Here is a 54,819-nt window from a genome sequence, read left to right as displayed (position 1 = left end):
CGCCAAGGACGCCCCTTCGTGGCTTGACGCGGCCCTGGCCTTCGTCGGCGAGTACGGGATCCTGCTCGGCCTCGTCCTCGTCGTGCTGTGGTGCTGGTGGAGCGTCAGGCGCGCGGAGGACCGGCAGTCGGCGGTCGCCTCGGTCGCCGGGATCGTGTGGGCGCCGCTGGCCGCGGGCATCGCCGTCCTGGTCAACATCCCCATCCGTGATTTCGTGGAGCGCCCCCGCCCCTTCCTCGACCACAAGGGACTCGACGTCCTGGTCGGCGGCAAGAGCGACTTCTCCTTCGTCAGTGACCACGCCACGCTCGCCATGGCCATCGGCGCCGGACTCTTCGTAGCCAACCGGAAGTTCGGCCTGATGGCGCTGGGTCTCGCCCTGCTCGAAGGCTTCTGCCGGGTCTACATGGGCGTGCACTACCCGACCGACGTGGTGGGCGGCTTCGCGCTCGGCACCGCCGTCGCGCTGCTGCTCGCGCCGCTCGCCCAGCTGCTGCTCACCCCGGTCGTCGCGGCCGTCGCCCGCTCGCCGCGGCTCGGCCGCCTGGTGCACTCGCGCCGGGTGCTGACCGTGGTGCCCTCGGCACCCGGCCCGGTCGAGCACTCCGGCACCGCAGAGCGGGACCTGGCAGCCTGAGACTCCGTCAAGGTCCGTATGGGGCGGGCCTTCAGAGGGCCTGCGGAAAGTCGAAGAGCCGCCCCGGGTCGTACTGCTTCTTCAGCCGGGCCAGGCGCGGGGCGGCCGAGCCGTAGTAGGCGGTGCGCCAGTCCGTGAGCCGGGGGTCCGGATAGTTCTGGTAGGCCGCGCCCGAGGCGTAGGGGCGCATCGCGTCGTGCGTGCGGGTCAGCCAGTCCTGCTGGGCCGCGCCGGAGGTGCCGGGCCGCCAAGCGGCGACGTACTGGGCGAGCACGCGCGAGGTGCGGTGCACGAAGGCGGTCGCGTCGGGCGACACCCGGTTGACCGCGCCGCCGAGCGCGGTGAGCACGACCGTGCCGGCGCCTCCTTCCGATGCCTTGAGGCGGGTGAACTGCTCGGCGCTGCCCAGGAGTTGACGCAGGCCGGGGTCGGGCAGCGCCGTGGTGTAGAAGTCGGACGTCGCCGCGTACGTCTCGCGCTGGAGCACCCCCTGCGGGGTGCGGCCCGGAGTGGTGCCGGGCAGGTGGCACTGGGCCCGGCTGAACGTGGAGCACCCCGCGTACAGGAGCATCGCGTCCTGGAAGCCGGTGCGGTGCAGGGCGACGGTGGCCGCGGGGGCGCCCGCCCGGTCGGCGAGCCGGTCGAGGGCGTTCTGCAGGTCGCCGTACGAGCCGAGGGAGAACGCGGAGACGGTGACGGTGGGTTCGGCGCCGCCCGGCCCGGCCGCCAGGTGCGCGGCGGACCAGATCTCGTCGTCCTGGTCCGGCCCCCACTCCTGCCAGGCGCCGATCACCGCGCGGGCCTGGCGCCACGGCCAGGTCAGATACGCGGTCACGCCCCGCGGGGCCTCGTGGGTACGGAAGGTGAGGCCGGTGACCACGCCGAAGTTGCCGTTGCCGGCGCCGCGCAGCGCCCAGAACAGGTCCGGCTCCTGCTTCTCGCTCGCCGTCACCTTCCGGCCGTCGGCCAGGACGAGGTCGACGGAGGTCAGACTGTCGCAGGCCAGTCCGTACGCACGGGACGTGACGCCGTGCCCGCCGCCCAGGGTCAGGCCCGAGACGGCGACGGTGGGGCAGGAGCCGCCGGGGATCGTACGGCCGCTCGCGGCGAGGCCGCCGTAGACGTCGAGGAGCCGGGCGCCGGCGCCCACGGTGCCGTCCGGGGACACCGCGCCTAGCCGTGAGACGTCGATCACGAGCCGCCCGGTCCCCGAGGACCAGCCCGCGTAGTCGTGGCCGCCGCTGCGGACGGAGATCGGGGCGCGGTGGGCGCGGGCGTAGGCGAGGCACTCCTGGACGTCGGCCGCGTGGGCCACGTACGCGACGGCGTCGGGCCGCTGGTCGTCGTAGCGGGTGTTGTAGAGCTGGCGGGCGGCGGCGTAGTCGGCGTCCCCGGGCCGTACGAGCTTGCCTTCCAGGGAGTGGGCCAGGGCGTTCCAGTCGGCCGCCGGGGCGGAGGTGCTGGGGGAGGGGCTCGGGCCCGTACGGCCGCTCGTCGAGGGCGCGGGCCCGGGCCCGGCGGCGCTGCCGCAGCCGGCCGCGGTGAGGGCGGTGGCGGTCACGCCGGTGGCTGCGGTCAGGAGGGTGCGGCGGCGCATGGGGGCTCCCGGGGGTGGGCGGCGCTGCGCTGGCTCCTTCCCCGCGCGCCCCGCGCCGAACCGGGTTCAGCCGGCGGCGGAGGGCTCGGGGGCGGGTCTCTGGTGGTCGGCGGCGTCGGTGCGGGCCCGGTCGCGGCTCCGGCGGGCGGGGCCCGTCCAGCCGCAGGAGCAACGGGCCACCGCGAAGCTGCCGCGTTCCGTGAGGGTGGTCTGGTGGGGCACCTCACCACCGTACTGCGGGCGTGACGGGGGCCGTACCGCGGTCGTTAGGAGAACGGGCCAGTCCAAGGGCGTTGGGGGTTCGACGGCGATGGTGGTGCAACGGCACGGAGCCGGGCGAGCGGGTGCGATGGTGACCGCCGCGGTGGTGGGCGGGGTGATCGCGGCCGCCGCCGGGTGCGGCGGGGCCGGCGCGGAGATCACGAGCGGGCCGGCGCCCGACCCGGCCGCAGTGGTGCGCACGGTGGCCGACCGGCTGGTCGCGGCGGGCAGTTCACAGGCGACCACGTCCATGGAGATGGCCACCGGCGGCACCCGGGTCACGATTCGCGGCCGGGGAACGTACGACTTCCGGCGCAGGACGGGCGAGTTGACGGTGATCCTGCCGCAGGACGCCAAGGGGACGCCCGGCCGGCTCCCGATCACCGAACTCTTCGCGCCGGGCGCGCTCTACATGAAGAACCGCGGCGCGGGCGTGCCCGCCGACAAATGGGTACGGGTCGACACCGCCACGCTGGCCGACGGCAACCTGGTCACGGGCGGCGCCACGGATCCGTACGCCGCCGCCGAGCTGCTGCGGGGTGCGCAGGGCGTGACGTACGTCGGCGAGGAGAGCCTCGCGGGCGTGCGGGTGCGGCACTACCGGGGGAGTGCGCCGCTGCCCGCGAAGGTGGCGAAAGGGTTCTCCAGGGCGACGGTGCCGTTCGACGCGTACGTCGACGAGGCGGGGCGGCTGTGCAAGGTGCGCGAGCAGTTCAGTTACGTCAACCAGGGCCGCCCGGTCGCGGTCGCCTCGACGACGCTGCTGTCCGGATTCGGGGCCGCCGTGACCGTACGGCTGCCTCAGGCGCGGGACATCTTCGACGGGAAGATCCAGCCGTAATCAGCCAGAAATGGTTCCCTCAGGTGGGGCGGCGGTGGCGGAAATGGTCCGTCCGTGCCATGCGCGGTGCGTGTCCCGCTCCCTACGCTAGGAAGTCGACGTGAGGTCGGACGGGCGTACCGCGCGGACTGACCGCCCGCGCGAACCGTTCGCCCGGGCCGCCCGGGCCAACTGGCGGAACCGACCGACCGACTGCCCGCCGACCGACCGACCGATTGACCGACCGACTGACCACTGATGGACCGATTGACCGAATGACCGAATCACCGAATGACCGTTGATGGACCGATTGCCCGGCTGCCCGATCGACCGGCTGACCGGCTGACCGGCTGAGTGGAGAGGTCGAAGAAGAGGTGATGTGCGTGGCTTCGCTTCGCGGTGCGACCGTCCAGGACCACGTGGCCCTCGTCGAGATCGAACTGTGCGGTGAGTTGATGATCGCGGCATCCGCCGCGGAGGGGGACCGGCTCAGCCCGGACCTCATCGACGAGGTGCTGAACGTGAACGCGGGGCGGCGGGGGCCGTCACCGGACCGCGACGCCTGGGGTTAGCCGGGCGGCGCGGGCACGACGACGGGCCGGGGCGCGGCCGGGCCGTGTGGCCCCGGCGCACCCCGACCCGGACTCCCGAGCGCGGTGTTCGCCGGGTCGGGTCAGGTGCGCATCATGCGGGCGATGGCCTTGGTGGCCTCCTCGACCTTCGCGTCGATCTCGTCCCCGCCCTTCACTGCCGCGTCGGCGACGCAGTGGCGCAGGTGCTCCTCCAGGAGCTGGAGCGCGAAGGACTGCAGGGCCTTGGTGGACGCCGAGACCTGGGTGAGTATGTCGATGCAGTAGACGTCCTCGTCGACCATGCGCTGGAGGCCGCGGATCTGGCCCTCGATCCGGCGCAGCCGCTTGAGGTGCTCGTCCTTCTGCTTGTGGTACCCGTGCACGCCGTGATCGTGATCGGTCACCGTCGCGTGAATCGCCGGAGTCTCCTGAGTCGCCTGGGCGGCAGGGGTCGGGCCGGCGGCAGGGGTCGGGTCGGTCGCCGTGGCGTCCTCGGCGGTCCCGTCGGCCTCGACCGTGGGGCCGGCTGCCTCGGTGGTCGTCATCGCGTCCTCCCGTTGTCTGCTGCCATGTGCCAGGCGGCTTGCCGTGTGGGGCAAGGGGATGGATACCCCTCATGGGTATATGGTAACGAATTTCCGGATCCCTGGTGGGGGCCCGTGCGGATCACTGTGCCTGATGGGCGACACTGAAGAACGCCGGTTAGCCGTGGCCGGATGATGCGCCTAGCATCAGCCTGACCGAATCCCAAGCACTCCGAGGACCCCACGTGCGCTTTCGTCTGACCCCCAGGGAGACGAGCTTCTACGACATGTTCTCCGCATCCGCGGACAACATCGTCACGGGCTCGAAGCTCCTCATGGAACTGCTCGGAGCGGATTCCGCGTCCCGGGCCGAGATCGCGGAGCGTATGCGGGCAGCGGAGCACGCGGGGGACGATGCCACCCACGCGATCTTCCACCAGCTGAACTCCTCCTTCATCACGCCGTTCGACCGCGAGGACATCTACAACCTCGCCTCGTGCCTCGACGACATCATGGACTTCATGGAGGAGGCCGTCGACCTGGTCGTCCTCTACAACGTGGAGGAACTGCCCAAGGGCGTCGAGCAGCAGATCGAGGTGCTCAACCGGGCGGCCGTGCTGACCGCCGAGGCGATGCCGAACCTGCGGACGATGTCCAACCTGACCGAGTACTGGATCGAGGTCAACCGCCTGGAGAACCAGGCCGACCAGATCCACCGCAAGCTGCTGGCCCACCTCTTCAACGGCAAGTACGACGCCATCGAGGTGCTCAAGCTCAAGCAGATCGTGGACGTTCTCGAAGAGGCGGCGGACGCGTTCGAGCACGTGGCGAACACGGTGGAGACCATCGCCGTCAAGGAGTCCTGACCCCGGCATGGACACCTTTGCATTGATCGTGACCATTGGGGTCGCGCTCGGTTTCACGTATACGAACGGTTTCCACGACTCGGCGAACGCGATCGCCACGTCGGTGTCGACGCGGGCGCTCACGCCCCGGGCCGCGCTGGCGATGGCCGCCGTGATGAACCTCGCCGGCGCCTTCCTCGGCAGCGGTGTCGCCAAGACCGTGAGCGAGGGCCTCATCTCCACGCCCGAGGGCAACAAGGGGATGGGGATCCTGTTCGCGGCGCTGGTCGGCGCGATCATCTGGAACCTGGTCACCTGGTACTTCGGTCTGCCCTCCTCGTCCTCGCACGCGCTGTTCGGCGGCATGGTCGGCGCGGCGCTCGCGGGCGGTACGACCGTGTACTGGTCCGGGGTGCTCGACAAGATCGTCATCCCGATGTTCGTCTCGCCGGTGGTCGGCCTCGTGGTCGGTTACCTGGTGATGTGCGCCATCCTGTGGCTGTTCCGCAAGTCGAACCCGCACAAGGCGAAGCGCGGATTCCGCATCGCGCAGACCGTCTCGGCGGCCGGCATGGCGCTGGGCCACGGTCTGCAGGACGCGCAGAAGACGATGGGCATCGTGATGATGGCGCTGGTCATCGCGGACGTTCAGGACGCCGGCGGGCAGATTCCGATCTGGGTCAAGATCGCGTGCGCGGCGATGCTGTCGCTCGGTACGTACGCGGGTGGCTGGCGGATCATGCGGACGCTGGGGCGGAAGATCATCGAGCTGGATCCGCCGCAGGGGTTCGCCGCGGAGGCGACGGGGGCGTCGATCATGTTCGGGTCGTCGTTCCTGTTCCAGGCGCCGATCTCCACGACGCATGTGATCACTTCGGCGATCATGGGTGTGGGGGCTACCAAGCGGGTCAATGCCGTGCGGTGGGGGGTTGCCAAGAACATCATTCTGGGGTGGTTCATCACGATGCCGGCGGCCGCGCTGGTCGCTGCGCTGAGCTACCTGGTGGTCCACCTTTTCTTCGGCTAGCGCCGGGGGTTTGGCTGGGCCTTAGTTCGGCCGGGCCTGAGGGGTTGGCTGAGCCTGGGTTTGGCCGGGTCGGCTTGGGTTTGGCCGGGCCGCTGCCCCCGTCCTTTTCGGCTCTGCCGGGGGGGCGGGGGTTCGGCTTTTGTGGGCCCCTCCCCGCCCCTTCCCGTAACCCTCCGGGGGTGGGGGTGGTGGGGGTTTTTGCGCAGTTCCCCGCGCCCCTAAGCAGCACCGGTTCTGGCCCGCACCGGCCACCTCAGCCCGTCCGGCGATTGAGGACGAGCGCCGTTCAGGCGCGAAAGGGGGGTGCAGGGGGGCGGAGCCCCCGCCGGGGTTCGAGGGGCGGAGCCCCTCGGGGGGTCTGGGGCGCAGCCCCAGGGGCCGGACCCTTCCAGCCCGCTGCACGGGCGGGCGGGTGGGCAAACCCGCCGGGGTTCGAGGGGCGGAGCCCCTCAGCGGGTCTGGGGCGCAGCCCCAGGGCCAGGCGCCCTCCGACCTCCGTCACGGGCGGGCGGGTGGGCAGCCCCCTGGGGGTCTGGGGCGCAGCCCCAGTAGGTGCCCCGGCCCTGGCAGAGGCAGGGCAGCCCCAAGGGCCACACCGTAAAGGGCCCGCCTCCCCGGGTCGGGGAAGGCGGGCCGTTCGTCGGCGGTGGCACCGCCATGCAGCACCGCAGACGGTCAAAGGGGACGTCACCCCGGCCGGGCCAAGCCGCCCCGAACCAAGCTCGACCGGGGCCGAGCGCGAGCCAGGACTGGGGCCGAGCCAAACCGCCCAGCCCCAAGCCCGGCAGGGCCTGTGTCGAGCCCAGCCGGCCCGACCGGAGCCGAGCCGGCCGGCGGCCGAGCCGGGCTGATACCGCCCCGCGCCGAGCCGAACCCGCGCCGGGTCCGGGCCAAGCCGCCCAGGGCCGAGCCGAACCCGGGCCGGGGCCGGGCCAAGCCGCGCCGGAAAGCCACCCAGGACCCACCCACCCAGGGCCAAGCCGCCCCAGCCTGCCCTACCCGAAGCGCCCCGAAATGTAGTCCTCGGTGGCCTGGACCGATGGGTTCGAGAAGATGCGGGCCGTGTCGTCGAGCTCGATCAGCTTTCCGGGCTGCCCCACCGCCGCCAGGTTGAAGAACGCCGTACGGTCCGAAACCCGCGCCGCCTGCTGCATGTTGTGCGTCACGATCACGATCGTGAAGCGCTCCTTCAGCTCCCCGATCAGGTCCTCGATCGCCAGCGTCGAGATCGGGTCGAGCGCCGAGCAGGGCTCGTCCATGAGCAGCACGTCCGGCTCGACGGCGATCGCCCGCGCGATGCACAGCCGCTGCTGCTGCCCGCCGGAAAGCCCCGAACCCGGCTTGTTGAGGCGGTCCTTGACCTCGTTCCAGAGGTTCGCGCCCTTCAGGGACTTCTCCACCACGTCGGCCAGCTCGCTCTTGCGGTACGTGCCGTTCAGGCGGAGCCCCGCCGCCACGTTGTCGAAGATCGACATCGTCGGGAAGGGGTTGGGGCGCTGGAAGACCATGCCGACCGTACGGCGCACCGCGACCGGGTCGACCGTGGAGCCGTACAGGTTCTCGTCGTCCAGCAGGACCTTGCCCTCGACGCGCCCGCCGGGGGTCACCTCGTGCATGCGGTTCAGGGTGCGCAGGAACGTGGACTTGCCGCAGCCGGACGGGCCGATGAAGGCGGTCACGGAGCGCGGCTCGACCGTCATCGAGATGTCGTCGATCGCCTTGTGGGCCCCGTAGTAGGCGGAGAGGCCGGATACGTCGATTCGCTTGGCCATGGGAATCACTGCTTCTTTCGAGCGTGCGGAGTCGGTCGCCGGTGGGGCGGCCCCGGACGGCGGGACCGCGAAGTGTCGCGTCAGCGACCGGACTTGGGGGCCTTCCAGCGGGCGATGCCGCGGGCCACCAGATTGAGGATCATGACGAAGGCGATCAGGACCAGGGCCCCGGCCCAGGCGCGGTCGTACGCCGCGTCACTGCCGACCCGGTACTGCTCCCAGATGTAGAAGGGCAGCGAGGACTGAGCACCGTCGAACGGGTTGGTGTTGATCAGCTGGCTGCCGAAGACGAGCAGCATGATCGGGGCGGTCTCACCGGCGATGCGGGCGATGGCGAGCATGACGCCGGTGGTGATGCCGCCGATCGCGGTGGGCAGGACCACCTTCAGGATGGTGCGCCACTTCGGTACGCCGAGGGCGAGCGATGCCTCGCGCAGCTCGTTCGGGACGAGCTTGAGCATCTCCTCGGTGGAGCGCACCACGACCGGCAGCATCAGGATCGCGAGGGCGAGCGAGCCCATGAAGCCCGAGGGCCCCAGGTCGAACATCAGCATCAGGGTCAGGATGAAGAGGCCGGCCACGATGGACGGGATGCCCGTCATGACGTCCACGAAGAACGTGACGGACTTGGCGAGCGCGCCCTTGCCGTACTCCACCAGGTAGACCGCGGTCAGCAGGCCGAGCGGCGCGGAGATCAGGGTGGCGAGGCCCACCTGCTCCAGGGTGCCGATCAGCGCGTGGTAGACGCCGCCGCCCGTTTCGAAGCCGGGGACGCCGGCCATCGAGTGCGACAGGAAGTACCCGTTGAGCACCTTGGTGCCGCGGCTGATCGTCGTCCACAGCAGGGAGGCGAGCGGGATCACGGCGAGGATGAAGCAGACCCAGACCAGGGAGGTCGCCACCCGGTCCTTGGCCTGCCGCTTGTTCTCGACGGCCGAGGTGACCGCGTACGAGACCAGGATGAAGAGCAGGGCCGCGATCAGGCCCCACTGGACCTTGCTGTGCAGGTCGAAGGCGACGCCGATGCCGACGGCCAGCGCCACCGAGACGGCGGCGAAGCCGGCCCCCGCCCAGCGCGGCAGGGAGCGGGCGCTGAGGCCGGCCGTGCGGGGGGCCGGGACGGCCGGGCGTGCGTCCTGAACGGCTGCGTGAGTCATGCGGGGCTCCCTTCGGGGGCTGCGGTACGGGCGTACGGGAGGCGGGCGGCGCTCACGCGTTGGCCCCCGAGTACTCCTTGCGGCGCGCGATGATCATGCGGGCGGCGCCGTTGACCAGCAGGGTGAGCACGAAGAGGACCAGGCCGGAGGCGATGAGGGCGTCCCGGCCGAGCTGGTTGGACTCGTCGAACTTGGCGGCGATGTTCTGCGCGAAGGTGCCGCCGCCGGGGTCGAGGACGTGCAGCGACAGGAGGTAGCTGGGGGAGAGGACCGTGGCGACGGCCATCGTCTCGCCGAGCGCGCGGCCCAGGCCCAGCATCGAGGCGGAGATGACGCCGGAGCGGCCGAAGGGCAGCACCGAGAGCCGGATGACCTCCCAGCGGGTGGCGCCGAGGGCCAGCGCGGCCTCCTCGTTCATGCGCGGGACCTGGAGGAAGACCTCGCGGCTGACGCTGGTCACGATCGGCAGGATCATGATCGCGAGCAGGATGCCGACGGTGAACATCGAGCGGGCGACGCCCACTTCGGTCTTCTCGAAGACGTAGGTCCAGCCCATGTACTGGTCGAGCCACTCGTTGAGCCCGCCGAGGTAGGGCACCAGGAACAGGGCGCCCCAGACGCCGTAGACGATCGAGGGCACGGCGGCCAGCAGGTCGACCACGTACGCGAGCGGCGCGGCCAGCCTGCGCGGCGCGTAGTGCGAGATGAACAGGGCGATGCCGACGGCCACCGGGACCGCGATGACCATCGCGATGACCGAGCTGACGACGGTGCCGAAGAGCAGGACCGCGATGCCGAACGCGGGCGGGTTGCCGGCCGGGTCCCAGTCGAAGGTGGTCAGGAAGTTGCCCTGGTCCTTCGAGATGGCGATGCCGGCGCGGACGCTGAGGAAGACGGCGATGGCCGCCATGACGACGAGCAGGAAGATGCCCGAGCCCCGGGAGAGACCGAGGAAGATCTTGTCGCCCGCGCGGCCGGTGGACTGCTTGCGGAGTGCCGCCGGCCCGGGTGCGGGTGGCGGCGGAGTGTCGGTTGCTATGGAAGAAGCCATGATCTTTCCGGTCTGTGGGCGGGGGCCCGTGGAGCCCCCTGGCGGCGGTGCACCGGATGGTGTGGGGCGGGGCCGGATCGGGGCCGCCGCCCCACGCGAGCCGCCGGGTCTTCGGCCCGGCGGCTCAACCGTGGTTCTAGGAGAGGGAGTTGACCGTCTCGATGACCTTGGCGTTGATCTCGGCCGGGATCGGCGCGTAGCTGGCGTCGGTCAGGAGCTTCTGGCCGTCGGCGCTCGCGGTGTAGGACAGGAAGGACTTGACCGCGCCGAGGGTGGCGGGCTTGTTGCCCTTGTCGCAGGCGACCTCGTAGGTGACGAGGACGAGCGGGTAGGCGCCGTCGGCCTTGGTCGTGTAGTCGAGCTTCAGCGCCAGGTCCTTGCCGGTGCCGGCGATCTTCGCGGCGGCGATGGCCTTGGACGCGTTCTCCGCGGTCGCCTTGACCGGGGCGGCGGCACCGGTGTTGATGTCGACGGTCTTGATGGACTGCGAGGCGGCGTAGGAGAGCTCGAAGTAGCCGATCGCGCCGTTGACCTGCTTGACCTGGGCGGCGACGTCACCCGAGCCGGAGGCGGCCTGGCCACCGGAGGCGGCCCACTTCTTGGCCGGCGGGTAGGGCCAGTCGGCCTTGGCGGCGGCGGAGAGGTACTTGGTGAGGTTGTCGGTGGTGCCCGAGTCGGTGGAGCGGTGGAAGGCCTGGATCGCCAGGTCGGGGAGCTTGGCGTTCGGGTTCAGCTTGGCGATGGCCTCGTCGTTCCACTTGCTGATCTTGCCGTTGAAGATCTTGGCGATCGTGGAGGCGTCGAGGACCAGGGTGTCGACGCCCTCGACGTGGAAGCCGATCGCGATCGGGCCGCCGACCATGGGCAGGTTGATGCCCTGGCCGCCGCCGGTGCAGACCTTCTTGGAGTCCTCGACCTGCTGGGCGTTGAGCGGGGAGTCCGAGCCGGCGAAACCGACGGTGCCCTGGGTGAACGCGACGATGCCGTCACCGGAGGAGGAGGACTTGTAGTTGATCTGCGCGTCCTTGCAGGCCGCCATGTAGTTCTTGACCCACAGGTCCATGGCGTTCTTCTGCGCGGACGAGCCGGAGGCCAGGAGCTGGCCCTTGGCGCCGTCGCACTTCACGGTGGAGGCGGCCCCGGTGGTCTTGTCACCGCTGCCGCCCGTGCTCCCGCCACTGTTGTTGTCGCTGCCGCACGCCGTGAGGGCCAGGGCGCTGGACACGGCGATGACGCCGAGGGCGGTGGCGCGGAGCCGGTTCTTGCGCTGAAGCTTCACTTTCGGGTGTTCCTTCCGGGAGCCGCCGGTTTCCGTTCGTTGTACGGCGGCGTGCGTTGGATGGTCGGTGGGGCGGGGTGCCGTGCACCGTGTAAGGCCGAAATTAGGCAGAACAGGTGAAGCGGTCTGCGGGGGAGAGTTAACGGAAGGTGAACCGTGGCGGGCAGTGCGGTGCCGACCGTTACCGGTTCGTGTTCGGCAGGCATACGGAACCCGCGCCGCGCGGGCCGCGTGTCCCGGAGGGCCGGTTTCAGGCCGAGTGCAGCGCGTCGAGGAGCGCGAGGACCAGCTGGCGGTCGCGCGGCTCGGTCAGCCGGTGGTGGGCGGCGGCCGGCGCCAGCCACAGCAGCCGGTCGACCTCGTCGTTGGGCGTGAAGCGCCCCTCGCCGGCCTCGGCGCCCCAGTAGTCGACGCGCTTGGGGCGCCCCTGGGCGTCGGTGTAGTACGCGGTGGGCAGCGCGGCCCCGGGCACGCACGTGAACCCGGTCTCCTCCAGGACCTCGCGCAGCGCCCCCGCGAGCGCGTCCTCGCCGCGCTTCAACTTGCCCTTGGGGTGCGACCAGTCGTCGTACTTGGGCCGGTGCACCAGGCAGAGTTCCAGGCCGCCGTCGCCCCACGGCGAGCGGCGCCACAGGACGCAGCCCGCGGCGAGGACGGTAGGGCCGGGTGCGGTGCTCATGGGGCCGCCGTGGTCGCCGAGGGTGCAGGGGTCACCGCCACAGGCTGCCAGATCCGCTGGAAGACGAAGCGCGCCGCCTCCACCTCGTGCCGCTGGTCGGCGTGCAGCACCCCGAGCGCGTACGCCGTGGCCGGGGCGATGCGCGGGGTGCGGGCGGCGGCGGACGCGGCGGCGGCGGCCGAGGCCGCGTCCCGGTGCCGGTCGAGGGCGCGCCCGGCGGCCGACAGCCGCTCGCCGGGCCCGTGCCCGCCGTCCGGCCCGCCGCTCGCGTGCTGTGCGCCCGGCCCGTACGGTCCGCGTGATCCGTCCGGCCCCTCCGGCCCGTCCGGCCCGCCCTGGGCCAGCACCTCCTGGGCGTAGCGGTGCAGCCGCAGCAGCAGCCGTACCTGGTGCCAGGGGGTGTCCTGGCTCTCGCTCTCCTGGACCAGGGCCTCCGCGTTGTACGGGTGGGCCGCGCGGGCCAACGGCAGTGCCGCCACCGCCTGTTCGAGGCGGTGCTCCGCCTCCAGGGCGGCCGGCACGAGCACTTCGGCGGCGCGGGCCGTCGCGGCCGGACCGATCGGCACCTCCCCCGCGAGCAGGGCGACCGCGTCCGCCACCGCGTGGAAGCGGGAGGAGCCGAGCGCCTGGAGCGCCGCCGAATGGGCCCGGGTGCGGGCCAGCGTCAGCTGCCGGTCGAGCAGCGCCCCGGCACGGGCGGCGCCCACCGCGAGGGTGCCCGTGTCGCCGCGCGGCGGCGGCACCGGGGTGCCGGACAGCCGGTGCAGGGCGTCCAGGAGCCGGGTGAGCCGGGCCGAGCAGGCGTGCTCGCCCGCCAGTGTGACCGAGAGCCAGGCCAGTTCGGTGCGCAGCTGATCGGCCCAGGCGCCGTCGAGCAGCGGGCGGAAGGTGTGCAGGGTGGCGCTGATGCGGCGGGCGGCGGCCCGCAGCGCGCGGGCGGCCTCCTGCGCGGACGGCAGGTCGGGCCCCGCCTCCCGGTGCAGCCGCAGCCCGCGCAGGAACTCCCCGGCCTGCGCGTGCAGATAGGGAGCGAGGATCTCGCCCGCCCGGGCGTCATGGAAGTCAGCCGTCAACTCACGTGTGTGACACGGCGGTTGAGGGTCGCGGTACTCGCCCGTCCGGTGCGGGGCCGCCGTGTTGTCAGGGTGTCGCACGCCGGCGCCTCCGGGCGTCTATCAGCATCTCCTGGACGTTGCGCAGCGGCTGGCCGTCGGCGTCGGCCGAGTGCCGGGTCCAGTTGCCGTCGGCGCCCAGGTGCCAGGACGCGGTGGTGTCCGACGTACCGGTCTCCAGGAGCCGGATCAGGGCCGCGCGGTGGGCCGGGTCGGCGACCCGGACCAGGGCTTCGATGCGGCGGTCGAGGTTGCGGTGCATCATGTCGGCGCTGCCGAACCACACTTCGGGCTCGCCGCCGTTGCCGAAGGCGAACACCCGGGAGTGCTCGAGGAAGCGGCCGAGGATCGAGCGGACCCGGATGTTCTCCGAGAGTCCGGGCACCCCGGGCCGTACCGCGCAGATGCCGCGGACCCAGATGTCGACCGGTACGCCCGCCTGCGAGGCCCGGTAGCAGGCGTCGATGACGGCCTCGTCGACCATCGAGTTGACCTTGATGCGGACATAGGCCGGACGCCCCGCGTGCTGGTGGGCGATCTCCTTGTGGATCCGCGAAACCAGCCCGTCCCTGAGGGACTTGGGGGCCACGAGCAGTCGGCGGTAGGTCTCCCTGCGGGAGTAGCCGGACAGCCGGTTGAAGAGGTCCGAGAGGTCGGCGCCGACCTGCGGGTCGGCGGTGAGCAGCCCCAGGTCCTCGTAGAGGCGGGCCGTCTTGGGGTGGTAATTGCCGGTGCCGACGTGGCTGTAGCGGCGCAGCGTCTCGCCCTCCTGGCGCACCACCAGGGAGAGCTTGCAGTGCGTCTTGAGGCCGACGAGCCCGTACACGACGTGGCAGCCGGACTCCTCCAGCTTGCGCGCCCACTTGATGTTGGCCTGCTCGTCGAAGCGCGCCTTGATCTCGACGAGGACGAGCACCTGCTTGCCCGACTCGGCCGCGTCTATCAGCGCGTCCACGATCGGGGAGTCGCCCGAGGTGCGGTACAGGGTCTGCTTTATGGCGAGCACGTCCGGGTCGGACGCGGCCTGCTCCAGGAAGGCCTGCACCGAGGTGGAGAACGAGTCGTAGGGGTGGTGCAGCAGGACGTCGCGTTCGCGGACCGCGGCGAAGATGTCGGGCGCGGAGGCGGACTCCACCTCGGCGAGGTCGCGGTGGGTGCCCGCGACGAACTTCGGGAACTTCAGCTCCGGCCGGTCCAGCGCGGAGATCCCGAACAGGGAGGTGAGGTCGAGCGGGCCCGGCAGGGGGTAGACCTCGGCGTCCGAGACCTTCAACTCCCGCACCAGCAGGTCGAGTACGTACGGGTCGATGGATTCCTCGACCTCCAGGCGCACCGGGGGCCCGAAGCGGCGCCGCATCAGCTCCTTCTCCAGTGCCTGGAGCAGGTTCTCGGCGTCGTCCTCCTCGACTTCGAGGTCCTCGTTGCGCGTCACCCGGAACATGTGGTGCGCGAGCACCTCCATGCCGGGGAACAGCTCCTCCAGGTGCGCCGCGATCACGTCCTCCAGCGGCACGTAGCGCTGCGGCGAGGCCTCCAGGAAGCGCGAGAGCAGCGGCGGGACCTTGACCCGGGCGAAGTGGCGGTGACCCGAGACGGGGTTGCGCACCACGACGGCGAGGTTGAGCGAGAGCCCCGAGATGTACGGGAAGGGGTGCGCGGGGTCCACCGCCAGCGGGGTCAGGACCGGGAAGATCCGCTGCCGGAACAGGGTGAACAGACGGGCCTGCTCCTTCTCGGTGAGCTCGGGCCAGCGGATCAGGTGGATGCCCTCGTCGGCCAGGGCCGGGGCGACGTCCTGCTGGTAGCAGGCGGCGTGCCGGGCCATGAGCTCGCGCGAGCGCGTCCAGATCAGGTCCAGGACCTCGCGGGGCTGGAGGCCCGAGGCGGAGCGGGTGGCGACGCCGGTGGCGATGCGGCGCTTGAGGCCGGCCACCCGGACCATGAAGAACTCGTCCAGGTTCGAGGCGAAGATCGCCAGGAAGTTGGCCCGTTCGAGCAGCGGGGTCGCCGGATCCTCGGCGAGTTCGAGGACGCGCTCGTTGAACGCGAGCCAGCTGCGCTCGCGGTCGAGGAAGCGGCCCGAGGGCAGCTCGTCGCCCTCGCTCTCGTCCTCGTAGGCGTCCAGGTCGGCATCGATGTCCGGCTCCAGGTCGGAGACGGCGGCCGCCAGGGTGTGCGGCCGGTGCGCGGCGAGGGAGCCGACGGACGGCTGGGCGGACTTGGACGGGACCTCGGCGCTCGGCTGCTGGCTCATGTCCCCATTGTTCCGCGCACCCGGGCTTCCCAGCGCGTCGGAGAGCGCGGGAGCGAGGGCCCGGGAGGTGCTGGGCGGGGGAACTCTTCCGTTCCGGGGGGCGGGCGCCGGCGGCTTCATTGTCCGAGCGTCGCAAGCGTGTCTGAATGGCTGGTTACGAGGACATGACGTGCGGGCAAGCGGACCCGGGCCCCCGGGGGCGGGGGCCGGGCCGCGCCCGCGCCGCTCTCAGGACTCCGCGCGGTACATCAGGTCGGCCTCGTGGGTGGTGAAGCCGAGGCGCTCGTAGACGGCCAGGGCCGCCGTGTTGTCCGCGTCCACGTACAGCATCGCGGTCGGCAGCCCCTCGGCCGCCAGGTGGCGCAGGCCCGTGGCGGTCAGCGCCTTGCCGAGGCCGCCGCCCTGCGCGTCGGGCCGGATGCCGACGACGTACACCTCGCCGAGCCGCTCGTCGGCGTGCACCTTCGTCCAGTGGAAGCCGACCAGTTCGCCGTCCTTCTCGGCCAGGAAGAAGCCCTTGGGGTCGAACCACGGCTCGGCCTTGCGGTCGTCGAGGTCGCGCTGGGTGAGCGAGCCCTGCTCGGGGTGGTGGGCGAAGGCCGCCGCGTTCACCGCGAGCCAGGCCGCGTCGTCCTCGCCCGGGACGAAGGTGCGCACGGTGACGCCCTCGGGCCAGACCGGCTCGGCGATGTCCGGGGGGCTCAACGGGCGCCGCAGCTGGCGCAGTTCGCGGAACAGGGTCAGGCCGAGCACCTGCGCGAGGTGGCGGGCCGCCGCGTGGCCGCCGTGCGCCCACACCCGCAGCCGCTTGCCCGTCGTGCCGAGCAGTGCGCTGCCCAGGGCCCGGCCGTGGCCGTGGCCGCGGAAGGAGGGGTGCACCACGAGCTCGGCGGCGGGCGCCTCGATCGGGTCGGTGTCCTCCAGCTGGGCGTATCCGGCGAGCGCATCGCCCACGGTGAGCAGAAAATGCCGCACGCCCTCGCGCCGGCCGCCGCGCAACTGGAGCCGCCCCTGCTCGGAGACCGCCTGCTGCCCGTCGGTGCGGGCGGCTTCGTCGAGCAGGTCGAGGACGGTGCGCGCCTGGTCGTGGCTGAGCTCGTCGAGGGTCTCGATGTCACGGGAGGACGGGATGGGGGCGCCTGCGTCTGTCATGGGTACGAGGGTACGGCGGGGCCCGCGGTGATCCGGGTTGCCGGGGAGCCGGGCCCGCCCGCCGTCGTCCCGTCGCGCCTCCCGCGGCCAACGGCAACCAGCTCGTAACCCGCGAACCCCTGTTGCGCTACGCGCGTTGACCTTAGGCTGCGCCGGGAATTCACCGGAAACTCACAGGGGACTCAACGACCACATGCCAGCGAAACCCCACATGAAGCGTGCCGCCACACGACTGTGGGCGGGGGCCGCCGGACTCGCCACCGTCGGGGCGCTCGTCGCCGCGATGCCCGCCGACGCGCACGACCGCGGCCACGGCCACGGCCCGAAGCCGGACCGCACCGTCGACGTCCAGCTCCTCTCCTTCAACGACCTCCACGGCAACCTGGAGCCCCCGGCCGGATCCGCCGGCGCGGTGACGGAGCGTCAGGTCGACGGGACCACCAAGTCCATACCGGCCGGCGGCATGGAGTACCTCGCCACCTCGCTCCGCACCGCCCGCGCGGGTCACCCGTACTCGATCACCGCGGCCGGCGGCGACATGATCGGCGCGAGTCCGCTGCTGTCCGGGCTCTTCCACGACGAGCCGACCATCGAGGCGCTCAACAAGCTGAAGCTGGACGTCACGGCCGTCGGCAACCACGAGTTCGACGAGGGCGCCACCGAGCTGGCCCGCATGCAGAACGGCGGCTGCCACCCCACCGAGGGCTGCTACGAGAAGGGCAAGAAGTTCCGCGGCGCGGACTTCCCCTACCTCGCGGCCAACGTGACGAGCGAGAAGACCGGGAAGCCGATCCTCAAGCCGTACACGGTGTGGAAGAAGAACGGCGTCAAGATCGGCTTCATCGGCGTGACGCTCGAAGGCACCCCGGACGTCGTCACCGCCTCCGGCGTCAAGGGGCTCAAGTTCGCCGACGAGATCGCCACGATCAACAAGTACGCGAAGGAACTGGACCGCCAGGGCGTCAAGTCCATCGTGGCCCTGATCCACGAGGGCGGCATGCCCGTCAGCAACGCCTACAACGACAGCTGCGACACCAACGGGCCCGGCAGCGGCATCTCGGGCCCGATCGTGGACATCGCCAAGGGCATCACGCCCAAGGTCGACGCGCTGATCACCGGCCACACCCACCAGGCCTACGTCTGCACCGTCCCCGACCCGGCGGGCAACCCGCGCATGGTCACCTCGGCGGCGTCGTTCGGCAAGCTGTACACGGACACGACGCTGACGTACGACCGCCGCACCAACGACATCGTGCGCACGGCGGTACGGTCCCCGAAGTCGGCCAACCACATCGTGAGCCGCGACCAGGCCAAGGCCGCGGACATGACCCAACTGATCGCCCGCTGGGGCAAGTTGGCGGCACCGGTTGCCAACCGGCCGCAGGGCTACATCTCTGCCGACATCAACGGCCGTGGCTCCGACGCCCCCGAGAAGCCGCTCGGCGACCTGATCGCCGACGCCCAGCTGGCCGGCCTGTCCGCGCCCGACAAGGGTGGCGCGCAGCTCGCCCTGATGAACCCCGGCGGCATCCGCTCCGACCTCGTGTACAAGGCGAGCGGCAGTGAGGGCGACGGGGTCGTGACCTACGGCGAGGCGTTCACCGTCCAGCCGTTCACCAACATGATGAACGTGGTCGACCTGACCGGTGCGCAGCTGCTCACGGCGCTCCAGCAGCAGGTCAGCGGGCCGAACGCGGCCTCCCCGAAGATCCTTCAGGTCTCCAAGGGGCTGACCTACACGCTCGACATGTCGAAGTCCGGGGCGGCGCGGGTGCTCACCGACACGGTGCGGCTGAACGGGGCGGCGATCGATCCCGCCAAGACGTACCGCGTGGCGATGAACGAGTTCCTGGCCGGGGGAGGGGACGGGTTCCCGGCGCTGGTCGGCACGAACAAGCTGGTCGGGGCGTCCGACCTCGACCTGTTCAACACCTACCTGACGGCGAACTCCTCGCCCTCGTCCCCCCTGGCCCCACCGTCCCCGACCCGCATCACTGTCCTGCCCTGATCGGCCGAGGGGTGCGGGGGGCTTTTGCGCAGTTCCCCGCGCCCCTGGGGGTGCTGGGGGCGCCCGGGGTTTGCGCAGTTCCCCGTGCCCCTTGGCTCCGCGGTCGTGTGCGGGCCGCGGTCGCTTTTCGCGCAGTTCCCCGCGCCCCCAACCCCTCGGTCGTGTGCGGACCGTGCCCGCTTTTCGCGCAGTTCCCCGCGCCCCTGGCGGGGCTGGGGTGCCCGGGGTTTGCGCAGTTCCCCGCGCCCCTTGGCTCCGCGGTCGTGTGCGGGCCGCGGTCGCTTCCCGCGCAGTTCCCCGCGCCCCTAAGCAGCACCGGTGCTGGCCCGCACCGGGCACCTCAGCCCGTCCGGCGATTGAGGACGAGCGCCGTTCAGGCGCGATCGGGGTTCGAGGGGCGGAGCCCCAGGGGCCGGGCCTGTCCGACCCCCTGCACGGGCGGGTGGGTGGGCAAGCCCCCTCGGGGTCTGGGGCGGAGCCCCAGGGCCAGGCACCCTTCAGCCCGCTGCACGGGCGGGTGGGTGGGCAACCCCCCCCGGGCGGGCCCAGCCCCAGGGGGGTTGCGCGTCAGGGGGACTCCGGGGGCGGGGTCGGGGCACCCGGCAGGGTGAGGGTGGCCAGGGTGCCACCACCCGGCGCCGGCGCGAGCCGCACCTCACCCCCCGCATGCCGAACGGAACGAGCCACGATCGAGAGCCCCAGCCCCGACCCCGGCAGGGCCCGCGCCGAGGGCGAGCGCCAGAACCGCTCGAAGACGTGCGGCAGCTCCTCCGCGGGGATGCCGGGCCCCTGGTCCCGTACGGTCAGCACCCCCCGGTCGAGCCCCACCGTGATCGTCCCGCGCGGCGGCGAGAACTTGACCGCGTTGTCGAGCACGTTCACCACCGCCCGCTGCAACGCCGCGGGCTCGGCCCGTACGTACCAGGGCGCGAGGTCCGCCGTGATGGTCAGCTCGGGGCCCCGCAGCCGGGCCCGCTCCAGCGCGACCCGGGTGATGTCGTGGAGCCCGACGACCTCCAGCGGCCCCTCCCGTACCGCGTCCGGACGGGACAGCTCCTGCAAGTCGCCGATGAGGGCGGCCAGTTCGGACATCTGCGCCGTCACCGAGGCCAGCAGCGCCTTGCGGTCGGCCGGCGGAATGGCCCGTCCGGTCTCCTCGCTGCGGGCGAGCAGTTCGATGTTGGTCCGCAGCGAGGTGAGCGGCGTGCGCAGCTCGTGTCCCGCGTCCGCGATGAGCTGTGCCTGCCGGTCCCGCGACGAGGCGAGCGCCGCCGTCATCGCGTTGAAGGAGCGGGACAGCCGGGCGATCTCGTCCTCGCCCTCGACGGGAATGCGCACCGTGAGGTCCTCGGTGCGCGCCACGTGCTCGACGGCCCCGGTCAGCTTGTCCACCGGCCGCAGCCCGGTCCGCGCCACCCAGAGTCCGGCCGCCCCGGCCGCGAGCACGCCGATCCCCGCGAGCCCGGTCAGGAGCAGCGCGAGCCGGTTGAGCGCGGAGTCGACCTCGCTGAGCGGACGCGAGAGCGACACCGCGACCCAGCGCCCGCCGAAGTCCTGGAGCTGCGTGTGCACCCGCACCTCCATGCCGTCCTCGGTGGTGCTGCCGTGCAGCGACTCGGCCTTGGGGTTGCGGCCCCGGGCCACCGCGATGTCCTGCGCCGTGACCCGTACGGGCGGCGAATCGAGGGCCACACAGCGGCTGCCGTCGGGGAGCACCACCTGGATGTAGGCGTACGGCTTCTGACCCGGCAGCAGATTGCCCTGCGCGCTGCACGTCTGGAGCGCGGCCTGCACCAGGCTGCTGGGCGCGCTGGTGTTGCGCAGCGTGCTGTCCAGCTCAGCGCGCAACTGGGCCCGGGTCAGCAGCCAGCAGGTGACCGCGACGGCCGCGACCGCGACCGCCACCGCCGTGGCCACCAGCATCGCGAGGCGCGAGCGCAGCGGCATCGCGCGGTAGCGGCGGAGCAGAGCGTTCACTCGGCGCCGCCCGGCCGGAGCGCGTACCCCACGCCCCGCACCGTGTGCACCAGGCGCGGCTCGCCGCCCGCCTCCGTCTTGCGCCGCAGGTACATGACGTACACGTCCAGGGAGTTGGAGGACGGCTCGAAGTCGAAGCCCCACACCGCCTTGAGGATCTGCTCGCGGGTCAGCACCTGGCGCGGGTGCGCGAGGAACATCTCCAGGAGCGTGAACTCGGTACGGGTCAGCTCCACGACGCGGTCGCCGCGGGTGACCTCGCGGGTGGACAGGTCCATCCTCAGGTCCGCGAAGGTCAGCACGTTCCCGGCGTCCTGCCCGGCCGCGCCCGTGTCCACCGCGTACGAGCTGCGGCGCAGCAACGCCCGGATGCGGGCGAAGAGTTCGTCCAGCTCGAACGGCTTGACCAGGTAGTCGTCGGCGCCCGCGTCGAGCCCGGTGACCCGGTCGCCCACCGTGTCGCGCGCGGTCAGCATCAGGACGGGCGTGGTGGAGCCGGCCGCACGCAGCCTGCGGGCCGCGGTGAGACCGTCCATCCGCGGCATCTGGATGTCGAGGACGATCAGCTCGGGCCGGTAGGCCTCGGCCTTGGCGAGGGCGTCGAGGCCGTCCACGGCGACCTCCGTGCCGTACCCCTCGAAGGCCAGACTGCGTTGCAGCGCCTCGCGGACGGCGGGCTCGTCGTCGACGATCAGGATGCGCTGCGGTTCGTCCTCGGCGGGGCTCATGAGCGGGTTCCTTCGGGTGCGTCTGGTCGGCTCGTGAACATCAGCCTCGCATGCGGACGGTGGGACGCGGGGCGGCTCGCTGCCCCGCGCCGGTCCGGGTGCGGCCCCCCGTGGCCGGGGGTGCCGCCCCGTGCGGACGGGCGGGGCGCCCCGCCCCGGTCAGTAGCTGCCGCCGAACCCGCCGGAGCTGTTGCCGCCCTGGCCGCTGTCGCTGCCGCCGGTGTTCGCGCCGCCGCTGCCGCCGCCGCGCAGGGCGGCGAGGTCGGACTTGACGGTGTTGATCGGGATGGCGAAGCCGAGCCCGACGCTGCCCGCCGAGGACCCGCCGCTCTGACTGCCCGAACTCGGCGAGTACATCGCGGAGTTGATGCCGATGATGTTGCCGTTCATGTCGATGAGCGCGCCGCCGGAGTTGCCCGGGTTGAGGGAGGCGTCGGTCTGGAGCGCCTTGTAGGTGGTCTTGGACGAGCCGGTGTCGCCGTTGAACTGCTGCCCGCCGAACTCGAACGGCCAGCCGCCCTGCCCACGGCCCTGGCCCTGCCCCTGTCCTTGCCCCTGTCCCTGGCCGCCCTGCTCCTTGGCCACGGTGACGTCGCGGTCGAGGGCGGAGACGATCCCGCTGGTGACGGTGCCGGTCAGGCCCTCGGGGGAGCCGATGGCCACGACCTGGTCGCCGACCGCGATCTTGCTGGAGTCGCCGAGGCTCGCCGGCTTGAGGCCGCTCGCCCCGTTCAGCTTGATCAGCGCGAGGTCCTTGTCGGGGTCGGTGCCGACGACCTTCGCGGTGTACGTCTTGCCGTTGCTGAGCTTGACCTTGACCGAGGTCGAGCCCGCGATGACGTGGTTGTTGGTGACGATCTCGCCGTCGGCCGTGATGATCACGCCGGCGCCGGTCGACTCGCCCGAGCCGGACGTCGCGTTGATCTCCACGATGCTCGGCGTGACGGCCTTGGCGACCCCGGCGACCGTCCCGTTGGTGCTGTGGGAGGCGTTGGTGCCGCTCACCGCGGAGCTGACGCTCGAACCGTCGTTGCTCACGTAGTGCTCGACGAGGCTCGCCGTGCCGCCGCCTATCGCCGCCGCGATGATGGCGACGGCCGCGATCAGGCCGACCGAGCGCTTGGCGCGGCGCGGCCGGGGGCCGCCCGCGTCGCCGCCGGCGAAGGGGGTGCCTGCGCCGTCGTGACCGTCTCCGCCGCCGTGACCGCCCGCGCCGTGGAAGCCCGCGGTGCCGGGTCCGAAGGGCCCGGGCTCCTGGTGGGCGGCGGGGCCGGCGGGCCACACGGTGGTGCCGGGGCCGGTGCTCAGCGGGGTGGCCGGCTGGTACGGGGGCGGCGGCGGATAGGCGGCCGCGCGGGCCTCGCCCTCGCGCCGCGCGTCGTCCCTGGCTCGCTGCCAGGACTCGCCCGTGTAGTCGGAGTGCTGAGGCTGCTGCTCGGGGTGTTCGCCGCTGCGGCGGGGGCTCTCGGTCATGTCTATGACTTTCGCCACGGATGATGAGAGCAGTCTGAGGACCGGGTAAGAAGCCCGGCAGAACCGCGTTTGCCCGAAATAAAGACCCGGACTCCGGCAACCGTCCGCACCCTCAACTGCGTTCTGCGGGACGCCACTTGGGGCCGGAGCGGTGCGTCCCTAGCCGCAGCCGCAGGAGCGGCGCACCACGAGCCGTGAGGGGAACTGCTTGAGGCGTTCGCGGCGCGAGCCGGCCACCCGCAGCCCGTCGTCCAGGACGAGGTCGACCGCGGCCCGCGCCATGGCGGGCCGGTCGGAGGCGATCGTGGTCAGCGGCGGATCGGTCAGGGCCGCTTCCTTGACGTCGTCGAAGCCCGCCACGGCCAGCTCGCCCGGCACGTCGATGCGCAGCTCGCGGGCGGCCCGCAGGACGCCGATCGCCTGGTCGTCGGTGGCGCAGAAGATGGCCGTCGGTCTGTCCGGCCGGGCCAGCACCCCGAGGGCCACCTGATAGGCGTCGTACCGGTTGTACGGGGCCTCGATGAGCCGGCCCTCGATGGAGCGCCCGGACTCCAGCATGGCCCGCCGCCATCCCTCGACGTGGTCGGCGACCGGGTCGCCGACGGACGGGGTGTTCTCCACGCCGCCGATGCAGGCCACGTACGCGTGGCCGTGTTCGAGCAGATGGCGGGTGGCGAGCTGGGCGCCGCCGATGTCGTCGGTCACCACCGCCACGTCGTCGATCGCCTCGGGCCGCTCGTGCAGCAGCACCACCCGGGCGTCCCAGGCCTCGATCTCGGAGGCCGCGCGCTCGCTCATGCCCTGGCTGACCAGGATGAGCCCGGCGACCCGCATGCCGAGGAAGGCCCGCAGATAGTGGACCTCGCGGTCGTCGACGTAGTCGGAGTTGCCGACCAAAACCATTTTGCCGCGCTCGGACGCGGCCTGTTCGACGGCGTGCGCCATCTCCGCGAAGAACGGCTGGCGCGCGTCCGGAACGATCATTCCTATGAGGTCGGTGCGCCGCGACGCCATCGCCTGGGCGACCCGGTCCGGCCGGTACCCCAGTTCCTTGATCGCGGCGAGGACACGCTCGCGCGTGGCCGGGGCGACCGGCCGGGGTCCGTTGTTGATGACGTAACTGACGACGGCGGTCGAAGTACCCGCAAGTCGTGCCACGTCGTCCCGCGTCACCTTGGCCACGCGCGGCAGTCTACGCGGGGTGACCCGCCTCTGGGCAGGCCGTATCGCAGGTCGTGGCCCATGTGTGATCCACCCGTGCGGTCCAGCCGCCGGGCCCGGTCGGACCGGCCCGCCGGGCCGGCCCGCGACCGCCTACCGCCGGGAGCGGGCGGCGGCCTCCTTGGTCTCGGCGGTGGCCGCGTCCACGACCGCCTTCGCCTTGGCGTCCTCGGCGCCGCGCTCGGGCTTCTCGGGCGTCACGAACCGGTAGCCGACGTTGCGGACGGTGCCGATCAGGGACTCGTGCTCGGGGCCGAGCTTGGCCCGCAGCCTCCGTACGTGCACGTCGACCGTACGGGTGCCGCCGAAGTAGTCGTAGCCCCAGACCTCCTGGAGCAGCTGGGCGCGCGTGAAGACCCGGCCCGGGTGCTGGGCGAGGTACTTCAGCAGCTCGAACTCCTTGAAGGTCAGGTCGAGGACCCGCCCCTTCAGCTTCGCGCTGTACGTCGCCTCGTCCACCGAGAGGTCACCGTTGCGGATCTCCATGGGGGAGTCGTCCGAGGTGGCCTGGGCGCGCCCGGTCGCGAGCCGCAGCCGGGCCTCCACCTCGGCGGGGCCCGCGGTGTCGAGCAGGACGTCGTCGATGCCCCAGTCCGCGGTGACGGCGGCGAGGCCGCCCTCGGTGACCACCAGGACCAGCGGACAGCCGGGGCCCGTGGAGCGCAGCAGCTGGCACAGCGACCGCACGTGCGGCAGGTCGCGGCGGCCGTCGATCAGGATGACGTCGGCGCCGGGGGTGTCCACCAGGGCCGGGCCCTCGGCCGGGGCCACCCGCACGCTGTGCAGCAGCAGGCCGAGGGCGGGAAGCACCTCCGTCGACGGCTGGAGCGCGTTGGTGAGAAGAAGCAGGGAGCTCATCGCTCTCCTCCTGCCCCGGTCGTCCGGTTCGTATCGTGCACGGGTCGCTCGGCCATGACGTGTTTTCCTCCTCGGTCCCTGCGGAGGGGGGTCCCCCTGCCCGTGGGGCTCGGGGGCGCTGCGGCACTGCTTCGTACGTGATGCGCGCTCCGGTCGGGGCCCCTGCCACGGACGTGGTTCCCCATGTGCGGCGAGAGTCCTTCGTGAGCGTTTGTTCACCCGTCCGTAACAACGACCGGGAAACACAAAAGGACCCGGGGGCTACGTTGCCCGGATCCTCTGCCAAGGAGAATAGCCCACATGAATGCCGAGGCAGATGATCGATTTCACACTTCAGCTGTTTCCTCGATCACTCCCGGCCCCCGGCGCGCCACCCTGCGTACGTCCGACGGCGTCCGGATCGAGGCGGTTCACACCCCTTGCGCCACCGGAACGGCCGACACCGCGATCGTGGTCGCGCACGGCTTCACGGGCGCGGCCGACCGGCCCGCCGTGCGCCGCGCCGCCGGGGTGTTCGCCCAGTACGCGGGCGTGATCACGTTCTCCTTCCGGGGCCACGGCCGCTCCGGGGGCCGCTCGACCGTCGGCGACCGCGAGGTGCTCGACCTGGCGGCGGCCGTCGAGTGGGCGAGATCGCTCGGGTACGCGCGGGTGGTGACCGTGGGCTTCTCGATGGGCGGTTCGGTGGTGCTGCGGCACGCGGCCGTGCACCGGCCGGGACACGGCGAGGACGCCGGGAGCGCGCGGGGGCGCACCGAAGCAGTGGCGGCGGTCAGCGCGCCCGCCCGCTGGTACTACCGGGGCACGGCCCCCATGCGCCGGGTCCACTGGCTGATCACCCGGCGCGCGGGACGTCTGGTGGGCCGCCTCGGCTTCGCCACCCGGATCCACTCCGAGGACTGGGACCCGGTCCCGCTCTCGCCCGTCGAGGCGGTCCCGCTGATCGCGCCGACCCCGCTCCTGATCGTGCACGGCGACCGCGACCCGTACTTCCCGGTGGACCACCCGCACATGCTGGCGGCGGCCGGACCTGCGCAGTTGTGGCTGGAGGAGGGCATGGGCCACGCCGAGAACGCGGCCGGGGACGAGCTGCTGCGGCGGATCGCCCACTGGCTCCTGGCCGCGCGGCCCGCCGCGTAGCCCATCATGGAGGGCGACGAAAGGAGCCTGACCATGGCAGCGGGAACCATCCGCTACTGGGCCGCGGCCAAGTCCGCCGCCGGTGTCGCCGAGGAGCCGTACGCCGCGCGGACGCTCGCGGAGGCCCTCGACGCGGTGCGCGAACGCCACCCCGGAGAGCTCACCCGCGTACTCCAGCGGTGTTCCTTCCTGGTCGACGGCGACCCCGTCGGGAAGCGGAAGCATGAGACCGTACGCCTTGCCGAGGGCGGCACGGTCGAGGTGCTCCCGCCGTTCGCAGGAGGGTGACCCCCACGTCATGAGCGAGCAGTACCCGTACCACCAGCAGCCCCAGCCCCAGCCCCCGTACGACCAGTACGACCAGTACGGGCAGCCCGTCGCGCCGCAGCCCCCGGCCCGGGCCGACGACCGGCCCGAGGCCCGGTCGCCGTTCCCGTACGAGCCGTACCAGGACCACCAGCGCTACACCCAGACCTGGGAGGGCCAGACCTGGGACACCCAGTACCAGCCCACGATCCCGCCCGCGCAGCCCCCGGCGGACCCGGGCCCGGGCCCGGCCCCCGCCCCCGCCCCGAGGAGGGGCCGCCACGCGCAGCCGGAGCGGCAGGCGTGGGGAGCGGGAGCGGGTACTGAGGGCGTGGAGGAGACGGCGTACCTGCCGCCGGTACGGCCCGGTGGTCCGGAGGAGACGGCGTACCTGCCGCCGGTACGGGCCCTTGCCGAGGAGCCGGTCCATGTGCCGCCGCAGAGCCCGCAGTACGCGCAGGATCCGCAGAGCTCTGCATATGCGCAGGACCCGCAGAGCTCTGCGTATGCGCAGGACCCGCAGTACTCGCAGGGCCAAAGTTCGCAGTACTCGCAGTACGCGCAGGACCCGAGCCCTCGGTACGCGCAGGACCCGAGCGCTCGGTACGCGCAGGACCCGAGCGCTCGGTACGCGCAGGACCCGAGCGCTCGGTACGCGCAGGGTCAGCAGGACTTTCAGAGCTCGCAGAACCTGCCCAACTCGCCCAACCCGCAGAACCCCATGACCGGCACGGCGTCCGTACCGCTGCCGCCGGAGATGCCGATGCCCGCGTCCTCGGCCGCAGCCGTGCCTACGCCTACGGCCGAGCCCATGCCCTCGGGGGCCGGGGCGGCGCACGGGCCGGGTGGGGGCCCGGGGTCCGGCGCGGCGGGGTACGGGCAGGGCGCTTCGCGGCCCGGCCCGACGGCCGGCGACGGCCCGGCCTACAGCCCGCCCACCACGACCGGCAACGCCCGGATCACCGACGCCCAGCGGGCCCGCGCCGAGGGCCGGTCTCCGATCATCGCGCCGGGGATGCAGCCCGCGGCGCTGACCGCCGTGCTCGGCCTGCTCCTCGCGGTCGCGGCGCCGGTGGGCCCGTACGCCCTGGTCGTGCCGCTGATCGCGCTCCAGGCCGTGACCGCGGCGGGCTGGTTCCGTCTGAACGGCATGTGGCCGGCCCGTCAGGGCATCGCGCTCGCCTTCGCGGGCGGCCTCGTCGCGGACGTGGCGCTGCTCGGCCTCGGCCGGGAGAACGCGCCCGCCGCGATCCTGGGCACGCTCGGGGTGTGGGTGCTCCTGACCCTGGTCCTCCAGCTGCGCTCGCACGCCGACCCCGACGAGCGGATGTACGGCCTGATGGCGACGGTCGCCTCGGCGGCGCTCGCGATCCTGGCCGGCGGGTACCTGGCGGCGCCGCCGCACGCGGTGTCGGTGGGCGCGGCTGCGGTGGCCGTGGCGGTCCTCGCCCGGGCCCTGCCGCTGCCGTCGGCCGCCTCGGTGGCGGTGGCCCTGCTCGCGGCGGCGGGTGCGGGCATCGCGGTGGGCGGCCTGACGGGCATCGGCGCGTCCGGCGCCCTGCTGGGCCTGGCGGCGGGCGTCTGCGCGCTGGTGGGCCTGCGGGTCGCCTCGTACGACTACCCGTCCCGGTTCGTCCACATGACGGCGGGCGTGGCCCTGCCGCTCACGGCGGCGGTGCCGGTGCTGTACCTGGTCGGGCGCGCGGTGGGCTAGGGCGTGCCCCGGGGAACCGGGGTTAGGCTCGCGATCGTCGTTGCGATCAACAACGAACGAATTCCATCCCGTTCACATCGATCGAACCGAGTGGGCCGTGTGGCGGGGACTGACGGCCGACTGGTGGGGGACACGTAGGCAATGCGCGCACTGCGAATACTTCTGATCATCGCGATCGTCCTCGGTGGCATCTTCGTCGCCGCGGACCGCATCGCGGTGAACATCGCCGAGTCGAAGACGGCCGACAAGATCCAGAGCAGCCAGCGGCTCGCCTCGACCCCGGACGTCGACATCAAGGGCTTCCCGTTCCTGACCCAGGTGCTGGGCAAGGAACTCGACGAGGTCGACGTCTCGCTGTCCGGGGTGACCGCGACGGCGGGGGGCCACTCGGTGAACGTCACCGAGGTGACGGCCGCGCTGCACGCGGTGAGGATCGACAGCTCGTTCTCGTCGGCGGTGGCGGGGCGCGCGGAGGGTGCGGCGAACATCTCGTACGCGGACCTGTCGAAGGCCGCGCCCAAGGGGGCCACGGTGGGCTACGCCGGGGCCGAACGGGCGGCCAAGGGCCAGGTCAAGGTCTCGGGCCCGCTCGCGGACCTGCTGGAGGGCCAGGGCGTGAGGCTGCCCGGGACGCTGAAGGCGCTGCTCCAGGGGCAGACGGTGACGGCGTACAGCACGGTGGGGGTGACCGGGGCGGGGGCGGTGCAGCTCCGGGCGGAGTCGCTGCCGAAGCTGCCGGTGCCGGGGTTTGATCAGCGGTTGCGCAAGGCGGTGGACTACGACCTGAAGATCGAGGGGATGCCGTCGAGCATCAAGCTCAACAAGGTGGCGGCGTCCGAGGGGGGGTTGCGGTTCTCGGGCGAGGGTACTGAGGTCCGCCTGGCGGGCTGATCTCCCCCACCCCGCCCCTCCCCGAAACCCTCCGGGGGCTACGACGCCCCTGCGGCCCGTGCCCGCTTCTCGCGCAGTTCCCCGCGCCCCTGGCGGGACTGGTGCGGGCCCGCATGCGCACCCCGGCCTGCCTCGCGCAGTTCCCCGCGCCCCCAAAAACTTCGGCCGTCTGCGGGCCGTGGTCGCTTCTCGCGCAGTTCCCCGCGCCCCTAAGCGGCACCGGTGCTGGCCCGCATCGGGGCATTTCAGCCCGTCCGGCGTTTGAGGACGAGCGCCGTTCAGGCGCGATGGGGGGTTCGGGGGCGCAGCCCCTGAGTAGGGGTGCAGGGGACGCAGTCCCCGCCGGGGTTCGAGGGGCGGAGCCCCTCGGGGGGTCTGGGGCGCAGCCCCAGGGCTCAGCCGGTACAACCCGCCGCACGGGCGGGTGGGTGGGCGAACCCCTCGGGGTTTGGGGCGGAGCCCCAGAGGGGGCCGGGCCGCATCGTGAGACGGGGGTGTCCGTAGGGCAGGCGCGGCGGGGCGCGGGGGGAGGCCCGGGGCGCGCGGAGGGGACCGGGGAGCCCGGCGCGTATCAATATGCGGATGATCGAGTCTCAGCATGCGACACACCGGTGACACGCCCCGCCTACCCTCCCTACGATCGGACGCATGAAGCGACAGGCGGACCTCACGAAGCGGCGGGCAGTAGACCTGTGCCGCGTCGCCGCCATGCTCTGTCGCCCCTTCTGAGCGGGACGCTCAACTCCCGCACCCCCGGGCCCACTTGGCCACCCCGACCGCTCCAGGTCGACCGGACCAGGGCCACCCCCCCCGTGCCGCCGCGTACCTGCCGGAGCGCTCCGCAACCGCCCCGCCGCGTGCGCCGTCCCGCACCCCCGCACCGCCCCCGCACACTGCCCCGGAGGAGAACAACATGAGCCGCAGCGACGTCCTGGTAGACGCCGACTGGGTCGAGGCCCACATCGACGACCCGAAGGTCGCCATCGTCGAGGTCGACGAGGACACCTCGGCCTACGAGAAGAACCACATCAAGAACGCGATCCGGATCGACTGGACCAAGGACCTCCAGGACCCGGTCCGCCGCGACTTCGTCGACCAGGAGGGCTTCGAGAAGCTCCTCTCCGGCAAGGGCATCGGGAACGACACCACCGTCGTCCTGTACGGCGGCAACAACAACTGGTTCGCCTCGTACGCCTTCTGGTACTTCAAGCTCTACGGCCACCAGGACGTCAGGCTCCTCGACGGCGGCCGCAAGAAGTGGGAGCTGGACTCCCGCGACCTCGTGGACGGCGACCAGATCCCGAACCGCCCCGCCACCCAGTACAAGGCCAAGCCGCAGGACGCCTCGATCCGCGCCTTCCGCGACGACGTCGTGAACGCGATCGGCACCAAGAACCTCGTCGACGTGCGCTCGCCCGACGAGTTCTCCGGCAAGCTGCTCGCCCCGGCCCACCTCCCGCAGGAGCAGTCGCAGCGCCCGGGCCACGTCCCGTCCGCCCGCAACATCCCGTGGTCGAAGAACGCCAACGACGACGGCACCTTCAAGTCGGACGACGAGCTCAAGGCCCTGTACGAGGCCGAGCAGGTCGACCTGGCGAAGGACACCATCGCGTACTGCCGCATCGGTGAGCGCTCGGCCCTGACCTGGTTCGTGCTGCACGAGCTGCTCGGCCAGGAGAACGTGAAGAACTACGACGGATCGTGGACCGAGTACGGCTCGCTCGTCGGCGTTCCGATCGAGCTCGGCGCCAACAAGTAACCCGCACAGCCCGCTCAGCCCCCAGCCCCCAGACCAGCAGAGACCGTAAGGAAGACCCATGTGTGGAGCGAAGGCCGGCGGCCCCGACGCCTCGACGATCAAGCCCGGTGAGACCACCATCCAGGGCCAGGTGACCCGCGACGGCGAGCCCGTCACCGGTTATGTGCGCCTGCTCGACTCGACCGGTGAGTTCACGGCCGAGGTCCCGACCTCGGCCACCGGACAGTTCCGCTTCTACGCGGCCGAGGGCACCTGGACCGTGCGCGCCCTGGTGCCGGGCGGCACCGCGGACCGTACGGTCGTCGCCCAGACCGGTGGCCTCGCCGAGGTCGCCATCGCCGTCTGACGGCACACCGCCGAGTTCGGCGGAGTACGCAGGACCGGCCGGAGGGCCGCACCCCAGGGGTTGGACGCCTTTGGATCGGGGTGCGGCCCTCCGCGCCGTCCGCACGGCCGGGCGCCGTCCCGCCGGTCCCGTATCGGGCCCGGCCCCGGGGTCGTACGCTGGATTCATGTTGGCCCGGCGCCGGCGCGGCTATTTCTGGATGATGGGCGGCTGCATCCTGCTCTTCGTGTCCGCCTGGGGTTTCGTGCGCCTGTGGTCGGTCCCGGTGGCGGTGGGCATGTGCGTGGTCGCCATGGTGATCCCGCCGATCGCCGCGATGGTGGCCAACCGGCGCGGCCCCGACGACCGCTGGTGGGACGATCCCTCGGGCGACCCCAAGTCGGACGAGTGGTGGGACGAGCTGGACGGCAAGAAGCGCCGTCCCTGACCCCGCCCGCCTGGCCGACCCGCCCGCCGGGCGGCTCAGTACACGAGCGCCTGGACGCCCTCCGCCATGATCTCCTGCACGAAGACCTGGGCCCCGGCGATCCGCACGCCCTCCAGGACGTCCTGCTCCGTGATCTCCCGCCGGGTCGCGCACTGCGTGCACAGCGTGATCCGCCCGCCCGCCTGAACGGACGCGATCAGGTCCGGCAGCGGCGCGGCGTGCGGCAGCGCGAACTCCTCCGCCCGGCCGGGCAGGGCGAACCAGGACGACTCGCCGGTCAGCCAGAGCGAGACCTCCACACCGCTGGCCACGGCCACCGCCGCGACGGTGAACGCCTGCGAGCACCGCTCGGGCGCGTCGGCGCCGGCGGTCACCTTGATCACGAGCTTCTTGTTCGGCATATGCGGAACTGTAATCCGCCAGGTCACAACCTCTTCGGGTGGCTGTGGGTCCCTTGTGTGCCGCGGGCGTCGCCGTCCGCGGCGCTGTGCGTTTCCAGACCCGTTCCAAGTCGCACCAAATGGTCTCAAGACCTGCCAAGTCCTGTGGGGGGACACGTGAGTTCAACCGAAGAGCCGCCCGAGCCGTCCGGTTCGCCGGGCCCGCCCAAGCCGCTCGACCCGCCCGCGCCGCTCGACCCGCCCGCGCCGCTCGACCCGCCTGAGCCGCTCGACCCGCCCGCGCCCGCTGCGGTGGGCCGTGCGCGCCGCCCGCGGGGCCGCACCGCGCTGGTCGTCGCGGGGGCGGCCGTGCTCGGAGTGCTGGCCGGGACCGTCACCGGGTACGCCGTGCAGTACCAGCGGCAGCCGACGCCCCTCGCGCCGCTCGCCCAGCAGGACCTGCCCGCGTCGAAGACCACCCCCGCGACCGCAGGGACGACCGCGCGCACCATCTCCGCCAACCGCTGGGACGAGAAGTCCGACGGCGATCTGCGCCGTCTCCTGGTGCCCGAGCCGGGCGGCGCGAAGACGGTGCATCAGCCCGAGTACAAGGACCTGCTGCTGACCTCCGCCGACTTCGAGAAGCCCGGAGCGGCGCTCGTGGGCCTGCTGCGCGACGGGTTCCGGCGCAGCGCCACGACGTCCTGGTCGGTGGACGAACACGTCTACGTCACCGTCGTCCTGACCGAGTTCCGCGACGACACCGCGCTCCGGTCCAAGGCGTTCGCCCGCGAGCAGCAGGAGTTCATGTTCGCTGACGACCGGGCGGGCAACTACGGCAAGCCCATCCCGGGCAGCGACAACGGCCACACCTACGTGTTCAACAAGCCGCACACCGAGGCCGGTTACGAGCCGCTGTACCAGGGGCGGGCCTACGCCTGGCGCCACGGCATCTTCATGGAAATCTCGTACGACAAGAACGACGGCCCCCTCTCGGAGCCCGCGCTCCAGGCGCTGGCCAAGCAGCAGTGGGAGCGTCTGTGATGACGAACGAGCCCGAGTCCACCCGGCCCACCGAGGCGCGGCCCGCCCCGACCGAGCCCGCTCTGGCGACCGAACCGGCCCCGACCGAGCCCGCCCCGGCCGCCGGGCCGTCTCCGGCCGAGCCCACCCCGGCGACCGAGCCCGTACCCGTCGGCGGTCGGCGCCGGGCACGGCTGGTCCCCCTCGTCTCGGGCGCCCTTGCGCTGCTGCTCGTCGGCGGCGGCGCCGTAGCGGCGCTCCACGTCCTGGACGGCGCCGACCGCGACTCGCCCACCGTCGTGATGCCGGACTCCGCGGCCGGCGCGCAGGCCACGCCCGAGGCCACCGCGCCCGCCACCCGCGCCGGGCTCGGCGGCCGGCTCCTGCCGGTGCCGACCGGCTATGAACTCGGCCCGGACATCGGCGAGTTCGGCAATGACGAGACGCTCGGCGCCCAGCAGGCCGGCGCGCTCCTCAAGCAGGGCGACCGGGGGCTCCCGGCCGACCAGCGGGAGAAGTGGGACCACGCGGTGGACGGCCTGAAGGTCAAGGGCGTCGCCCTGCGCAGCTACAGCGACGGCACCTTCGTCACCGAGATGCGGCTGTCCCAGATGGGCAACGCCGAGGCGATCAAGAACCTCAACGACTTCCAGCGCAAGTTCATGAGCAGCCTGAAGGCGCTGCGGGCCGGCCCCAAGATCGGAGGGCACGCCAACGCGGTCTGCTTCCTGCTGCCCAAGGACGACGAGCTGAAGCTCGACGCGATGTTCTGCAACGCGTACGAGGGCGACGTCATGGTCACCACCTACACCTACGCACCGGCCCCGCTGGACACCGACGCGGCGGCGGTGCTGCTGCGCAAGCAGCTCGACCTCATCAAGTCCCCCGGGGAGTCCGTGTGAGCGACCTGACCGACGTGACCGGCGACCAGGCCCCGGCCAGCCTGACGAGCGAGACCCCGGCCGACCTGACGAGCGAGACCCCGGCCGTGCCGGTCGACCGGGCCCCGGCCGAGGCACCCCCGGCCCCCCTCGCGGACCCCGCCCCGCCCAAGGACCGGCGCGTGCTGCGCGGTGTGCTGCGCTGGACGGCGGCGGTGGCCGTCTTCGGGGTGCTCGGCAGCGGCGTCGCGTACGGCATCACCCAGCAGGAGCGCACCGACGTACCGGGGCTCGCCACCAAGAGCGACGGCCGCTGGGACTACCCGCGGCTCGTGCGGCCGGCGCTTCCGGCGGGGGCCGCGCTGCCGTACGACGACGACAACCCCGGCATGATCCACTACGCCGAGCTGGAGCAGCTGCTGCTGCCCGCCCCGGCCGGGGCCACCCCCGACCCCACGCTCAAGGGCGAGAAGAGCCGGATCACCGCCGACCGGTTCCTCCAGGAGTTCGGCACCGACTCCCGCGTCCCCAGCATGCGCCAGGACCTCGCGCAGGGCGGCCCGGTGCAGTTCGCGGCCCGCGGCTGGACCATGCCGGACGGCACCGCAACCCGGATCTACCTGGTGCGCTTCCACACCTCCGGGTACCAGAGCGCGTTCACCATGCCGTACCTCTCCAACGCGGGCGTGGCGCCGCGCGTCCTGAAGGACGTGGAGGGGGAGTCCGGGATGGACACGGACTACCTCCCGGGCGGGCAGGGCGTCGCGCACGTACGGCACGACGTCTACGCGGAGTCGGCGCCGACCGGGCCCGTCGACGTGCGGCACGCCTATCTCGTGGCGGGCGACATCGTCGCCCTGGTCGTGCAGTCGCGGAAGGGTTCGGCCGCCGCGGTCCCCTTCCACCAGACGGTGGTGCTCCAGGAGCAGCTCCTGGGCTGATCCGCCCCGCCGCACGGGCGCGCCACCGGCGGCGTACCTCACAGAGAGGGCCGGCCCCCCACCCATTAGGCTGGGGGCCGGCCCTGACCGCCCCTACACCCGCTCATGCGAGGAGCCCCCCGTGCTTGAGGCTGTTTTCTCCACCCTCCTTGTCCTGGTCTGCGTCGGCGTCCTCGCCTTCGCCGGGCTGACCGTCAAGAAGCTGTACCAGGGTCAGCGCTGACCACCCCGACGCTCACCCCGTCCGCAACGAAGAGATCGCAGCCCTCATGATCGAGATTCCGTCCGACCTGCACCCCGACCTGGTCCCCCTCGTCTTCCTCCTCGGTACGTGGGAGGGCGCCGGTGTCACCGACTTCCCCGGCGCCGAGAAGGCGAACTTCGGGCAGTCCGTGACCTTCTCCCACGACGGCCGCGACTTCCTGGAGTACGTCTCGCACTCCTGGATCCTGGACGCCGAGGGCAACAAGGTGAAGCCGCTGGAGTCCGAGTCGGGCTACTGGCGCATCGACAAGGACCGCAAGGTCGAGGTCGTCATGGTCCGTGACCAGGGCATCGTCGAGGTCTGGTACGGCGAGCTCGCCCACCAGAAGCCGCAGATCGACCTCGTCACCGACGCCGTCGCCCGCACCGCGGCCTCCGGCCCGTACACCGGCGGCAAGCGACTGTACGGGTACGTCAAGAGCGACCTGATGTGGGTCGGCGAGAAGGCGACGCCCGACGTCGAGCTGCGTCCCTACATGTCGGCGCACCTGAAGAAGGTCGTCACTCCGGAAGAGGTCGCGGAGATGGCCCGCGGCCTCGGTGACCTGCCGGACGACGGCATCGCCTTCTTCAAGTAGGCCGCCCGCCGCGCAGCGGCCGCCTTCCGGCCGGGTCGGCCGCCGCCGCGGCTCCTACACTGGGAGCGTGGTGACCACCGACTGGCAGAGCGACCTCCGCAGGCGCGGGTACCGCCTGACGCCCCAGCGACAGCTCGTCCTGGAGGCCGTCGACGTACTCGAACACGCGACGCCCGACGACATCCTCACCCAGGTGCGGAAGACGGCGGGCGGCGTGAACATCTCCACCGTGTACCGGACCCTGGAGCTCCTGGAGGAGCTGGGTCTGGTCTCGCACGCCCATCTGGGCCACGGCGCTCCGACGTACCACCTGGCCGACCGCCACCACCACATCCACTTGGTGTGCCGGGACTGCACCGAGGTCATCGAGGCCGATGTGTCGGTGGCCGCGGACTTCACCGCGAAGCTCAAGGACACCTTCGGCTTCGAGACGGACATGAAGCACTTCGCGATCTTCGGGCGCTGCGCGGACTGCGCGCGGAAGGCCCAGGACGGCGAGTCGTAGGCTTGCCCGCATGAAGAGCCCTCTGCTGTCCAAGGCCGGCGCCGTCCCCGCCGAGGGGCGCGACGAAGGAGTCGCGGCGCACTACGGCGACCTGTTCCGCGAGCAGCGCGCGCTGGCCGGCGGCACCGGCCTCGTCGACCTCTCGCACCGCGGGGTCATCACCGTCACCGGCGACGACCGGCTGAGCTGGCTGCACCTGCTGCTCACCCAGCACGTCAGCGAGCTGCCCGCCGGGCAGGCCACCGAGGCGCTCGTGCTGTCGGCCAACGGACACGTCGAGCACGCCCTGTACCTCGTGGACGACGGCGCCACGGTGTGGATCCACGTGGAGCCCGGCACCCAGGGCGAGCTGATCGCCTACCTGGAGTCGATGAAGTTCTTCTACCGGGTCGAAGTGGCCGACCGCACAAGCGAGTTCGCGGTCGTGCACCTCCCGGCCGGCTCGATCGCCGAGGTGCCGGACGGGGTGGTCGTGCGCGAGACGGCGTACGGGCGCGATCTGTTCCTGCCGCGCGGGGACCTGGAGAAGTACGCGGAGCAGGCGGGCCCGCTCATCGGCATCCTGGCGTACGAGGCGCTGCGGGTCGAGGCGCACCGGCCGCGGCTCGGCTTCGAGACCGACCACCGGACGATCCCGCACGAGGTGGGCTGGATCGGCCCGGCCGTGCACCTCCAGAAGGGCTGCTACCGCGGCCAGGAGACGGTCGCCCGCGTCCACAACCTGGGCAAGCCCCCGCGCCGCCTGGTCTTCCTGCACCTCGACGGCAGCGAGGTGCTGCTGCCCGGGCCGGGCACGCCGGTGCGGCTCGCGGCCGACGGTGCCGAGGGCCGCCAGCTCGGCTTCATCACGACCTCGGCCCGCCACCACGAGCTGGGTCCGATCGCGCTCGCCCTGATCAAGCGGAACGTGCCGGTGGACGCGGAGCTGCTCGCGGGCGGCACGGCGGCGGCCCAGGAGGTCGTGGTCGAGCCGTAGGGCGTCTCAGACCTCGACGACGACCGTGAACGGGCCGTGGTTGGTGAGGGACACCCGCATGTCCGCGCCGAAGCGGCCCGTCTCCACCCGGGCGCCCAGCGCCCGGAGTTGCTCGACCACCGCGTCGACCAGGGGCTCCGCCACCGCGCCCGGGGCTGCCGCGTTCCACGTGGGCCGGCGGCCCTTGCGGGCGTCGCCGTAGAGGGTGAACTGCGAAATCACCAGCAAGGGCGCGTTCACGTCCGAACAGGACTTCTCGTCCTCAAGGATGCGAACCGACCACAGCTTGCGGGCGAGCTGCGCCGCCTTGTCCGGAGTGTCCTCATGAGTGACCCCGACCAGGACGCACAGTCCCTCGCCCGCGATCTCGCCGACCGTCTCGCCACCCACGACGACCTTCGCGCCGTCCACCCTCTGCACCACCGCTCGCATGCGCCCCAACCTATGCCACCGGTGCGGCCGAATTCCGAGCGGCTGAACGGGTGCAGTGCACCTGCACGTGCCGTACCCGGAGTGGCACGATGCGTACAGGCGGTGCCGGCCCCGGGCCCTTCGGGCCAGGGGAGACCCCGTGCACCGGTCGAGGGGACGGAAAGACGCATGAGCACATCAGGCGCCGGGCAGCCGCCCGGCCCCGTATCGCTGACCCGGACCAGCCCGCGTACCGCCGTGCGACCGCCGGCCCAGCGGGCGGGCGGCAGTCTGCCGCCCCGGCGCGACCACGACCTGGCCGCGCTGCGGCTCGCCGAGCTGCGCACCCTGCGCCGGCAGTCGCAGCGCGACGAGGCCGACCTCAGCTACGTACGGCGGCTGCTGCACGGGCGGATCGACATCCTGCGGGCCGAGCTGGCCCGGCGCACCGGACCGCAGGCGCCCGTCGTGGAGCGGCTCGCCGAGATCCTCACCGACGCGCCGTCCCCGCACCGGGCGTCCGCCCGCCACGTCACCCTGTCCGCGCCGCGCAGCGAGGAGTACCGGCTGCTCGCCGCCGAGATGGACGCCGAGGTCGAGCTCTCGGACCTGGCCGCCCGTACGGACGAAGAGCTCCACACCGCCACCGGCCGCCTGATCCGCTACGAGCAGCACGTCTCGCGGCGCCGCAAGGAGGTCCAGCGCACCGCCGACGATTGCAGCGCCGAGATCGCCCGCAGGTACCGTGATGGGGAAGCACAAGTAGACGATCTGCTCAATTGACCCGCCCGATCCGGACGTGATCCCTCCAGGGCAGGTCACCTGCCCGGAAGGCCGCACTCCCATGACCGCCCTGACGTCCCCGATACCCCCGGTCCTCGCCGAAGTCGTCCGTTCCGGATTCGTCGAGGGCCATCATCGGGGCTCGCTCGTGGTGCTCGCCGCGGACGGCAGCGTCGAGTTCTCGCTCGGCGACCCGGCCGCGCCCGTCTTCCCCCGCTCGTCCAACAAGCCGATGCAGGCCGCCGCCGTGCTGCGGGCCGGCCTTGAGCTCTCCGGCGAGCGCCTGGCCATCACCGCGGCCAGCCACTCGGGCGAGGGCTTCCACCTCGACCTCGTCCGCAAGATGCTCGCCGAGCACGGGCTGACCCCGGACGACCTCCAGACCCCGCCCGACCTGCCGCTCGACGCGATCGAGGCCGAGACGTACCTGGCGGCGGGGCAGGTGCGCGAGCGGCTCACCATGAACTGCTCCGGCAAGCACACGGCGATGCTCGCGGCCTGCAAGCTCAACGGCTGGGACCTGGCCGGCTACCTCGACCCGGCCCACCCGCTCCAGCGCCTGGTCCACACGTCCGTCGAGGCCGCCGCCGGCGAGCCGGTCGCCTCGGTCGGCACCGACGGCTGCGGCGCGCCGCTCATGGCCATCAGCCTGACCGGCCTCGCGCGCGCCTTCCGTACCTTCGCGACGGCCGCGCCCGACTCGGTCGAGGGCCGCGTCGCCGAGGCGATGCGCACCCACCCCGAGTACGTGGCCGGCACCCGGCGGCCCGACACCTGGCTGATGCGCGAGGTGCCCGGCACCCTGTCGAAGATGGGCGCCGAGGCCGTGCAGGCCGTGGCCCTCGCCGACGGCCGCGCCCTCGCCTTCAAGGTCGACGACGGCGCGACCCGCGCGCTCGGCCCGATCCTGGCCCGCGCCCTCGAACTGCTCGGCGTGGCCGGCCCGGTGGTCCGGCGGATCGGGCTCGCGCCGCTGTTCGGCGGGCCCTCGGTGGTCGGCGAAATCCGCGCGACATTCTGAGGACCGGCCGCTTAGCGTGGCCGGTATGAACGCCCCGGTCACGCCAGACATCGACGTACGCACGGTCCGCGAGGACGAGTTCACCGACTGGATCAAGGCGGTGCAGCTGGGGTTCCTGCGACCGCCCGTGGTGAGCGAGCAGTACGCGCGGGACCTGCGGGCCGTCAGTGACCTCGGCCGGGTGCGGGGCGCGTTCGACGGCGGCCGGTGCGTGGCCACTTTCCGTTCGTTCGCCCAGGAGCTGACGACGGTCGGCGGGGCGGCCCTGCCGGTGAGCGGGGTCAGCGCCGTCACCGTCTCGCCCACGCACCGCAGGCGGGGGCTGCTCACCCGGATGATGGCCGCCGAGCTGGCGGCCGCGAAGGAGCGCGGCGAGGTCGCGTCCACCCTGATCGCCGCCGAGTACCCGATCTACGGGCGGTACGGGTACGGCCCGGCCGCCTGGTCCGCCGAGTGGGAGATCGACGTCGCCCGCGCCGGTCTCGACCCGCGCCGGTCGGGCCCGGCCTGCGGAGGGCGGATCGATCTGGTGGCTCCGGCGGAGGCGGCCAAGATCGGTTCCGAGCTGTTCGAACGATTCCGGCCAACCCAGCCGGGTGCGGTCGGCCGTGACCGGCGCTGGTGGGACCTGGCCACCGGGGCGGCCCGCCTCGACGGCCCCTGGACCGAGCCCTTCTTCGCGGTCTACCGCACGGCCGCCGGCGAACCGGCCGGGCTCGTGGCGTACCGGGCGGACGAGCAGTGGAGCGACGCCAAGCTGCCGGAGAACACCGCGACGGTGAAGCAGCTGACCGCCCTCACCCCGCAGGCCGAGCGCGCCCTGTGGCACTACCTGTGCTCCATCGACTGGATCCGCAGGGTCCGCACGGGCCTGCGCGCCCCCGACGACCTGCTGCCCCTGCACCTCCCGAACCCGCGGGCGGCCAGGATCGTGACCCACAGCGACTTCCTGTGGCTGCGCCTGCTCGACGTCCCGGCCGCCCTTGAGGCGCGCTCGTACGCGGCCGAGGGCTCCCTCGTCCTCGCGGTGGAGGACGCCGCGGGACTGGCGGCGGGCCGCTTCCTCCTGGAGGCCGACGGCACGGGAGCGCGCTGCACACCGACCACGCGTACCCCCGAACTGACCCTGAACATAGGCGAGTTGGGCGCGCTGTATCTCGGCGACGAGTCGGCGGGGCGGCTGCTCGCGCTCGGCCGCGTGCAGGAGGAGGAGGCCGGCGCGGCGGCCCGGGCGGACGCCCTGCTCCACACCGCGCGCCGCCCGTGGTGCCCGGACATGTTCTGACCGGGTGGGGTGGTGGGCCGCTGGCCCGGGGGGATCGGCGGGGCGGGGTGGAGGGAGGGCTGCCCGGGAGGTATCGGCGGGGCGGTTCGGAGGGAGGGCCGCCCGGGGGCTCGGCGGGCGGGGCCCAAGGGGCGTATGGGCTGTCAGTGGGGGCGCCTAGGCTCCCCGACCATGACCGCCCAAGAGCCGTACCCCGCAGCCGAGTTGACGTCCGCCCCGCACCTCGCGGCGACCCGCACCTTCTACGACACCATCGCGAGCGACTACGCGCAGATGTTCCGCACCGTGCTCGAAGACCGCCCGCTGGACCGGGCGATCCTGGGCGCGTTCGCGGAGGGCGTCCTGGCGGCGGGCGGCGGCCCCGTCGTGGAGCTGGGGTGCGGCCCCGGCCGGGTGACGGCGCATCTGCACGGCCTCGGCCTGGCGGTGCACGGGGTGGACCTGTCGCCGCGCATGGTGGAGCTGGCCCGTGCGGAGCACCCCGAGGTGCGGTACGAGGTGGGCACGCTGACGGCCGTCGACGCGCCGGACGGGTCGCTCGCGGCGCTGGTCGCCTGGTACTCGCTCATCCACACCCCGCGGGAGCTGCTGCCGGGGGTGTTCGCGGAGTTCCACCGGGTGCTGGCCCCCGGCGGCCACCTGCTCGCCGCGTTCCAGGTGGGCGACGAGCCCCTGCACCTGGCGAACCCGTTCGGCCACGAGGTGGCCCTGGACTTCAACCGGCTGGCCCCGGACCACATCGCGGCGCTGCTCGCGGAGGCCGGCTTCACGGTGACGAGCCGCCTGCGCCGCGAGCCCGAGGGCCGCGAGGCGGTACCCCAGGCGTACCTGCTGGCCGTCAAGGGGTCTGCTGGGGGCTGAGGGGGCGGGGGCCAGACGTCTGGAAGCTCATCGAGGGTGCCGATGCCGACGGCGGACGCGCGGCCGGGACGAACGGCTGACGCGGCGCGTGGCGAGTTGTCGCGGAGGCAGCTGACAACGACCGACCAGTTCCGGGTGCTGGTGGCCCTGAGAGCTCAGGTGGCCAAGTCGCTGAGGGATTGTTCGGCCTGCCAGCGCGCCCGCACGACTCCGTCTCTGTCGGGCATGACAGCCGAGAGGAGAGGGACACGCTCATCGGCGTTCACGGGGAGAAGCGCTGCGGCGTCGGCATCGGACATGCGGGCAGCCAGCTCCGCACATGCGTCGTCGTCAACGATGACGCTGTGGATCCGACCTCCCCCGTCCTGCCAGACCCCCTCGACGATGCCCTCGGTGGGAAGGGCGCCGAGGACGGCGCTGACGTCGGAGGAGAGGGCCGGCCACACGGCCAGGCGAGCGCGGGGAGCGAGCCCGGCACGAACCGTGTCGATGGTGTCGCACGTGAGGCGATGCCATCGCGAGGCGTTCTGGACGTACATCTCTTCCAGGAGACCGGCGCGGCCGCAGCCAACTGCGCTGTGCAGGCCGGCCCAGAAGGCGTCATCGCCTGGCCGTAGGACGCCGTCCTCCTCGGGCTCGAAGTCGTAGGGGGAAGCGTCCAGGTGTTCCGGGAACAGCCCGAGTTCGCGGACGCGGGCCAGAGCTCCTTGGCAGGGGCGGCTGCTGCCGACGTAGAGGTACTGGTCCCACCCGACGTGCACTGCGAACACGTCTTCCACCTCCAGCCGGCACCAGGCGCCGCTGTCGCGCAGCATGAGGCGAATCAGCTCCAGCCCGATGTCCAGCGGCAGCTCCGCTCCGTCGTGGAAGTCGGCAAGACCGCCGCCGGGAAGGAGCCTGTCGAGACCGAAGCCGTCCAGAGATCCCTCAACGCCGAAATGAGCAAGAGACGAGACCTCCGGCTCGCGGACAGACAGATGGTCGATGCTGGTGTCCGCGGCGAACGCCTTGACCGCCTGAAGATAGGCCGCCTCGATCTCGCCGTGATCGCTGATGGTGTCCTCGGTGCCGATGTAGTGCCCGTGATCGTCACGGTCGGCGGGGTCGTACTTGCTGACGCAATAGACGTAGGGCAGCTGCACATCGCCATCTTCCAGCGCTTGCCGAGGAACTGCCACGGCATTTGCGACGAGGGCATGGGCACGCCCTCTGAGACCCGCCCGAATCTTGCTGGTCAGCACGCTGTGTCATGACACGAGCTGCGAGGTCCTCGGCGGTGGCGCGGGCCTGAATGCAGAAGGGTGACAGGAGGCGCGGGGTGTTGGACTGCGGGTGCCTAGAAAGGCAGTTCACCGGCTTCCAACGGCTCTGAGTACCCAGCTACCCAGTGGCCGGGGAGGGCGGCGCAAAGCGACTCCAGGTCGGCGAACGTATTGCCCCGAACGTGCAGCCAGCTGTGATCACTCAGTCCGTCGAGCCGCAAGAGCTTCCCCGGCGCGGAAAACCAGCGCACGGGTGACTCCTCCCTACCCGTCCACATCGGGTACTCGGGAAACTCCACCGGCGCGAACCGACTCGGCAGCTCCCGAATCAGCTCGGCGGGAAGTTCGCAGGCGTTGTAGAGCCGTCCTTCGCCGCCAAGCAGCGTCTCGCTGAGTACGAGCTCGACACAGGCCAGGGAGACTCGCTCCAGGTAGCGCACCCAACCGTCCCGTGACTCGACGAAGACCGGCGGATCGTCCTGGTCGAGGTCCCGGAGCCGCACTCCCCAGAAAGCGCATCCCTGGTTCTCGCTGCGGAAGACGAGCACTCCGCCGAACTCGTCGTGCACGAACAGCTCGGAAGGGCGCAGCAGCGGGTCCTGGTTGCCGGTGAGGTCGTGACGCGTACCGAGTAGCGAGTACGCCTCGCGCAGCGCGGTCGGCAGCGCGAGCCCCAGCGTCTCCTCGGCTCGCTCCAGCTCCTCCGGTCGCGTACCCGCGCTGTCGGTGAGCGGCTCCGCCCACGCGGCGGCAAAGTCCCGAACGAAGGCCCAGGCCCGCGCCCTGTCGGGTATCCCGCCGCGCAGAGCCTGAGCCACGTCGAACTCGTCAACCATGCGGTGGACCGTACAGGCCCGCCGGCTTCGCCAGGCCTCCGCCAGGTCGTTCGCCAGAATCACTGGGACTCGCCACATCCACTGGGAACGGACACTTGCTGTCCGTTCCCGAGAGATCTGAATCGATGAGGTGCCCCTGATCTGCGCCTTGTCATTTCGGCCGGGACGCTTCGGAGCGTGGAGGACCCAGCGGATCTGAACAGCGGTGAGCCTGTTCGGGCGTGAGGTGGGGTCGTCCCAGTAGTTCTGTCCGGCCGAAGGGCTCTGGCCTGGGGCCTCTCAGTTCCACTGGGAATCATCTCGTAGGGCGTTGTGGTCCTCCGGCGTCATCACCAGCATCAGTGATCTCCCCGATGAGTCGGTCCAGCGGAAGAGGGCGTCGTTGGAGAAGGCGTGGGACTGACGCTTCTCGCGGAGAGAGGGGACGTTGAGCCGCCGCTCGGCTTCTGCGTAGACAGCGTCGATCGTGCGCCGGTGCTGGCTGAGGTTCACCCATTGGCGAGGCGCCCGTCGTGCTCGCCAAGCAGGGTCGGCCACCATGCCGAGCATGGTGACGAACTCCGGGTAGGTGGCGATGAACTCCCGCTCGTCGACGCGTCGCCTGATGATGTTCTCGTAGGCGGCTTCCTTGGGAGGTAGCTGAGCGAGACGGTCGTTCCAGCGTAAGAGCAGATGGGGCTGCTTCTTGTTCAGAAGCCAGGACCGGACCATGTGCTGCGCTTCCTTTGTGGCTGCTTCCAGGGTGTCGGGGAAGCGGAGATTGAGGCCCGTCAGGAGTGCCAGCCGCGGCAGAACCATCGGAGTCCAGCGCCATAACGTGTCTGTCCGCTTGCCGATCAGCGCGTTCTTGAACGGCGTCAGTGTTTTCGCCAGTTGTCCCGACGTTACGTGGTTTGCGGCGGCGAGGCGGTGCAGGTACCAGCCGAAGACCTCCCCGTGGACCGGTGGCAGAGGAAGTGGCAGGAGCCGGACCGGGGCTTCCCAGGGCTCCATTACTCAGGCCGCCTTCGGCCTGCGAGCGTACTTGGCACGGGGGCGATCGGGCCGGGCCTTCTGGACGGCGTGGTCGAGCTCGATCTCGTCGAGCATGCGCTTGTCCCGGTAGCCCCATCCCGCCACCTCGCAAGCCGCCTGCGTCGCTGCGAACTTGGCTGCCGACCGTGCGTCGATTCGATCCAACGGCCGACAGTCCACAATCAGCCCGCGCCCGTCCTCAAACCGAGCGAAGTAGTCCGGGGCATGCGAGATCCTCTTGCCCCGCCCGTCCTCCCAGAACAGCCACAAAGGCTGCGACAGCAGCCCCGTCACCTCTGGCGTGAAGTCGAGCAGCATCGCGTGGTCACGCTCCAGCCAGGACTCGAACCCCACGTGCAGGCCGGTTGTCGACGACCAGTACAACCCTGGAAAATGCCGCTGCCCCCGGTACGACGGAAAGCCTCGCACTGGCCGCCCTGTCTCGAAGGCCACGGACACGGCTTCGACCAGCGGCCGCCGGTACTAGCCCCGGTCATCCCGCCAGCTCACCTCGAAACCGTCTACCTGCGACGGCGCTGTCCCCTCCAGCTCACGCAGCCCCATGTATGCCAACTGTGCAGATCTTGTGGGACTGAGCAGAACGAACGGCACTAAAATCCCCCGGTCGAGTGACGGTGCCCTGGGAGCGTCAGTCCAGCACTGGGTTGCCCAGGAGATTCGCGTCCCCGCACGGCCAGGGGCCCTCAGCCAGGGGCCCCAGTGGGCTGTGGAAGGTGAGAACTTCGTTGTCCAATGACACGACGACGCGACCGTCACCCAACAGCAGGGTGCGGCCCATGATGTTCCGGTTGTCATCCATCGCGAACAACTCGTGCGAATCCAGGTCCGCGTCGACGGCGAGGAGTTTGCCGTCACGCCAGAACACGGCGGTTCCCTCGCGGTCCATCGCGGGATAGGACGTGTAGTAGCCCGTCAGCGGAGGCCCGTCTACGAGCTTGCTGTCCGGCAGCAGCCGCCGGAACCGCGACGTGGAGGGCAAGCGGTTCTCCAGTTCAGGGCCGCAGATCGTGCCCCGACCGTCAATGAGCATCGCGCCATGACTGGCCCACCGGGCTGTCGTGCTGCCATCGCGGTCGTAGTGGCCTGTCGTGAATTCCCCATATCCCTGAGACCCGATCAAAAATTCGCCGGGACCAGCTATCGCCTTGCGGCCCGAGGGGGCAGGTGAGGTAGCCGAGACGATCGCACCACTGGCCAGGTCAAGGAAGAATGTCCTCCCGAGCCCTCCCCGAGCATCGGTGAAACTGGCGGCAACCCTGTCGCCCGAGACCAGCAGCGGCTCCCAGTGATCGACATCTACCTCTTCCGGCACCCAAGGCCGAAGAGGACGCACGTCCCATCCGGTCTCCACACCCATCCCCACTACACCCGGATGAGATACGGCGCCGAGCACGATCGGCGTCGACCACACGCAGTTTCCCTCCCACGTGTATCGGGCAACGCGAGGTTGGGGAAAGGCGGGTTGTGCGTCCTGCGACATCCGCAGAATGCGGGAGGCGCCGGCCCAGGCGATGCAGAACCCGCTGTCGAGCAAGACGAACGCGCTGAGCTCCTCGCCGGCCTCGCACTCCGGGACGATAGTTCGGTGTGTGGATCCGTCGGGGAGGACGCCCTCCAAAGCTCGGCCGCCCTGATGTGGGTACGCGACCCAAAGCGTGCCGTCTGCTGAAAGGCGGGACTGCGGGCGCCCCGTCCCGGCGAACGTGCGCTGCCAAGCAGTCACGTCCCCAGAATCCATCACCGTCACGATCGTCTCCAGCGGGCTTGTCCCGTAGCTGGTCACGTACAGGTGACCGGACGCATCCTGTGCGGCCACGGACCGGACTTGGCCCGGCATGGCAATGCGGGAGGAGAGAGTCATGCGTCCGCATCCTGCCGCATGCCACTGGCGCTGTCAGCGGAGTGATCAAGGCTCACGGGCCGACCACCTTGGCTGATCAGTTCGGCAGGGAATCAGTCAGGTCGCTGTTCACTTCCACCGGGACTCGCCACATCTACTGAGAACGGACAACCAACCCCCGAACGCCGCGCGGCCCCCCGACGTGGCGCGGCACACTTTTGCAAGCGTCTGCTTGCAATAGTTAGCGCGGTGGGTGCACCATCGGGGCATGGCATCGCTCAACGTCGGCAATCTCGGCGAGTACCTGCGCGAGCAGCGGCGCACCGCGCAGCTGTCCCTGCGGCAGCTCGCCGATGCCGCCGGGGTGTCGAATCCGTATCTGAGTCAGATCGAGCGCGGTCTTCGCAAGCCGAGCGCGGACATCCTGCAGCAGCTCGCGAAGGCGCTGCGGATCTCCGCCGAGACGCTGTACGTGCAGGCCGGGATCCTCGACGAGCGGGCCCCCGAGGCCGCCGGGACGCGCAGCGTCATTCTCGCCGACCCGTCGCTCAGCGAGCGCCAGAAGCAGGTGCTGCTCCAGATCTACGAGTCCTTCCGCAAGGAGAACGGGCTCGACACCGACACGGACACCCACGGCGCCGGCGACGGCGGCGACGCCGACCACCCTCAAGCGAGCAACTGAGCACTGATCCGGGAGGACAGACATGGCCATCACCGATGACCTGCGCAAGACCCTCACCGACCCCACCCCCCTCTACTTCCTCGCCGGCACGGCGGACATCGCAGGGCAGCAGGCCAAGAAGGTTCCGGCGCTGATCGAGAAGATCCAGGCCGAGGCCCCCGAGCGCATTGAGGCCGTGCGCCGCACCGACCCCAAGGCCGTGCAGGAGAAGGCCGCCGCGCGCGTCAAGGAGGTCCAGGCCGCCGTCACCACGCGTGCGGGCGAGTTCATCGGCGCGCTCGACGGCGACTTCAAGAAGCTGGGCGAGAACGCCCAGGACCTGGCACTGCGCGGTGTCGGCGTGCTCGCCGAGTACGCGGTCAGGGCCCGCGAGGGCTACGACTCCGTGGCCGAGCACGGCCAGGAGGTCGTGAAGCAGTGGCGCGGCGAGGCCGCCGACGAGATCGTCGACATCGCGGGTGTCGTCGAGGGCGACGGTCCCGCCCCCGCCAAGGACGTTCCGGCGCAGGCCGAGCCGGTCGAGTCCGTGCAGCCCGTCGCGGGCTCCGGGAGCGCCGACGCGGCGGACAAGCCCGTCGCCAAGAAGGCCGCCGCGCGCAAGGCTCCGGTGAAGAAGCCGGCCGCCAAGCCCGCGGAGTAACGCCCTTCGCGTCTTCCGCGTCATCCGTGTCTTTCGCGTCGATGACGCCGGTCCGCGGGGCGGGCACCTTCGAGGTGCCCGCCCCGTTGGACGAGTACCAGTACCTTGGCCGCGAGGCACTCCGCACCCATGCGCACGCACTCACTCGCACGCACCAGCACTCACCTAGGCGGTACACCGCAATGTTGCTCTCGGGATTCAGCCTTCTGACGTCGCTGCTCTTTCTCGGCATGCTCGTCATCGCCGTGGTGGCGCTGGTCTTCGCCGTGATCGCCCGCGAGGACGCGTACCGCGCGGCGGAGAAGCAGACCAAGCCGTTCTGGCTGATCATCCTCGGCATCACGGTCGTGGTGAACCTGCTCGTGCCGGTGATGTTCCTCCAGCTCGCCGGGCTCGTCGCCTCCATCGTGTTCATGGTGGACGTACGGCCCGCGCTCCGGCAGGTCTCCGGCGGCGGCCGGGGTGGGCGCCGCGGCGGCGGCTCCAGCAGCGACGGGCCGTACGGGCCCTACAACGGCGGCCGCTGAACCCGGGCGCCCTCAGGCGCGGCGGCGTCCTTCCCGGTCCGCGCGCTTGCGCTCCAGGAGGACCACCGCCACATCGTCCGTCAGCTCGCCCCCGTTGAGTTCGCGCGCCCGGGTCACCGCCGCTTCGAGGAGCCCCTCGCCGCGCAGACCGGATGCCAGGTGATCGTTGATCATCTCCAGCATGCCGTCCTGGCCGAGACGGGGGCCGCCGCCCTGATCGGTGCGGCCCTCGATCAGACCGTCCGTGTACATCAACAGGCCCCATTCCCGGCCGAGTTCGACCTGGCGGCGCGGCCAGCGGGCACGTGGCAGCAGGCCGAGGGCGGGGCCGCCGTTCTCGTACGGCAGCAGCTGGGCCCGGCCGTTCAGGGCGATCAGCGGTGAGGGGTGGCCGGCCAGGCACAGGCCGGCGCTGCGGCCGTCGGGCGCGATGTCGACCGTGCACAGCGTCGCGAATATCTCCTCGCTGTCCCGCTCGTGTTCGAGGACCTGCTGGAGCGTGGCGAGCAGATCATCCCCGCACAGGCCCGCCAGCGTCAACGCCCGCCAGGCGATGCGGAGTTCGACGCCGAGGGCCGCCTCGTCGGGGCCGTGCCCGCAGACGTCGCCGATCATCGCGTGGACGGTGCCGTCCGGGGTGCGCACGGTGTCGTAGAAGTCGCCGCCGAGCAGCGCCCGTGAGCGGCCGGGGCGGTAGCGGGCCGCGAAGCGCAGGTCCGAGCCGTCGAGCAGCGGGGTCGGGAGCAGCCCGCGCTCCAGGCGGGCGTTCTCCTGGGCACGCAGCCGCGACTCGGCGAGTTTGTACTGGGCGGTGTCCGCGCGCTTGCGCTCCACCGCGTACCGGATGGCACGGCTCAGGAGCCGGCCGTCCAGTTCCTCGCGGAACAGATAGTCCTGCGCGCCGACCCGGACCGCCTCCGCCGCCCGCTCGGCGTGCGTGGACGGGGTGAGGGCGAGGACGGCGTGGCGCGGGGCGAGGCGGAGCAGATGGCGCAGGGCGGCCAGCTCGTCGTCGGGGTCGCGGCCGGGCAGCGCGAGGTCGATCAGGATGCAGTGGATGTCGTCGGTGAGCAGCCGCTCGGCCTCGGTGAGGTTGCGGGCGGTGCGGATGCGGCCCCGGGCCCCGGCCGCTTCGAGCAGCTCGTGCACGGTGAAGGTGCCCGCCGGGTCGTCCTCGATGACCAGCAGGTTGAGCGGGCCGTCGCCGGAGCCGCCCGGATGGTCCTGCGGGGCGGCTCGCTGGTGCGGTACGGGTACGTGCTGGGATGCGGGCATCGTCGGTTCCGGATTCCTTCCCTCCCCCCGAGGGCGCGGAGGTGCGCCGGTCGGCGCCCCACCAGCCGGGACCCTAGCGTCATCCACCGGCGCGGCGGAATGGCGATGGGGCGTTCATCACGGGGAGCCGGTTGGCATATGCCTCATGCCACATTTGTCCGGGCCCCAGGAAGTTGCGCAGTGCCCGGCCGGCGGTACGCCGCTGCCCGGCCGGACGCCCGGCCCTTGCCCGGACGGGCCGCCCCTTGCCCGTTTCCTGCCCGACCGTGGCGCCCCCGCTCCCCGCCCGCCGGTCACTTGTCCGGCCGTACGACGCCGAGGATCGGCATCGAGCCCGCTCCGGTGATCGTCACGGTCCGGCCGGGCCGGGGGGAGTGGACGATCGCGCCGTCGCCGATGTACATCCCGACGTGGGTGGCGTCCGCGAAGTAGATGACCAGGTCACCGGGGCGCATGTCCTTGACCGCCACGTGCGGCAGCCGCGCCCACTGTTCCTGCGAGGTGCGCGGGATGGGGTGGCCGGCCGCCAGCCAGGCCTGCGAGGTGAGGCCCGAGCAGTCGAAGGTGTCGGGGCCGGCCGCGCCCCAGATGTACTTCTTGCCGATCTGGTCGGTGGCGAACTTCACGGCCTTCTTGCCCTGCTCGCTCGCGCTGCCGCCGATGTCCTTCAGTATGCCGGTGCTCAGCCAGGCGTTCTGCGCGTCGAACTCCTTCTTGCGCTCCAGCTCGGCCAGGCGCTCGCGCTCCTGCTCCTTGAGCTGGGACTGGAGCTTCTCGGCCGCGTCGATCTTCGCGGTGATGTCCTTCTTCGCGGCCTCCTTCTTGACCCGGTTGGCCTCCAGGGCCTTCCACTGGGCGGTCGCGTCCTTGCTGTAGGCCGTCAGGTCGGCCTGGGTCCTGTTCAGTTCGCCGAGCAGACCCTGGGCCGCCTGCTGGCCCCGGCGCAGGGCGTCCGCACCGTTCAGGAAGCTGTCCGGGTCGCCGCTGAGCATCAGCTGGGCGCCCAGCGGGAGGCCGCCGTTGCGGTACTGCATGCGCGCGGTGGCGCCCGCCTGGTCCTTCAGACGTCTGATCTTCTCCTGGCCCAGCACGATCTCCTGGGCGAGCCGGACGATCTGCGCGGACTGCTGCTCGGTCTGCTCCTCGGCGAGGTTGTACGCGTCGGTGGCGGCGGACGCCTGGCGGTACAGGTCGTCGATCTGCCGGCTCACCTCGTCCAGCGTTCTCGGCGGGTCCTGCGGCGTGGCCGACGGCTTCGGTGCCGGGTCGGCCCATGCCGTACCGGGCGCGGCCAGCGCGGTCAGGGCGCACACCAAGGCGATCGCGGTCGCCAAACGGCGCTTCTTCGGCATGAGAACTCCCCCTCCAGTCGACTCCGGCCCCGCACCGGAACGCCCCACGTCGGAACACCGCTCACCGACAGGTGATTTACCGTCAGTAACATCACACTGATGCGGCGATGCTGCCACGGCCCCCGCCAAAGCGACAGAGGTACCGGGGCAACGGACGGGGCACACCCCCTTGCGTGATCCCCCGCCCGGCTCCACTCGTCTGACGAATCGTGTGCGTCAGGCGTTCCACGGGCCACGGGAGTTCACTCGTTGGACGACGACGCGACCGTGGCGCGCGGCGATCGGGCCGCGCCGACGCCGAGCAGCCATGCGTCCTCAACGAGGCTCCAGAGCCGCCCAGTTGACCGTCACTTCGCCCTGCCGCCAGCGCCGTACGCCGTCAACCACCGGCCAGTCGGCCGCCAGATCCCGTACGGACCTGATCCACCGCTGTCGCGCACCGAGCGAGGCGTACGGGGCGGCGGCGGCCCACGCGCGGTCGAAGTCGCGCAGGAAGGCGTGCACCGGCTCGCCCGGCACGTTGCGGTGGATCAGCGCCTTCGGCAGCCGCTCGGCCAGGTCGGACGGGCGGTCCAGGGAGCCGAGCCGGGTCGCGAAGGTCACCGTGCGCGGGCCCCTGCGGTCGAGCGCGACCCATACGTGGCGGCGCCCGATCTCGTCGCAGGTGCCCTCGACGAGCAGCCCGCCGGGCGCGAGCCGGGCGCAGAGTCCGGCCCAGACCGCGGCCACCTGCGCCTCGTCGTACTGGCGCAGGACGTTCGCCGCGCGGATCAGCACCGGGGGCTCGGCCAGCGGGACCTCGAAGCCGCCGTGCCGGAAGGTGAGCCCCTCGCGTTCGTACGGCTTGGCCGCGGCGACCCGGGCCGGTTCGATCTCGATGCCGACGACCGAGACGGCGGGGGCCGCGGTGCGCAGGCGCTGGAGCAGCTCCACGGCGGTCCAGGGCGCGGCCCCGTATCCGAGGTCGACGGCGACCGGGGCGTCCGCGCGGCGCAGCGCGGCTCCGTGCACGTCCGCGATCCAGCGGTCCATGCGGCGCAGCCGGTTCGGGTTGGTGGTGCCGCGGGTGACGGTGCCGACGGGGCGCTTCGCGGGGGCGCGCCTGGCGGGCGGGGCGGGTGGAGCCATGGGACGAGGGTAGGTGGGGCGGGCGCCGGGGCGGGGCGGGGTGGGGCTGGGCCGTGCTGGGCGGTGCGGTGCCGGTGGAGTCCCGGTGGCGTCCCGGGCGGGACGGGCGCTGGTGGGTGCGGGGCGCTGGGGGGTGCCGGGCAGGGGAGGGGGGACGGTGGGTGCTGGGTGAGACGGGCGCTGGTGGGTGTCGGGCAGAGGAGGGGCCCGGCGCGGGATGTTCGGCAACATTTTGGCAAAGTGGAAATGAAAGGGCGGGTTCCGGTGTTCCGGGCCTTGGAGGGGCGTGCCCGTCTGCCCACTCCGCGTCCGAAGGCAGTGCCCCGAGCCGAGGAGGCCTCGACGTGAGCCAGTACGTGTCCCGGTTCACCGGCACCCTGGCGGGGCCGCCCCGGCTCCGGCTGCCCGGCGGGCACCGCAAACCGCGCCGGGTCGCCATGCTGAGCGTCCACACCTCCCCGCTGCACCAGCCGGGGACGGGCGACGCGGGCGGCATGAACGTGTACATCGTGGAGCTGGCCAAGCGCCTGGCCGCGATCAACATCGAGGTCGAGATCTTCACGCGGGCCACCACGGGCGGGCTCGCGCCGACCGTGGAGATGTCCCCCGGCGTGCTCGTACGGCACATCGACGCGGGGCCGTACGAAGGCCTGGCCAAGGAGGAGCTGCCGGCCCAGCTCTGTGCGTTCACGCACGGGGTGATGACCGCCTGGGCGCGGCACCGGCCCGGCTACTACGACCTGGTCCACTCCCACTACTGGCTGTCCGGCCACGTCGGCTGGCTCGCCGCGCAGCGCTGGGGCGTGCCGCTCGTGCACGCCATGCACACCATGGCCAAGGTCAAGAACGCGGCGCTCGCCGAGGGCGACAGCCCCGAGCCGGCCGCGCGGGTCATCGGCGAGACGCAGATCGTGAACGCGTCCGACCGGCTGATCGCCAACACCGCCGAGGAGGCCGACGAACTCGTCCGCTTCTACGACGCGGACCCGGGCAAGGTCGCCGTCGTTCACCCCGGGGTGAACCTCGACCGCTTCCGCCCGGCCGACGGGCGCACCGCGGCGCGCGACCGCCTCGGACTGCCGCGGGACGCCTTCGTCCCGCTCTTCGCGGGGCGCATACAGCCGCTGAAGGCGCCGGACATCCTGCTGCGCGCGGCGGCCGAACTCCTCGACCGGGACCCGTCGTTGCGCTCGCGCATGATCGTGCCCATCGTGGGCGGCCCGTCGGGGAGCGGCCTGGCGAAGCCCGAGGGGTTGCAGAAGCTGGCGGCGAAGCTCGGTATCTGTGACGTCGTACGGTTCAAACCCCCGGTCGGCCAGGACCGGCTCGCGGACTGGTTCCGGGCGGCGTCCGTACTGGTCATGCCGTCGTACAGCGAGTCGTTCGGCCTGGTCGCCATCGAGGCGCAGGCGACCGGCACGCCGGTGGTCGCGGCGTCGGTCGGGGGGCTTCCGGTGGCGGTGCGGGACGGATCGACGGGGTTCCTCGTGCAGGGCCACGACCCCGGGGACTACGCGACCGCGCTCCAGCGTTTCGCGGCGGAGCCCGCGCTCGTGGACCGCATGGGCGGGGCGGCCGCGCGCCACGCGCAGTCCTTCGGCTGGGGGACGGCGGCGTCGGCGACGGCGGACGTGTACACGGCGGCGATGCAGGAGCATCGGCGCCGGGTGCGGGGCCATCACGGGTGAGGCGTCCCGGCGGGGCGTGGGTGGGGGTGCCGTGCCGGGGGGCGTCCCGTGCCGGGGGGCTTCGGGTGGTGCGGGGGGTGTTCCGTGCCGGGGGCTGTACTGGGCTGGGGGTCGTTCCGTGCCGGGGGGGCTGTACGCGGCTGGGGGCTGTTCCGTGCCGGTTGGCTTCGGTTGTGCCCGGGGGTTCGGCCTCCGGATGCGCCAGTCCTGCTCCCTCCGCCTTCGCCAACCCCTTCGCGTAGGCTCGCCGCATGACTGACGTACGGCAGGTCATCGAGGCGGCCCTCAAGGACGCGGAGCTCTCCTGGGAGTCCCCGGAACCCGGTGCGTACGTCGTGACGCTGCCGGGCACCCGCAAGCTCTCCACCACCTGCTCGCTCCGGGTTGGACGCCACTCCCTCTCCGTGAACGCCTTCGTCGTGCGGCACCCCGACGAGAACGAGCCCGCCGTCCACCGCTGGCTCCTGGAGCGCAACCTCCGTCTGTACGGGGTGAGTTACGCGGTCGACCGGCTCGGGGACGTCTACCTGGCCGGGAAGCTCCCCCTCTCCTCCGTCACCCCGGACGAGCTCGACCGGCTGCTCGGGGTCGTCCTGGAGGAGGCGGACGGGTCGTTCAACACGCTGCTGGAGATGGGGTTTGCTTCGGCCATTCGGCGGGAGTACGCGTGGCGGGTTTCTCGGGGGGAGTCCACTCGGAACCTTGAGGCGTTCGGGCACCTTACCGGTGGGGCGGCGGGGTAGCGGTTTTCCGTTGCCCCGGGTGGGCCCGGGACCCCTTGGGCGCTTGCCCCCAGCCCGCCGCCCGTGACGGGGCTCGGTAGGCCCGGCCCCTGGGGCTGCGCCCCAGACCCGCTGAGGGGCTCCGCCCCTCTGACCCCGGCGGGGCTCCGCCCCTCTGACCCCGGCGGGGCTTCGCCCCTGCACCCCCCGAGGGGCTTGCCCACCCGCCCGCCCGTGCAGCGGGTTGGAGGGTGCCTGGCCCTGGGGCTGCGCCCCAGACCCCCTGAGGGGCTCCGCCCCTCGGACCCCGGCGGGGGCTGCGCCCCCTGCACCCCC

Annotated in this window: 55 protein-coding genes (1 of these 55 only partly in view); 29 read left to right on the top strand and 26 right to left on the bottom strand. The window is 72.0% G+C overall.

The genetic code is table 11. The features are described 5' to 3' along the window. Positions 1-637: the 3' portion of a phosphatase PAP2 family protein gene (locus ACGF3I_RS30845; protein WP_393137795.1), read on the top strand. Its footprint begins 65 nt before the window's first position; only the last 637 of its 702 coding nucleotides appear in the window; its start codon lies beyond the left edge, outside the window; it ends in the stop codon at positions 635-637. Between the two features lie 31 nt (positions 638-668). On the opposite strand, the gene ACGF3I_RS30840 is transcribed toward ACGF3I_RS30845, so the two are convergent. Both ACGF3I_RS30840 and ACGF3I_RS30835 read right to left on the bottom strand, forming a co-directional pair. Continuing rightward, positions 669-2,234, bottom strand: coding sequence for an FAD-binding oxidoreductase (locus ACGF3I_RS30840; protein WP_393137792.1), 1,566 nt, complete (start codon positions 2,232-2,234; stop codon positions 669-671). 66 nt (positions 2,235-2,300) lie between these two features. Beyond that, positions 2,301-2,456 (bottom strand): hypothetical protein, encoded by a 156-nt coding sequence (locus ACGF3I_RS30835; RefSeq protein WP_393137790.1) that lies wholly within the window; start codon positions 2,454-2,456, stop codon positions 2,301-2,303. An 88-nt stretch (positions 2,457-2,544) separates the two neighbouring features. Here ACGF3I_RS30835 and ACGF3I_RS30830 point away from each other — a divergent pair, with 88 nt between their 5' ends. Together ACGF3I_RS30830 and ACGF3I_RS30825 are read left to right on the top strand one after the other, a co-directional pair. Then, a complete protein-coding gene (locus ACGF3I_RS30830; protein WP_393137787.1) occupies positions 2,545-3,336 on the top strand; it encodes a hypothetical protein in 792 nt (263 codons plus the stop codon). Between the two features lie 356 nt (positions 3,337-3,692). Beyond that, positions 3,693-3,887 (top strand): hypothetical protein, encoded by a 195-nt coding sequence (locus tag ACGF3I_RS30825; protein WP_393137785.1) that lies wholly within the window; start codon positions 3,693-3,695, stop codon positions 3,885-3,887. 101 nt (positions 3,888-3,988) lie between these two features. On the opposite strand, the gene ACGF3I_RS30820 is transcribed toward ACGF3I_RS30825, so the two are convergent. Next, positions 3,989-4,432: a metal-sensitive transcriptional regulator gene (locus ACGF3I_RS30820; RefSeq protein WP_393137782.1), complete on the bottom strand. Its 444-nt coding sequence runs from the start codon at positions 4,430-4,432 to the stop codon at positions 3,989-3,991. A 224-nt stretch (positions 4,433-4,656) separates the two neighbouring features. On the opposite strand from ACGF3I_RS30820, the gene ACGF3I_RS30815 reads away from it, so the two are divergent. Beyond that, positions 4,657-5,277, top strand: coding sequence for a DUF47 domain-containing protein (locus ACGF3I_RS30815; RefSeq protein WP_053729022.1), 621 nt, complete (start codon positions 4,657-4,659; stop codon positions 5,275-5,277). Positions 5,278-5,284: 7 nt separating this feature from the next. Beyond that, positions 5,285-6,283 (top strand): anion permease, encoded by a 999-nt coding sequence (locus ACGF3I_RS30810; RefSeq protein ID WP_393137777.1) that lies wholly within the window; start codon positions 5,285-5,287, stop codon positions 6,281-6,283. 995 nt (positions 6,284-7,278) lie between these two features. On the opposite strand, the gene pstB is transcribed toward ACGF3I_RS30810, so the two are convergent. From pstB to mshD, 8 genes are all read right to left on the bottom strand, one after another. Next, positions 7,279-8,055, bottom strand: coding sequence for a phosphate ABC transporter ATP-binding protein PstB (gene pstB, locus ACGF3I_RS30805; protein ID WP_393137775.1), 777 nt, complete (start codon positions 8,053-8,055; stop codon positions 7,279-7,281). An 80-nt stretch (positions 8,056-8,135) separates the two neighbouring features. Then, a complete protein-coding gene (gene pstA, locus ACGF3I_RS30800) occupies positions 8,136-9,212 on the bottom strand; it encodes a phosphate ABC transporter permease PstA (RefSeq protein ID WP_393137773.1) in 1,077 nt (358 codons plus the stop codon). A 52-nt stretch (positions 9,213-9,264) separates the two neighbouring features. After that, a complete protein-coding gene (pstC, locus tag ACGF3I_RS30795) occupies positions 9,265-10,263 on the bottom strand; it encodes a phosphate ABC transporter permease subunit PstC (protein WP_393137770.1) in 999 nt (332 codons plus the stop codon). 136 nt (positions 10,264-10,399) lie between these two features. Then, complete coding sequence (gene pstS, locus ACGF3I_RS30790) at positions 10,400-11,542, bottom strand: phosphate ABC transporter substrate-binding protein PstS (RefSeq protein WP_393137767.1); 1,143 nt, start codon at positions 11,540-11,542, stop codon at positions 10,400-10,402. A 250-nt stretch (positions 11,543-11,792) separates the two neighbouring features. Then, positions 11,793-12,221 carry an NUDIX hydrolase gene (locus ACGF3I_RS30785; RefSeq protein WP_393137765.1) on the bottom strand — a complete coding sequence of 143 codons (429 nt, stop codon included), beginning with the start codon at positions 12,219-12,221 and terminating at the stop codon, positions 11,793-11,795. Then, entirely contained in the window at positions 12,218-13,294 is a 1,077-nt protein-coding gene (locus ACGF3I_RS30780) for a CHAD domain-containing protein (protein WP_393137762.1), read from the bottom strand. Before ACGF3I_RS30780 ends, ACGF3I_RS30785 begins: the two co-directional genes overlap by 4 nt. A 67-nt stretch (positions 13,295-13,361) precedes the next feature. After that, positions 13,362-15,587, bottom strand: coding sequence for an RNA degradosome polyphosphate kinase (locus ACGF3I_RS30775; RefSeq protein WP_393137759.1), 2,226 nt, complete (start codon positions 15,585-15,587; stop codon positions 13,362-13,364). Positions 15,588-15,815: 228 nt separating this feature from the next. Then, entirely contained in the window at positions 15,816-16,739 is a 924-nt protein-coding gene (mshD, locus tag ACGF3I_RS30770) for a mycothiol synthase (RefSeq protein WP_393137756.1), read from the bottom strand. Positions 16,740-16,932: 193 nt separating this feature from the next. Between mshD and ACGF3I_RS30765 the strand changes: the two genes are divergently transcribed. Then, on the top strand, positions 16,933-18,747 hold the full coding sequence (locus ACGF3I_RS30765) for a bifunctional metallophosphatase/5'-nucleotidase (protein WP_393137754.1): 1,815 nt from the start codon (positions 16,933-16,935) through the stop codon (positions 18,745-18,747). A gap of 567 nt (positions 18,748-19,314) precedes the next feature. On the opposite strand, the gene ACGF3I_RS30760 is transcribed toward ACGF3I_RS30765, so the two are convergent. The 5 genes from ACGF3I_RS30760 to ACGF3I_RS30740 form a co-directional block, all read right to left on the bottom strand. Continuing rightward, the gene (locus ACGF3I_RS30760) at positions 19,315-20,715 is read right to left on the bottom strand and encodes a sensor histidine kinase (protein ID WP_393137811.1); all 1,401 of its coding nucleotides are present in this window, start codon (positions 20,713-20,715) and stop codon (positions 19,315-19,317) included. 5 nt (positions 20,716-20,720) lie between these two features. Further along, a complete protein-coding gene (locus ACGF3I_RS30755; protein ID WP_393137752.1) occupies positions 20,721-21,452 on the bottom strand; it encodes a response regulator transcription factor in 732 nt (243 codons plus the stop codon). A 159-nt stretch (positions 21,453-21,611) separates the two neighbouring features. Next, a complete protein-coding gene (locus tag ACGF3I_RS30750) occupies positions 21,612-22,925 on the bottom strand; it encodes a S1C family serine protease (protein WP_393137750.1) in 1,314 nt (437 codons plus the stop codon). A gap of 159 nt (positions 22,926-23,084) precedes the next feature. Beyond that, positions 23,085-24,107 carry a LacI family DNA-binding transcriptional regulator gene (locus ACGF3I_RS30745; RefSeq protein WP_393137748.1) on the bottom strand — a complete coding sequence of 341 codons (1,023 nt, stop codon included), beginning with the start codon at positions 24,105-24,107 and terminating at the stop codon, positions 23,085-23,087. Between the two features lie 132 nt (positions 24,108-24,239). Further along, the gene (locus ACGF3I_RS30740; RefSeq protein WP_393137746.1) at positions 24,240-25,004 is read right to left on the bottom strand and encodes a response regulator transcription factor; all 765 of its coding nucleotides are present in this window, start codon (positions 25,002-25,004) and stop codon (positions 24,240-24,242) included. Between the two features lie 300 nt (positions 25,005-25,304). Here ACGF3I_RS30740 and ACGF3I_RS30735 point away from each other — a divergent pair, with 300 nt between their 5' ends. From ACGF3I_RS30735 to ACGF3I_RS30700, 8 genes are all read left to right on the top strand, one after another. Beyond that, positions 25,305-26,144, top strand: a complete 840-nt coding sequence (locus tag ACGF3I_RS30735; protein WP_393137744.1) for an alpha/beta hydrolase — start codon at positions 25,305-25,307, stop codon at positions 26,142-26,144. Positions 26,145-26,177: 33 nt separating this feature from the next. Beyond that, the gene (locus ACGF3I_RS30730) at positions 26,178-26,432 is read left to right on the top strand and encodes a MoaD/ThiS family protein (RefSeq protein WP_393137742.1); all 255 of its coding nucleotides are present in this window, start codon (positions 26,178-26,180) and stop codon (positions 26,430-26,432) included. A 10-nt stretch (positions 26,433-26,442) separates the two neighbouring features. After that, positions 26,443-28,164, top strand: coding sequence for a hypothetical protein (locus tag ACGF3I_RS30725; RefSeq protein WP_393137739.1), 1,722 nt, complete (start codon positions 26,443-26,445; stop codon positions 28,162-28,164). Between the two features lie 141 nt (positions 28,165-28,305). Then, positions 28,306-29,055, top strand: coding sequence for a DUF2993 domain-containing protein (locus ACGF3I_RS30720; protein ID WP_393137736.1), 750 nt, complete (start codon positions 28,306-28,308; stop codon positions 29,053-29,055). Positions 29,056-29,703: 648 nt separating this feature from the next. Further along, a complete protein-coding gene (locus ACGF3I_RS30715; RefSeq protein WP_350751515.1) occupies positions 29,704-29,784 on the top strand; it encodes an Ms5788A family Cys-rich leader peptide in 81 nt (26 codons plus the stop codon). 184 nt (positions 29,785-29,968) lie between these two features. Next, on the top strand, positions 29,969-30,814 hold the full coding sequence (locus tag ACGF3I_RS30710) for a sulfurtransferase (protein WP_393137734.1): 846 nt from the start codon (positions 29,969-29,971) through the stop codon (positions 30,812-30,814). A gap of 58 nt (positions 30,815-30,872) precedes the next feature. Next, the gene (locus ACGF3I_RS30705) at positions 30,873-31,160 is read left to right on the top strand and encodes a DUF1416 domain-containing protein (RefSeq protein WP_054232391.1); all 288 of its coding nucleotides are present in this window, start codon (positions 30,873-30,875) and stop codon (positions 31,158-31,160) included. 166 nt (positions 31,161-31,326) lie between these two features. After that, a complete protein-coding gene (locus ACGF3I_RS30700) occupies positions 31,327-31,587 on the top strand; it encodes a DUF3099 domain-containing protein (protein WP_393137731.1) in 261 nt (86 codons plus the stop codon). Between the two features lie 35 nt (positions 31,588-31,622). Here the strand turns inward: ACGF3I_RS30700 and ACGF3I_RS30695 are convergent, their stop codons facing one another. Continuing rightward, a complete protein-coding gene (locus tag ACGF3I_RS30695) occupies positions 31,623-31,988 on the bottom strand; it encodes a DsrE family protein (protein WP_393137729.1) in 366 nt (121 codons plus the stop codon). Positions 31,989-32,144: 156 nt separating this feature from the next. Here ACGF3I_RS30695 and ACGF3I_RS30690 point away from each other — a divergent pair, with 156 nt between their 5' ends. From ACGF3I_RS30690 to ACGF3I_RS30665, 6 genes are all read left to right on the top strand, one after another. Beyond that, the gene (locus ACGF3I_RS30690; RefSeq protein WP_393137727.1) at positions 32,145-33,011 is read left to right on the top strand and encodes a hypothetical protein; all 867 of its coding nucleotides are present in this window, start codon (positions 32,145-32,147) and stop codon (positions 33,009-33,011) included. Then, positions 33,011-33,892: a hypothetical protein gene (locus ACGF3I_RS30685; RefSeq protein WP_393137725.1), complete on the top strand. Its 882-nt coding sequence runs from the start codon at positions 33,011-33,013 to the stop codon at positions 33,890-33,892. The genes ACGF3I_RS30690 and ACGF3I_RS30685 overlap by 1 nt, the downstream gene beginning before the upstream one ends. Then, positions 33,889-34,812 (top strand): hypothetical protein, encoded by a 924-nt coding sequence (locus ACGF3I_RS30680; RefSeq protein ID WP_393137723.1) that lies wholly within the window; start codon positions 33,889-33,891, stop codon positions 34,810-34,812. The genes ACGF3I_RS30685 and ACGF3I_RS30680 overlap by 4 nt, the downstream gene beginning before the upstream one ends. A 269-nt stretch (positions 34,813-35,081) precedes the next feature. Continuing rightward, positions 35,082-35,654 (top strand): FABP family protein, encoded by a 573-nt coding sequence (locus tag ACGF3I_RS30675; protein WP_114039033.1) that lies wholly within the window; start codon positions 35,082-35,084, stop codon positions 35,652-35,654. 67 nt (positions 35,655-35,721) lie between these two features. After that, positions 35,722-36,159, top strand: a complete 438-nt coding sequence (locus ACGF3I_RS30670; RefSeq protein ID WP_393137721.1) for a Fur family transcriptional regulator — start codon at positions 35,722-35,724, stop codon at positions 36,157-36,159. Between the two features lie 10 nt (positions 36,160-36,169). After that, complete coding sequence (locus ACGF3I_RS30665) at positions 36,170-37,135, top strand: YgfZ/GcvT domain-containing protein (protein ID WP_393137719.1); 966 nt, start codon at positions 36,170-36,172, stop codon at positions 37,133-37,135. Between the two features lie 6 nt (positions 37,136-37,141). Here the strand turns inward: ACGF3I_RS30665 and dtd are convergent, their stop codons facing one another. Next, the gene (gene dtd / locus ACGF3I_RS30660; protein WP_393137716.1) at positions 37,142-37,567 is read right to left on the bottom strand and encodes a D-aminoacyl-tRNA deacylase; all 426 of its coding nucleotides are present in this window, start codon (positions 37,565-37,567) and stop codon (positions 37,142-37,144) included. A 168-nt stretch (positions 37,568-37,735) separates the two neighbouring features. On the opposite strand from dtd, the gene ACGF3I_RS30655 reads away from it, so the two are divergent. From ACGF3I_RS30655 to ACGF3I_RS30640, 4 genes are all read left to right on the top strand, one after another. After that, entirely contained in the window at positions 37,736-38,329 is a 594-nt protein-coding gene (locus tag ACGF3I_RS30655) for an ABC transporter substrate-binding protein (protein ID WP_393137714.1), read from the top strand. 61 nt (positions 38,330-38,390) lie between these two features. Further along, the gene (locus ACGF3I_RS30650; RefSeq protein WP_393137712.1) at positions 38,391-39,350 is read left to right on the top strand and encodes an asparaginase; all 960 of its coding nucleotides are present in this window, start codon (positions 38,391-38,393) and stop codon (positions 39,348-39,350) included. Between the two features lie 25 nt (positions 39,351-39,375). Beyond that, positions 39,376-40,635, top strand: coding sequence for a GNAT family N-acetyltransferase (locus ACGF3I_RS30645; RefSeq protein ID WP_393137709.1), 1,260 nt, complete (start codon positions 39,376-39,378; stop codon positions 40,633-40,635). Positions 40,636-40,806: 171 nt separating this feature from the next. Then, positions 40,807-41,496, top strand: a complete 690-nt coding sequence (locus ACGF3I_RS30640) for a class I SAM-dependent DNA methyltransferase (RefSeq protein WP_393137706.1) — start codon at positions 40,807-40,809, stop codon at positions 41,494-41,496. Between the two features lie 155 nt (positions 41,497-41,651). Here ACGF3I_RS30640 and ACGF3I_RS30635 read toward each other — a convergent pair whose 3' ends face one another. From ACGF3I_RS30635 to ACGF3I_RS30615, 5 genes are all read right to left on the bottom strand, one after another. Further along, positions 41,652-42,737 carry an RNA-binding protein gene (locus ACGF3I_RS30635; protein WP_393137705.1) on the bottom strand — a complete coding sequence of 362 codons (1,086 nt, stop codon included), beginning with the start codon at positions 42,735-42,737 and terminating at the stop codon, positions 41,652-41,654. Between the two features lie 95 nt (positions 42,738-42,832). Next, positions 42,833-43,594 (bottom strand): SMI1/KNR4 family protein, encoded by a 762-nt coding sequence (locus ACGF3I_RS30630; protein ID WP_393137703.1) that lies wholly within the window; start codon positions 43,592-43,594, stop codon positions 42,833-42,835. 279 nt (positions 43,595-43,873) lie between these two features. Then, on the bottom strand, positions 43,874-44,587 hold the full coding sequence (locus tag ACGF3I_RS30625) for a hypothetical protein (RefSeq protein WP_393137700.1): 714 nt from the start codon (positions 44,585-44,587) through the stop codon (positions 43,874-43,876). A 3-nt stretch (positions 44,588-44,590) separates the two neighbouring features. Continuing rightward, on the bottom strand, positions 44,591-45,061 hold the full coding sequence (locus tag ACGF3I_RS30620) for a TnsA-like heteromeric transposase endonuclease subunit (RefSeq protein WP_393137697.1): 471 nt from the start codon (positions 45,059-45,061) through the stop codon (positions 44,591-44,593). A gap of 196 nt (positions 45,062-45,257) precedes the next feature. After that, positions 45,258-46,490, bottom strand: coding sequence for a hypothetical protein (locus tag ACGF3I_RS30615; RefSeq protein ID WP_393137695.1), 1,233 nt, complete (start codon positions 46,488-46,490; stop codon positions 45,258-45,260). Between the two features lie 247 nt (positions 46,491-46,737). On the opposite strand from ACGF3I_RS30615, the gene ACGF3I_RS30610 reads away from it, so the two are divergent. The 3 genes from ACGF3I_RS30610 to ACGF3I_RS30600 all read left to right on the top strand — a co-directional run bounded on the left by ACGF3I_RS30610 (position 46,738) and on the right by ACGF3I_RS30600 (position 48,318). Further along, entirely contained in the window at positions 46,738-47,151 is a 414-nt protein-coding gene (locus ACGF3I_RS30610; RefSeq protein ID WP_393137692.1) for a helix-turn-helix domain-containing protein, read from the top strand. Between the two features lie 22 nt (positions 47,152-47,173). Beyond that, a complete protein-coding gene (locus ACGF3I_RS30605; protein WP_393137691.1) occupies positions 47,174-47,791 on the top strand; it encodes a hypothetical protein in 618 nt (205 codons plus the stop codon). 182 nt (positions 47,792-47,973) lie between these two features. Then, on the top strand, positions 47,974-48,318 hold the full coding sequence (locus tag ACGF3I_RS30600) for a DUF2516 family protein (protein WP_393137689.1): 345 nt from the start codon (positions 47,974-47,976) through the stop codon (positions 48,316-48,318). Between the two features lie 12 nt (positions 48,319-48,330). Here ACGF3I_RS30600 and ACGF3I_RS30595 read toward each other — a convergent pair whose 3' ends face one another. The 3 genes from ACGF3I_RS30595 to ACGF3I_RS30585 form a co-directional block, all read right to left on the bottom strand. Beyond that, positions 48,331-49,593: a PP2C family protein-serine/threonine phosphatase gene (locus ACGF3I_RS30595; protein WP_393137686.1), complete on the bottom strand. Its 1,263-nt coding sequence runs from the start codon at positions 49,591-49,593 to the stop codon at positions 48,331-48,333. Positions 49,594-49,886: 293 nt separating this feature from the next. Further along, complete coding sequence (locus ACGF3I_RS30590; RefSeq protein ID WP_393137684.1) at positions 49,887-50,945, bottom strand: NlpC/P60 family protein; 1,059 nt, start codon at positions 50,943-50,945, stop codon at positions 49,887-49,889. 315 nt (positions 50,946-51,260) lie between these two features. Beyond that, positions 51,261-52,073, bottom strand: coding sequence for a class I SAM-dependent methyltransferase (locus ACGF3I_RS30585; RefSeq protein WP_393137682.1), 813 nt, complete (start codon positions 52,071-52,073; stop codon positions 51,261-51,263). Positions 52,074-52,417: 344 nt separating this feature from the next. On the opposite strand from ACGF3I_RS30585, the gene mshA reads away from it, so the two are divergent. Continuing rightward, a complete protein-coding gene (gene mshA, locus ACGF3I_RS30580) occupies positions 52,418-53,761 on the top strand; it encodes a D-inositol-3-phosphate glycosyltransferase (protein ID WP_393137679.1) in 1,344 nt (447 codons plus the stop codon). A gap of 251 nt (positions 53,762-54,012) precedes the next feature. Beyond that, on the top strand, positions 54,013-54,504 hold the full coding sequence (locus tag ACGF3I_RS30575) for a YbjN domain-containing protein (protein ID WP_393137677.1): 492 nt from the start codon (positions 54,013-54,015) through the stop codon (positions 54,502-54,504). Positions 54,505-54,819 lie beyond the last annotated feature (315 nt).

The sequence above is a fragment of the Streptomyces sp. NPDC048111 genome (assembly GCF_043202815.1).
GTDB lineage: Bacteria > Actinomycetota > Actinomycetes > Streptomycetales > Streptomycetaceae > Streptomyces.
The sequence above is the reverse complement of the archived record's forward strand: the minus strand, read 5'-3'. Positions and strand labels throughout refer to the sequence as shown.

What these genes read in the sequence shown, in the direction of transcription:
- ACGF3I_RS30640 (WP_393137706.1), top strand. Translation starts at nt 40,807, where the DNA reads ATGACCGCCCAAGAGCCGTACCCCGCAGCCGAGTTGACGTCCGCCCCG.
- ACGF3I_RS30785 (WP_393137765.1), bottom strand. Translation starts at nt 12,221, where the DNA reads ATGAGCACCGCACCCGGCCCTACCGTCCTCGCCGCGGGCTGCGTCCTG.
- ACGF3I_RS30750 (WP_393137750.1), bottom strand. Translation starts at nt 22,925, where the DNA reads ATGACCGAGAGCCCCCGCCGCAGCGGCGAACACCCCGAGCAGCAGCCT.
- ACGF3I_RS30775 (WP_393137759.1), bottom strand. Translation starts at nt 15,587, where the DNA reads ATGAGCCAGCAGCCGAGCGCCGAGGTCCCGTCCAAGTCCGCCCAGCCG.
- ACGF3I_RS30645 (WP_393137709.1), top strand. Translation starts at nt 39,376, where the DNA reads ATGAACGCCCCGGTCACGCCAGACATCGACGTACGCACGGTCCGCGAG.
- ACGF3I_RS30685 (WP_393137725.1), top strand. Translation starts at nt 33,011, where the DNA reads ATGACGAACGAGCCCGAGTCCACCCGGCCCACCGAGGCGCGGCCCGCC.
- ACGF3I_RS30740 (WP_393137746.1), bottom strand. Translation starts at nt 25,004, where the DNA reads ATGAGCTCCCTGCTTCTTCTCACCAACGCGCTCCAGCCGTCGACGGAG.
- ACGF3I_RS30675 (WP_114039033.1), top strand. Translation starts at nt 35,082, where the DNA reads ATGATCGAGATTCCGTCCGACCTGCACCCCGACCTGGTCCCCCTCGTC.
- ACGF3I_RS30755 (WP_393137752.1), bottom strand. Translation starts at nt 21,452, where the DNA reads ATGAGCCCCGCCGAGGACGAACCGCAGCGCATCCTGATCGTCGACGAC.
- ACGF3I_RS30665 (WP_393137719.1), top strand. Translation starts at nt 36,170, where the DNA reads ATGAAGAGCCCTCTGCTGTCCAAGGCCGGCGCCGTCCCCGCCGAGGGG.
- pstA (WP_393137773.1), bottom strand. Translation starts at nt 9,212, where the DNA reads ATGACTCACGCAGCCGTTCAGGACGCACGCCCGGCCGTCCCGGCCCCC.
- ACGF3I_RS30605 (WP_393137691.1), top strand. Translation starts at nt 47,174, where the DNA reads ATGGCCATCACCGATGACCTGCGCAAGACCCTCACCGACCCCACCCCC.
- ACGF3I_RS30590 (WP_393137684.1), bottom strand. Translation starts at nt 50,945, where the DNA reads ATGCCGAAGAAGCGCCGTTTGGCGACCGCGATCGCCTTGGTGTGCGCC.
- ACGF3I_RS30810 (WP_393137777.1), top strand. Translation starts at nt 5,285, where the DNA reads ATGGACACCTTTGCATTGATCGTGACCATTGGGGTCGCGCTCGGTTTC.
- ACGF3I_RS30820 (WP_393137782.1), bottom strand. Translation starts at nt 4,432, where the DNA reads ATGACGACCACCGAGGCAGCCGGCCCCACGGTCGAGGCCGACGGGACC.
- ACGF3I_RS30765 (WP_393137754.1), top strand. Translation starts at nt 16,933, where the DNA reads ATGCCAGCGAAACCCCACATGAAGCGTGCCGCCACACGACTGTGGGCG.
- mshD (WP_393137756.1), bottom strand. Translation starts at nt 16,739, where the DNA reads ATGACAGACGCAGGCGCCCCCATCCCGTCCTCCCGTGACATCGAGACC.
- ACGF3I_RS30825 (WP_393137785.1), top strand. Translation starts at nt 3,693, where the DNA reads ATGTGCGTGGCTTCGCTTCGCGGTGCGACCGTCCAGGACCACGTGGCC.
- ACGF3I_RS30585 (WP_393137682.1), bottom strand. Translation starts at nt 52,073, where the DNA reads ATGGCTCCACCCGCCCCGCCCGCCAGGCGCGCCCCCGCGAAGCGCCCC.
- ACGF3I_RS30700 (WP_393137731.1), top strand. Translation starts at nt 31,327, where the DNA reads ATGTTGGCCCGGCGCCGGCGCGGCTATTTCTGGATGATGGGCGGCTGC.
- ACGF3I_RS30715 (WP_350751515.1), top strand. Translation starts at nt 29,704, where the DNA reads ATGAAGCGACAGGCGGACCTCACGAAGCGGCGGGCAGTAGACCTGTGC.
- ACGF3I_RS30650 (WP_393137712.1), top strand. Translation starts at nt 38,391, where the DNA reads ATGACCGCCCTGACGTCCCCGATACCCCCGGTCCTCGCCGAAGTCGTC.
- ACGF3I_RS30625 (WP_393137700.1), bottom strand. Translation starts at nt 44,587, where the DNA reads ATGGAGCCCTGGGAAGCCCCGGTCCGGCTCCTGCCACTTCCTCTGCCA.
- ACGF3I_RS30655 (WP_393137714.1), top strand. Translation starts at nt 37,736, where the DNA reads ATGAGCACATCAGGCGCCGGGCAGCCGCCCGGCCCCGTATCGCTGACC.
- ACGF3I_RS30725 (WP_393137739.1), top strand. Translation starts at nt 26,443, where the DNA reads ATGAGCGAGCAGTACCCGTACCACCAGCAGCCCCAGCCCCAGCCCCCG.
- ACGF3I_RS30575 (WP_393137677.1), top strand. Translation starts at nt 54,013, where the DNA reads ATGACTGACGTACGGCAGGTCATCGAGGCGGCCCTCAAGGACGCGGAG.
- ACGF3I_RS30610 (WP_393137692.1), top strand. Translation starts at nt 46,738, where the DNA reads ATGGCATCGCTCAACGTCGGCAATCTCGGCGAGTACCTGCGCGAGCAG.
- ACGF3I_RS30595 (WP_393137686.1), bottom strand. Translation starts at nt 49,593, where the DNA reads ATGCCCGCATCCCAGCACGTACCCGTACCGCACCAGCGAGCCGCCCCG.
- pstC (WP_393137770.1), bottom strand. Translation starts at nt 10,263, where the DNA reads ATGGCTTCTTCCATAGCAACCGACACTCCGCCGCCACCCGCACCCGGG.
- ACGF3I_RS30600 (WP_393137689.1), top strand. Translation starts at nt 47,974, where the DNA reads ATGTTGCTCTCGGGATTCAGCCTTCTGACGTCGCTGCTCTTTCTCGGC.
- ACGF3I_RS30695 (WP_393137729.1), bottom strand. Translation starts at nt 31,988, where the DNA reads ATGCCGAACAAGAAGCTCGTGATCAAGGTGACCGCCGGCGCCGACGCG.
- ACGF3I_RS30705 (WP_054232391.1), top strand. Translation starts at nt 30,873, where the DNA reads ATGTGTGGAGCGAAGGCCGGCGGCCCCGACGCCTCGACGATCAAGCCC.
- dtd (WP_393137716.1), bottom strand. Translation starts at nt 37,567, where the DNA reads ATGCGAGCGGTGGTGCAGAGGGTGGACGGCGCGAAGGTCGTCGTGGGT.
- ACGF3I_RS30730 (WP_393137742.1), top strand. Translation starts at nt 26,178, where the DNA reads ATGGCAGCGGGAACCATCCGCTACTGGGCCGCGGCCAAGTCCGCCGCC.
- ACGF3I_RS30830 (WP_393137787.1), top strand. Translation starts at nt 2,545, where the DNA reads ATGGTGGTGCAACGGCACGGAGCCGGGCGAGCGGGTGCGATGGTGACC.
- ACGF3I_RS30735 (WP_393137744.1), top strand. Translation starts at nt 25,305, where the DNA reads ATGAATGCCGAGGCAGATGATCGATTTCACACTTCAGCTGTTTCCTCG.
- ACGF3I_RS30615 (WP_393137695.1), bottom strand. Translation starts at nt 46,490, where the DNA reads ATGACTCTCTCCTCCCGCATTGCCATGCCGGGCCAAGTCCGGTCCGTG.
- ACGF3I_RS30630 (WP_393137703.1), bottom strand. Translation starts at nt 43,594, where the DNA reads ATGGTTGACGAGTTCGACGTGGCTCAGGCTCTGCGCGGCGGGATACCC.
- ACGF3I_RS30720 (WP_393137736.1), top strand. Translation starts at nt 28,306, where the DNA reads ATGCGCGCACTGCGAATACTTCTGATCATCGCGATCGTCCTCGGTGGC.
- ACGF3I_RS30710 (WP_393137734.1), top strand. Translation starts at nt 29,969, where the DNA reads ATGAGCCGCAGCGACGTCCTGGTAGACGCCGACTGGGTCGAGGCCCAC.
- pstB (WP_393137775.1), bottom strand. Translation starts at nt 8,055, where the DNA reads ATGGCCAAGCGAATCGACGTATCCGGCCTCTCCGCCTACTACGGGGCC.
- ACGF3I_RS30840 (WP_393137792.1), bottom strand. Translation starts at nt 2,234, where the DNA reads ATGCGCCGCCGCACCCTCCTGACCGCAGCCACCGGCGTGACCGCCACC.